At 67.1% G+C, this 57,472-nt stretch carries 53 protein-coding genes (1 of these 53 cut by a window edge); 17 read left to right on the top strand and 36 right to left on the bottom strand.

What is annotated here, in order from left to right:
* Positions 1–413, top strand: the 3' end of a protein-coding gene (locus NQ036_RS12200; RefSeq protein WP_257059304.1) for a calcium/sodium antiporter. It extends 655 nt beyond the left edge of the window; only the last 413 of its 1,068 coding nucleotides appear in the window; the start codon falls outside the window, past its left edge; the stop codon is at positions 411–413.
* A 44-nt stretch (positions 414–457) separates the two neighbouring features.
* Here NQ036_RS12200 and NQ036_RS12195 read toward each other — a convergent pair whose 3' ends face one another.
* Positions 458–1,270, bottom strand: a complete 813-nt coding sequence (locus NQ036_RS12195) for an HAD family hydrolase (RefSeq protein WP_257046590.1) — start codon at positions 1,268–1,270, stop codon at positions 458–460.
* A gap of 56 nt (positions 1,271–1,326) precedes the next feature.
* Here NQ036_RS12195 and rraA point away from each other — a divergent pair, with 56 nt between their 5' ends.
* Positions 1,327–1,794 (top strand): ribonuclease E activity regulator RraA, encoded by a 468-nt coding sequence (gene rraA, locus NQ036_RS12190; protein ID WP_257046591.1) that lies wholly within the window; start codon positions 1,327–1,329, stop codon positions 1,792–1,794.
* A gap of 18 nt (positions 1,795–1,812) precedes the next feature.
* On the opposite strand, the gene NQ036_RS12185 is transcribed toward rraA, so the two are convergent.
* On the bottom strand, positions 1,813–2,688 hold the full coding sequence (locus tag NQ036_RS12185) for a tyrosine-protein phosphatase (RefSeq protein WP_257059302.1): 876 nt from the start codon (positions 2,686–2,688) through the stop codon (positions 1,813–1,815).
* A gap of 86 nt (positions 2,689–2,774) precedes the next feature.
* Between NQ036_RS12185 and NQ036_RS12180 the strand changes: the two genes are divergently transcribed.
* Complete coding sequence (locus NQ036_RS12180; RefSeq protein WP_257059310.1) at positions 2,775–4,049, top strand: MFS transporter; 1,275 nt, start codon at positions 2,775–2,777, stop codon at positions 4,047–4,049.
* Here the strand turns inward: NQ036_RS12180 and NQ036_RS12175 are convergent.
* The gene (locus tag NQ036_RS12175; RefSeq protein WP_257059300.1) at positions 4,046–5,626 is read right to left on the bottom strand and encodes a carboxylesterase/lipase family protein; all 1,581 of its coding nucleotides are present in this window, start codon (positions 5,624–5,626) and stop codon (positions 4,046–4,048) included. The genes NQ036_RS12180 and NQ036_RS12175 overlap by 4 nt on opposite strands.
* Positions 5,627–5,671: 45 nt before the next feature.
* Complete coding sequence (locus NQ036_RS12170) at positions 5,672–6,205, bottom strand: adenine phosphoribosyltransferase (protein WP_257059298.1); 534 nt, start codon at positions 6,203–6,205, stop codon at positions 5,672–5,674.
* 86 nt (positions 6,206–6,291) lie between these two features.
* Here NQ036_RS12170 and opgC point away from each other — a divergent pair, with 86 nt between their 5' ends.
* The gene (gene opgC / locus NQ036_RS12165) at positions 6,292–7,440 is read left to right on the top strand and encodes an OpgC domain-containing protein (RefSeq protein WP_257059297.1); all 1,149 of its coding nucleotides are present in this window, start codon (positions 6,292–6,294) and stop codon (positions 7,438–7,440) included.
* A gap of 5 nt (positions 7,441–7,445) precedes the next feature.
* On the opposite strand, the gene NQ036_RS12160 is transcribed toward opgC, so the two are convergent.
* Positions 7,446–7,946, bottom strand: coding sequence for a GNAT family N-acetyltransferase (locus NQ036_RS12160; RefSeq protein ID WP_257046596.1), 501 nt, complete (start codon positions 7,944–7,946; stop codon positions 7,446–7,448).
* 208 nt (positions 7,947–8,154) lie between these two features.
* On the opposite strand from NQ036_RS12160, the gene NQ036_RS12155 reads away from it, so the two are divergent.
* Genes NQ036_RS12155 through NQ036_RS12145 form a run of 3 tightly spaced genes read left to right on the top strand, consistent with a single transcriptional unit; the run spans position 8,155 to position 11,565 of the window.
* Positions 8,155–8,664, top strand: coding sequence for a TRAP transporter small permease (locus NQ036_RS12155; RefSeq protein WP_257059295.1), 510 nt, complete (start codon positions 8,155–8,157; stop codon positions 8,662–8,664).
* A gap of 28 nt (positions 8,665–8,692) precedes the next feature.
* Entirely contained in the window at positions 8,693–10,246 is a 1,554-nt protein-coding gene (locus NQ036_RS12150; protein WP_257059294.1) for a TRAP transporter large permease, read from the top strand.
* A gap of 32 nt (positions 10,247–10,278) precedes the next feature.
* The gene (locus NQ036_RS12145; RefSeq protein ID WP_257059293.1) at positions 10,279–11,565 is read left to right on the top strand and encodes a C4-dicarboxylate ABC transporter substrate-binding protein; all 1,287 of its coding nucleotides are present in this window, start codon (positions 10,279–10,281) and stop codon (positions 11,563–11,565) included.
* A gap of 28 nt (positions 11,566–11,593) precedes the next feature.
* Here NQ036_RS12145 and NQ036_RS12140 read toward each other — a convergent pair whose 3' ends face one another.
* The 9 genes from NQ036_RS12140 to NQ036_RS12100 all read right to left on the bottom strand — a co-directional run bounded on the left by NQ036_RS12140 (position 11,594) and on the right by NQ036_RS12100 (position 25,531).
* Positions 11,594–12,904 carry an MATE family efflux transporter gene (locus tag NQ036_RS12140; RefSeq protein WP_257059292.1) on the bottom strand — a complete coding sequence of 437 codons (1,311 nt, stop codon included), beginning with the start codon at positions 12,902–12,904 and terminating at the stop codon, positions 11,594–11,596.
* Between the two features lie 24 nt (positions 12,905–12,928).
* On the bottom strand, positions 12,929–16,147 hold the full coding sequence (locus tag NQ036_RS12135; RefSeq protein ID WP_257059289.1) for a carboxyl transferase domain-containing protein: 3,219 nt from the start codon (positions 16,145–16,147) through the stop codon (positions 12,929–12,931).
* 5 nt (positions 16,148–16,152) lie between these two features.
* The gene (locus NQ036_RS12130) at positions 16,153–17,865 is read right to left on the bottom strand and encodes an AMP-binding protein (RefSeq protein ID WP_257059309.1); all 1,713 of its coding nucleotides are present in this window, start codon (positions 17,863–17,865) and stop codon (positions 16,153–16,155) included.
* Positions 17,866–17,893: 28 nt separating this feature from the next.
* Positions 17,894–19,585, bottom strand: coding sequence for a class I adenylate-forming enzyme family protein (locus tag NQ036_RS12125; protein WP_257059287.1), 1,692 nt, complete (start codon positions 19,583–19,585; stop codon positions 17,894–17,896).
* Positions 19,586–19,687: 102 nt separating this feature from the next.
* Positions 19,688–21,358 carry a class I adenylate-forming enzyme family protein gene (locus tag NQ036_RS12120; protein ID WP_257059284.1) on the bottom strand — a complete coding sequence of 557 codons (1,671 nt, stop codon included), beginning with the start codon at positions 21,356–21,358 and terminating at the stop codon, positions 19,688–19,690.
* Between the two features lie 89 nt (positions 21,359–21,447).
* The gene (locus tag NQ036_RS12115) at positions 21,448–22,647 is read right to left on the bottom strand and encodes an acetyl-CoA C-acyltransferase (protein WP_257059281.1); all 1,200 of its coding nucleotides are present in this window, start codon (positions 22,645–22,647) and stop codon (positions 21,448–21,450) included.
* A 40-nt stretch (positions 22,648–22,687) separates the two neighbouring features.
* Positions 22,688–23,440, bottom strand: coding sequence for an SDR family NAD(P)-dependent oxidoreductase (locus NQ036_RS12110; RefSeq protein ID WP_257046605.1), 753 nt, complete (start codon positions 23,438–23,440; stop codon positions 22,688–22,690).
* Positions 23,441–23,470: 30 nt separating this feature from the next.
* The gene (locus NQ036_RS12105) at positions 23,471–24,685 is read right to left on the bottom strand and encodes an acyl-CoA dehydrogenase family protein (RefSeq protein WP_257059277.1); all 1,215 of its coding nucleotides are present in this window, start codon (positions 24,683–24,685) and stop codon (positions 23,471–23,473) included.
* 45 nt (positions 24,686–24,730) lie between these two features.
* Complete coding sequence (locus NQ036_RS12100) at positions 24,731–25,531, bottom strand: SDR family oxidoreductase (RefSeq protein ID WP_257059274.1); 801 nt, start codon at positions 25,529–25,531, stop codon at positions 24,731–24,733.
* A 309-nt stretch (positions 25,532–25,840) separates the two neighbouring features.
* On the opposite strand from NQ036_RS12100, the gene NQ036_RS12095 reads away from it, so the two are divergent.
* From NQ036_RS12095 to NQ036_RS12060, 8 genes are read left to right on the top strand one after another with little or no spacing between them, the layout of a single operon-like run.
* Positions 25,841–27,055 carry an ABC transporter substrate-binding protein gene (locus NQ036_RS12095; RefSeq protein WP_257059273.1) on the top strand — a complete coding sequence of 405 codons (1,215 nt, stop codon included), beginning with the start codon at positions 25,841–25,843 and terminating at the stop codon, positions 27,053–27,055.
* Positions 27,056–27,091: 36 nt separating this feature from the next.
* Positions 27,092–28,306 (top strand): ABC transporter substrate-binding protein, encoded by a 1,215-nt coding sequence (locus tag NQ036_RS12090; RefSeq protein ID WP_257059272.1) that lies wholly within the window; start codon positions 27,092–27,094, stop codon positions 28,304–28,306.
* Positions 28,307–28,348: 42 nt separating this feature from the next.
* Positions 28,349–29,560, top strand: coding sequence for an ABC transporter substrate-binding protein (locus tag NQ036_RS12085; protein WP_257059270.1), 1,212 nt, complete (start codon positions 28,349–28,351; stop codon positions 29,558–29,560).
* Between the two features lie 7 nt (positions 29,561–29,567).
* Positions 29,568–30,434: a branched-chain amino acid ABC transporter permease gene (locus NQ036_RS12080; RefSeq protein WP_257059268.1), complete on the top strand. Its 867-nt coding sequence runs from the start codon at positions 29,568–29,570 to the stop codon at positions 30,432–30,434.
* The gene (locus tag NQ036_RS12075) at positions 30,431–31,483 is read left to right on the top strand and encodes a branched-chain amino acid ABC transporter permease (RefSeq protein ID WP_257059267.1); all 1,053 of its coding nucleotides are present in this window, start codon (positions 30,431–30,433) and stop codon (positions 31,481–31,483) included. Before NQ036_RS12080 ends, NQ036_RS12075 begins: the two co-directional genes overlap by 4 nt.
* The gene (locus NQ036_RS12070) at positions 31,483–32,289 is read left to right on the top strand and encodes an ABC transporter ATP-binding protein (protein WP_257059264.1); all 807 of its coding nucleotides are present in this window, start codon (positions 31,483–31,485) and stop codon (positions 32,287–32,289) included. Before NQ036_RS12075 ends, NQ036_RS12070 begins: the two co-directional genes overlap by 1 nt.
* A 1-nt stretch (position 32,290) precedes the next feature.
* Positions 32,291–32,995: an ABC transporter ATP-binding protein gene (locus tag NQ036_RS12065; protein ID WP_257059261.1), complete on the top strand. Its 705-nt coding sequence runs from the start codon at positions 32,291–32,293 to the stop codon at positions 32,993–32,995.
* A 4-nt stretch (positions 32,996–32,999) separates the two neighbouring features.
* Entirely contained in the window at positions 33,000–33,683 is a 684-nt protein-coding gene (locus NQ036_RS12060; protein ID WP_257059260.1) for a TetR/AcrR family transcriptional regulator, read from the top strand.
* 66 nt (positions 33,684–33,749) lie between these two features.
* Here NQ036_RS12060 and NQ036_RS12055 read toward each other — a convergent pair whose 3' ends face one another.
* The 21 genes from NQ036_RS12055 to NQ036_RS11955 form a co-directional block, all read right to left on the bottom strand.
* On the bottom strand, positions 33,750–34,370 hold the full coding sequence (locus NQ036_RS12055) for an L-threonylcarbamoyladenylate synthase (RefSeq protein ID WP_257059257.1): 621 nt from the start codon (positions 34,368–34,370) through the stop codon (positions 33,750–33,752).
* Between the two features lie 4 nt (positions 34,371–34,374).
* Complete coding sequence (locus NQ036_RS12050; RefSeq protein WP_257059254.1) at positions 34,375–35,568, bottom strand: AI-2E family transporter; 1,194 nt, start codon at positions 35,566–35,568, stop codon at positions 34,375–34,377.
* Entirely contained in the window at positions 35,565–37,037 is a 1,473-nt protein-coding gene (der, locus tag NQ036_RS12045; protein ID WP_257059307.1) for a ribosome biogenesis GTPase Der, read from the bottom strand. The genes NQ036_RS12050 and der overlap by 4 nt, the downstream gene beginning before the upstream one ends.
* A gap of 83 nt (positions 37,038–37,120) precedes the next feature.
* The gene (gene cmk, locus NQ036_RS12040) at positions 37,121–37,786 is read right to left on the bottom strand and encodes a (d)CMP kinase (protein ID WP_257059252.1); all 666 of its coding nucleotides are present in this window, start codon (positions 37,784–37,786) and stop codon (positions 37,121–37,123) included.
* Complete coding sequence (locus NQ036_RS12035; protein ID WP_257059250.1) at positions 37,783–38,928, bottom strand: prephenate dehydrogenase; 1,146 nt, start codon at positions 38,926–38,928, stop codon at positions 37,783–37,785. Before NQ036_RS12035 ends, cmk begins: the two co-directional genes overlap by 4 nt.
* Positions 38,925–39,752 (bottom strand): pseudouridine synthase, encoded by an 828-nt coding sequence (locus NQ036_RS12030; protein WP_257059247.1) that lies wholly within the window; start codon positions 39,750–39,752, stop codon positions 38,925–38,927. The genes NQ036_RS12035 and NQ036_RS12030 overlap by 4 nt, the downstream gene beginning before the upstream one ends.
* A gap of 4 nt (positions 39,753–39,756) precedes the next feature.
* Positions 39,757–40,341 carry an SMC-Scp complex subunit ScpB gene (locus NQ036_RS12025; RefSeq protein WP_257059246.1) on the bottom strand — a complete coding sequence of 195 codons (585 nt, stop codon included), beginning with the start codon at positions 40,339–40,341 and terminating at the stop codon, positions 39,757–39,759.
* Positions 40,334–41,116, bottom strand: a complete 783-nt coding sequence (locus NQ036_RS12020) for a ScpA family protein (RefSeq protein WP_257059244.1) — start codon at positions 41,114–41,116, stop codon at positions 40,334–40,336. The genes NQ036_RS12025 and NQ036_RS12020 overlap by 8 nt, the downstream gene beginning before the upstream one ends.
* A gap of 80 nt (positions 41,117–41,196) precedes the next feature.
* Positions 41,197–42,075 carry an AAA family ATPase gene (locus NQ036_RS12015; RefSeq protein WP_257059242.1) on the bottom strand — a complete coding sequence of 293 codons (879 nt, stop codon included), beginning with the start codon at positions 42,073–42,075 and terminating at the stop codon, positions 41,197–41,199.
* 90 nt (positions 42,076–42,165) lie between these two features.
* Entirely contained in the window at positions 42,166–43,134 is a 969-nt protein-coding gene (gene xerD / locus NQ036_RS12010) for a site-specific tyrosine recombinase XerD (protein ID WP_257059239.1), read from the bottom strand.
* Between the two features lie 11 nt (positions 43,135–43,145).
* Positions 43,146–43,808 (bottom strand): NUDIX hydrolase, encoded by a 663-nt coding sequence (locus tag NQ036_RS12005; RefSeq protein WP_257059235.1) that lies wholly within the window; start codon positions 43,806–43,808, stop codon positions 43,146–43,148.
* 6 nt (positions 43,809–43,814) lie between these two features.
* Positions 43,815–45,482, bottom strand: a complete 1,668-nt coding sequence (locus NQ036_RS12000; RefSeq protein WP_257059233.1) for a CTP synthase — start codon at positions 45,480–45,482, stop codon at positions 43,815–43,817.
* Positions 45,483–45,499: 17 nt separating this feature from the next.
* Entirely contained in the window at positions 45,500–46,630 is a 1,131-nt protein-coding gene (locus NQ036_RS11995) for a glycosyltransferase (RefSeq protein WP_257059231.1), read from the bottom strand.
* 110 nt (positions 46,631–46,740) lie between these two features.
* On the bottom strand, positions 46,741–47,658 hold the full coding sequence (locus NQ036_RS11990; RefSeq protein ID WP_257059229.1) for a copper transporter: 918 nt from the start codon (positions 47,656–47,658) through the stop codon (positions 46,741–46,743).
* 13 nt (positions 47,659–47,671) lie between these two features.
* On the bottom strand, positions 47,672–48,511 hold the full coding sequence (gene steA, locus NQ036_RS11985; protein WP_257059226.1) for a putative cytokinetic ring protein SteA: 840 nt from the start codon (positions 48,509–48,511) through the stop codon (positions 47,672–47,674).
* 22 nt (positions 48,512–48,533) lie between these two features.
* Positions 48,534–50,228: a DNA repair protein RecN gene (recN, locus tag NQ036_RS11980; protein WP_257059224.1), complete on the bottom strand. Its 1,695-nt coding sequence runs from the start codon at positions 50,226–50,228 to the stop codon at positions 48,534–48,536.
* On the bottom strand, positions 50,225–51,148 hold the full coding sequence (locus NQ036_RS11975; protein WP_257059221.1) for an NAD kinase: 924 nt from the start codon (positions 51,146–51,148) through the stop codon (positions 50,225–50,227). Before NQ036_RS11975 ends, recN begins: the two co-directional genes overlap by 4 nt.
* A complete protein-coding gene (locus tag NQ036_RS11970) occupies positions 51,148–51,951 on the bottom strand; it encodes a TlyA family RNA methyltransferase (RefSeq protein ID WP_257059219.1) in 804 nt (267 codons plus the stop codon). Before NQ036_RS11970 ends, NQ036_RS11975 begins: the two co-directional genes overlap by 1 nt.
* Positions 51,948–52,121, bottom strand: a complete 174-nt coding sequence (locus tag NQ036_RS11965; protein WP_257059215.1) for a hypothetical protein — start codon at positions 52,119–52,121, stop codon at positions 51,948–51,950. Before NQ036_RS11965 ends, NQ036_RS11970 begins: the two co-directional genes overlap by 4 nt.
* A complete protein-coding gene (locus NQ036_RS11960; protein ID WP_257059202.1) occupies positions 52,111–53,133 on the bottom strand; it encodes an HAD-IIA family hydrolase in 1,023 nt (340 codons plus the stop codon). Before NQ036_RS11960 ends, NQ036_RS11965 begins: the two co-directional genes overlap by 11 nt.
* Positions 53,134–53,177: 44 nt before the next feature.
* Positions 53,178–53,975, bottom strand: coding sequence for a hypothetical protein (locus NQ036_RS11955; protein WP_257059199.1), 798 nt, complete (start codon positions 53,973–53,975; stop codon positions 53,178–53,180).
* A gap of 228 nt (positions 53,976–54,203) precedes the next feature.
* On the opposite strand from NQ036_RS11955, the gene NQ036_RS11950 reads away from it, so the two are divergent.
* On the top strand, positions 54,204–55,250 hold the full coding sequence (locus tag NQ036_RS11950) for a hypothetical protein (RefSeq protein ID WP_257059196.1): 1,047 nt from the start codon (positions 54,204–54,206) through the stop codon (positions 55,248–55,250).
* A 235-nt stretch (positions 55,251–55,485) separates the two neighbouring features.
* Here NQ036_RS11950 and NQ036_RS11945 read toward each other — a convergent pair whose 3' ends face one another.
* Positions 55,486–56,313 carry a Sir2 family NAD-dependent protein deacetylase gene (locus NQ036_RS11945; RefSeq protein WP_257059191.1) on the bottom strand — a complete coding sequence of 276 codons (828 nt, stop codon included), beginning with the start codon at positions 56,311–56,313 and terminating at the stop codon, positions 55,486–55,488.
* Between NQ036_RS11945 and NQ036_RS11940 the strand changes: the two genes are divergently transcribed.
* On the top strand, positions 56,302–57,123 hold the full coding sequence (locus NQ036_RS11940; protein WP_257059188.1) for an aldo/keto reductase: 822 nt from the start codon (positions 56,302–56,304) through the stop codon (positions 57,121–57,123). The two genes, NQ036_RS11945 and NQ036_RS11940, sit on opposite strands and share 12 nt — an antisense overlap.
* Positions 57,124–57,472 lie beyond the last annotated feature (349 nt).

The raw sequence follows: 57,472 nt of genomic DNA, 5'->3' as shown, positions 1-57,472 counted from the left end.
TCGTCAAGGGCGCCGATTGGCTGGTGGGTGGAGCAGAGGAACTGGCGCGTGCGGCGGGGGTCTCCGACGCCTTCATCGGCCTGACGATCGTGGCGATCGGCACCAGTGCCCCGGAATTGGCCACAACCCTGCTCTCGACGATCCGCGGCGAGCGCGATATCGCCATCGGCAACCTGATCGGTTCCTCGACGTTCAACCTGACCCTGGTCCTGGGTGTCTCTTTGCTCGTGACCCCGGGGACCGTGCACATCGACCCCACTCTGGTGAGCCTCGACATCCCGATCATGGTTGCCGTCGCCGTACTGTGCATTCCGGTCTTCCTCACCGGCCGACGGATCTCACGGACGGAGGGGTTCCTCTTCATCGCCGCCTATGCGGTCTATCTGGGGTTCCTCATCGCCACCCGGGCCTGAGCCCCGGCTCCGCAGCGACGACGCGGAGTCGGGAGCCTGCAGGATCAGGCCAGCAGGTCCTCCACGATCGCGGCGAATCCGTCCTCGGCGTTCGACGGCGCCACGAGGTCTGCCGCTGCCCGCACGGCCTCGCCCGCGTTGGCGACCGCGTAGCCTGTGCCGGCCCAGGCCAGCATGTCGACATCGTTGAGACCGTCACCGAAGGCCACGACGTCGCTGCGGTTGATTCCCAGGTGGGCGCACAGCCGGTCGAGGCCGCTGGCCTTGGTCACTCCGGCAGCCATGAGCTCGACGAAGGGCGCGCCCGACAGGGTCATCTCGAAACCGCTCAGTCCCAGCCCCCTGGCAGCTGCGAACAGCTCGGCGGTGGAGACCGTGGCGTGGCGGAAGACCAGTTTGAGGCTGGCGGCACCCACCACCTCGGCCCGGGTGGAACCGTGCATCGTGTGCGGATCGCGTTTGTGATCGTCGAAACTCGACAGTGCGGCATAACCGGGCTCGGCTACGAATCCTTCGCCGGCGTCCCTGATCGCGCCGAAGACCACGCCGGGGACCCGGCTGGACAGGGCGGTGGCGAACGGGGTGAGGATTTCGGGGGCGGCCTCGACCGTGTACAGGACACGGCCGGTGGCCAGGTCGAGGCCGTAGGCCCCATTGCCGCACAGGGCCCAGGAATCGAAGCCGGTTTCCGCGCCGATCGCCCGTAGTCCATTGGGGTTGCGGGCGGTCACGGGCACCACGGGGACACCGGCCGCCCGTGCGGCGTCCAGGGCCGCCCTGGTCCGCGGACTGACATGTCCGCTGGGATCGAGCAGGGTTCCGTCGAGGTCTGTGGCAATGAGGCGTGGAGATGGCACCGGACCATCCTACCGCCGGCCGGACCGTGCCAGGGCGGGCCTGTAACCTGTCACACATGAGCATGACGACTGCCGACCTATACGATCTGCGCGGCGAAGAACTCGATTCCCTGTCCCTACAACTGGCATCCATCGGAGGACGTTCCAGTTTCGACGGTCCGGTGCGCACGGTGCGCTGCCACCGTGACAACGCGCTGGTCAAGCAGGTCCTCAACACCCCCGGCGATGGCGCCGTGCTGGTGGTCGACGGCGGGGGCGCATTGGAATCGGCCCTGGTCGGCGATCTCATCGCAGCCGCGGCAGCGGCCAACGGCTGGGCAGGGGTGATCGTCAACGGGGCAATCCGCGACCGCGCCCAGATCGGCGCGCTCGACTTGGGACTCAAGGCGCTCGGATCGAATCCCCGCAAGTCGGCCAAGGACGGCGCCGGCGAGGTCGACGTGCCCGTGACCATCGACGGGGTGCTGTTCACTCCGGGCAAGCACGTCTGGGCCGACTCCGACGGAGTACTGGTCGAACGCTGAGTGCCCGGGCCCGCCTGGCTAGGACACGAAGCGCTCCCCCAGCCGTTCCAGCGTGTCGTCTGCCAGTCCGAGCCCATCGACGAAGTAGCCGCGGATTCCGCCGAAGTCCTGGCGCACCTGGGCCAGTGAGGTCTCCAGGTACTCCGGTCTGACCTCGAGCATGGGCAGTAGCAGATCGCGCGGGATGCCCTGGGCCTCGGCGCGCTCCAGGTACCCCTCCTGCCTGGGCAGGTAGTCCACGTTCGTGGCCAGGTAGTCGGCGAGGACGTCATCGGGATCCGCGCCCAGCAGGAGCAGGAGCGAGGCCACCGCCCAGCCGGTCCGGTCCTTGCCCGCCGTGCAGTGGAACAGGGCCGCCCCGCCGGCTTCCGGTGCGGCGAGCGCGGTGAACAGCTCGCGGTAGGCGCGCCTGGCACTGGGCAGGATCACGAAGTCGCGGTACGACCGTTTGAGGTAGGCGCCCTCCGGTTGGGCGCGCAGAAAGCGGGCGACCTGCGCTGGGTCCTGGGAGGCCGATCCGGTGTGGGCTGCCGCGGAGTGTTCGCTGTCGGCCAGGACATCGCATACGCTCAGGCTGACCCCGGCCGGGTGCTTATCCGGGGCGTGGTCGCGCTCCGGGCCGGTCCGTAGATCGTAGACTCGTTCGATGCCCAGGGCGGTAAAGTCTGCGAAGGATTCCGGGCGCAGCCTGTTCAGCCCGGCCGAACGGTAGAGCAGACCCGATGCGATGCGTCCTCCGGCGACGGGGATGGAGCCCAGGTCGCGCAGATTGACGATGCCCTTGACCCTGCGCCGACGGTGGGCCAGGTCGGCGGGGTCCGCCGCATGCGGGCCCTCGTCGGAGGTCTGGGGCGTGGGAGTCCGGGTGGAACTGGGCTGTGGCGTCATCGTCATGTCTGTGAGCTTAGACCACGCCTGGCAGCTGCCGGACGTGGACTGGGTGTCCGCGCGGTTCGATGGCTTGATAACTTGGCGAAGTGATGAAACGCAATGACGCCGCTGTCCCTCCTGCCGCACGCCCGCCGCTGGGCCGGCAGGATCCCCTGTCCCCTCTGGTACCCGCCGGCCTGGTGGCCATCGCCGTGTTCGTTGCGGCGTTCAATCTCCGGCCCGCTGTGGCCTCCTTGGGAGCGGTGTTGGATCAGGCGGTGGGCGAGCTGGGCGGCACCCCCACCCTGGCCGGATCGCTCACCGCGCTGCCTGGCCTGTGCTTCGCGGTATTCGGAGTGCTGGCGGTTCCGATCGCACGGCGGACCGGTCTGACCGGCGCGTTGACCCTGGGCATGCTGATCGAGCTGGTGGGACTGGCACTGCGGCCCTGGGTGGGCGGCATCTGGTCGTTCGTGTTCCTGACCGGACTGTGCGTCATCGGCATCGCCGTTGGCAATGTGCTGCTGCCGGCCTTCATCAAGCGTCACGGCGGGGTCCGCACCGTGGCGCTCATGACCGTGTATTCGACGCTGTTGGGCGTGGGCTCGACGATCGCCCCGCTGACTGCGCTGCCGTTCGGGGCCCGCGCCGACGGTTGGCGCTGGGGACTGGCCGTATGGGCGATCGCCGGAGCCGTCCAATTGCTCGTGTGGGTCTTCGTCTGGCCCAGGGCCGGCTACGACCTGCCACCGGCGACTGCAACGGACAGGGCCGCCCACACCCGCATCTGGAAGTCGCCGACGGCCGTGGCCATCATGCTGTTCTTCGGTCTGCAGTCGATGAATGCCTATATCCAGATGGGCTGGCTGCCCACAATGCTCGGTGACGGTGGCGCTTCGGCATCCCAGGCCTCGCTCGCGCTGGCGATCACGGGCTTCATGCAGATCCTGGGCGGTCTGGTGATGCCGACGATCACCGCGCGGGCGAAGAACCTGTGGCCATTCACGGTCCTGTTCGCCCTGCTGATGACGGCCGGCTATGCGGGCATCCTGGTGGCGCCGGCTGCCGGTTGGCTGGCCTGGGCGGTGCTGTTGGGCCTGGGTGGCCTGTGCTTCCCCACCGCGCTGAGCCTGATCACAGCGCGCACCCGCGACCCCATGGTCACCGCGCGGCTGTCCGGCTTCGCGCAGCCGGTGGGCTATCTGCTGGCGGCCGCGGGACCGTTCCTGGTCGGCACCGTCCACGGTGCGATCGGCGGCTGGACGCCGATTCTGGTGGTCCTCATCATCCTGGGACTGGTCCTGGCCCTCTTGGGCTTCCGGGCGGCCAAGTCCGCCGTCGTCGACGACGAATTGGCCGCCCACTCGGCCGACGGCCGGGCCTAGTCCCCGGTGGCTCCCTGTACATAGGCCGCCAGGGCGGCGCGCCGGGCGGAGCGGGGATCGGACTCCACCCGCGGCTGCACATCGAGGATCAACGTGCGGCGTTCGCGCTCGTCGAAGCCGGGCCAGTCGCCACCTGGCTGCCCGGTCCGCGCGAAGGAGCCCCAGAGGTCCATCATCCGGGCGGAGAACCGCGCATCACGGCTGTCGCCGGCGGAGTCCCCCTCTGCCATGACCGTTGCCCGCGAGCGCCCGAAGACGTGGGGGATCTCGGCTCCGTGGGTCGCCCCGAAGGCACCGAACCGGGGGTCCTCCGAGACATAGTCGAAACGGTAGAGCCAGACCGGGTTGTGGCGCGCGTGCAGTTCCGCCGCGCACACCGTGGGGTACCAGAAGACCGCGTCACCGCCGAGTCGGGGCGCGTCGCGGGGGTAGTCGGGGTAGGCCGCGAGTACCTCGGGCCAGCCGGGTGCCGCGGCGAAGACGCGCTCGAGGGTCTCGGGCAGCACGGGGATCGTCTCCCCTCCCCCGGCCTGCGCTCCGATGGCGAACAGGGTGCCCTCGTTGTCGTTCGTGCCGATGAGCAGTGGCACCGCCGCCGCACTCCCATCGGCCAGTGCCGCCAGCGGTGCGCTCGGCAGTGACTCCCCGTCGACCACGGGTCCGCAGATCATCAGTCCCGGTGCCAGCTCGGGGGCCTGTTCGTTCAGGGCCTCGAAGGCCTGCAGGAGCTCGGCGGCCGAGGCCCGGGCCAGGCGCTGGGCGCGCTCGGCACTGCTCGTCTGATTCGTGGCGAGGTCGTCCAGCAGCACTTCTGCCCACCGGCCGGCCTGTTCGGCCGAGAGCATGGAGGCCGGGGCCGGGGATTGGGCTATCGCCCGGTGGAACAGCCCGTGGGCGTCGGGCATGGCCATCAGGGCGAGCACGGACATGGCTCCGGCCGATTCGCCGAACACCGTGACCGCTGCGGGATCTCCGCCGAAGGCCGCGATGTTCTCGCGTACCCAGTCCAGGGCACGGATCTGATCGTAGAGGCCGACATTTGACTCGAAGACGTGCTCGGGGCCGGACAGGGCACTGAAGTCGATGAAGCCGAAGGGCCCCACCCGGTAGTTGGGGCTGACCACGACACAGCCGGTGCGTTCGGCCAGCACCCTGGCATCGTAGTTGCGATTGACGCCGATGGCGAAGGCACCGCCGTAGATCCACACGAGCACGGGCAGGGGCCCGTGTGATTCCGTGTGCGGGGTGACGATCGTCAGGGTCAGACAGTCCTCGTCCATCTCCGGGTTCTCGCCCACTCCGCCGAAGGCCTCCGGCCTGGGAGTCTGGACGGGAGCGGGACCCCAGGAATCCGCAGTGAATACGGTCGTGCGCATTGCGGGCGGGACCGGCCTGCGGAACCGCAGCTCGCCCACCGGCGGGGCGGCGAAGGGGATCCCGTACCAGGCGTCCGTCGCCCCCTGTGCCAGCCCGCGCACGGGGCCCTCGGTCGTGTGTCGCAGGGGGCCGGCGGGGCTGTCCGGGGTCGGTGGGATGGGGTCGAAGTGCACGGCGGTGTCCGCCTTTGGATCGCTCATGCGTCCATAGTAGTGGGTCCCATCACACCTCTACACGGCGATCTCTCAGGCGCTGAACACCGTGTGCAGGGTGTCGTCGGCCAGGCGCGCCCGCCCGCCCAGGTCCGCGATCTCGAAGAGCACCGCGGTCCCCGCGTGCACGTATCCCAGCCGCTGCAGTAACTCACGGCTGGCGCGCAGAGTGCCGCCGGTGGCCAATACATCGTCGATGAGCAGAATGCGCGAACCGGCGGGCAGATCCGTCTGCATTTCGATGGTTGCGCTGCCGTATTCGAGCGTGTACTCCTGGTGCCCGGCCGGCCGGGGAAGTTTGCCGGCCTTGCGGATCGGGACCAGACCGCACCCGCACAGTCCGGCCGCCACGCCGGCCAGCAGGAACCCGCGGGCCTCCACGCCGGCAATCGCGTCGAAGGAATCGGCGAACGGGGCGATGAGTGCGGCTGCCGTGGCGTGCAGGGCGGGGCCGTCGGCCAACAGCGGCATCACGTCACGGAACACGATGCCGGGCTCGGGGTGATCGGGGATCGAGCGGATCAGGGACTGGGCGCAGGCGAGGGCGGGGGCTGTGGCTTCGTACACGCTTCAAGGATATCCCGCCCCACCACCACAGCCCGCAGACAGCCCGCTGCCAGTGTTACCCAACCGTTACCTTTACCATGGAGATGATGAACGACAAGGCGAACAGTGCAGCGGGCGGCACCCCACCGGACCCACAGCCCGCTTCACCCGTGCGCAGGCGGATCGTGGAGCTCGACCTGCTGCGCGGGTTCTTCGTCATCGTCATCATCCTCGACCACCTGCAGATGTGGCCCTCGCCTTTGTACCTACTCAGCGGCAAGGGCCTGTTATGGGGTTCGGCCGCCGAGGGCTTCTTCCTGGTCTCTGGCTTCCTCATCGGCTATATCCGCGCCTACAAGGGCCGGACCAAACCCCTGCGCGAACTCACCGTGGTGCTTCTGCGCCGGGCCCTGAAGCTCTACCTGTGGGGCATCGGCATCTCCTTGGCGATCATCGGCTTCACCCTGTTGGTCGGCGGGGATGGCCGCCTGCCCAAGCTGCCGACCGAGGACCAGCTGGCGACTCCGTTCGCCCTGTTGCGCCATTTGGTCACCATGGACGCGTTCAACGACTGGATCTACTTCTTGCGCCTGTACGCGGTCATGCTGGCCGTCACCCCGATCTTCCTGTGGTTCGTCCGCCGGCGCCTGGCCTGGCTGGCCGCCCTGCTCAGCGTGGCCGTCTACGCGCTGAGTTTCCTCCAGGAGATCCCCGATGCGGAACTGCAGTGGCAGCTGTACTTCTTCGGAGCCGCACTCATGGGCTATCGGTTCGAGGACGTGCGCGCCTGGCTGCGCGGGCGCGCCGGGTTGAAGACCGGTTTCGGCTGGACCCTTGTCGTCCTGCTCGTCACGACGACCAGCCTGAGCGGGCTGACGGTGCACGCTCCCGGGTTCTGGGATCGCATCGGCCTGTGGGATTTCTACCAGTGGTTCCAGCCCGCCACTGCCGATTTCTTCTCGAACAACCCGACGATGCCGGGCCGCGTGGCTCTGGCCTTCCTGTGGTTCGCGGGCTTTTTGGCCCTGTTCCACATCCTGCGCACTCCGTTGGAGAAGTACCTGGGCTGGCTCCTACTGCCCTTCGGCACCATGTCGTTGACTGCCTACTGTCTCCAGGCACTGGTTATGCCCCTGTTGGTGCTGGTCTTCGTGCCCCACGGGGTGGTCGTCAATACGATCCAGGGATTGCTGTCGATCGGTATCATCTGGTTCCTGCTGGGCAGGCGCAGCGTCCAGCGACTGCTACCGCAGTAGCCGATTCAGGCGCACAGGTCCTTGAGCAGGATCGCGATGCCCTCTCCCGTGCCGACCTCGCGGAACCCCAGGCGGGCGAACAGGCCGATGGCCGAGTTGGTCTGTGCGACACCGGCCGACACCCCGGTGGCACCGTTATAGCGCAGCAGCCCGAACAGCGCATGCAACAGCCGAGTACCCAGGCCGGAGCCCTGACTGTCCCGATCGACCGCTACCAGGAGTTCGGGAATCGTCTCGGAGACGAAGCCCGCACCGGCCTCGGCCGCAGGGAAAATACGCGCCCAGGCAGCGCCGAGCACCCCCGTACCATCGTCCGCGACGGCCAGCACCCCGATATCTCCCGGCCGCCCCCAGCCGGCCAGATAACCGGACAGCTGTGGATCGCGCAGGGCCTGCGCGGCGGTGAGTTCGGGACGGTCCAGCGACCAGTTCGCGCTGGCGGCGAGGAACGGTGCCAGCGACTCGCCGCCGGCCGGGCTCGGGTCTACGGGGAGGATCTTCACCATGTCTGCAACTGTAGTCGCTTATGAGCAGGCATCTAACATCCTGAAGAAACACAGAAACATACTTCTTGCACATAAAATGCATTTTCTATACTCTGATGCATTGTAGGTGACTCCGCTCTCCTGCACCTTTCGATCCAGTGGGATCATCGCCGATCCCGTTCCCACCCCCAGACCATCCCATCCCTCATGAAGGCAAAGGCGGCTTCATATGCAGCAGGCCCATTCCATCCTCAACCGGATCCTGTCCGCGTTGACGGCCATCGCGGTGGTCGCGATGATGCTCCACGTCATCGCCCACGCCCTGTCCCGGTTCCTCTTCTCCGCTCCCCTCTACGGCACCAATGAGATCGTGTCCTTCTGGTGGTTGCCGGCGATCGCGCTGCTGGGCATCCCCGCGGCCCACCTGCAACGCGAACACATCACGGTCACTCTGCTGACCGAGCGGCTCGGCCCCACCTCCGCCCGGGCCTGCCAGATCTTCGCCGCATGTGCCGGAGGGCTGCTCAGCGCCGGCCTGATGGTGTTCGGCCTCCGGGAGGCGATCGAGAAGATGACGATCGGCGCCACCGCCGGGGTCACCGAGATCACGACCTGGCCGGTGTACTTCCTGGTCCCCCTGGTGTTCCTCGTCATGACGCTGTGCTACGTCCTCGACGTCTTCGTCCCCGTCGACCGCACTGCGAGCGCCACCGTCGACCCCGCCGAATCGGCGCTCTGATCCCAACACGTACGAATCCGAGGTCCCTATGAACCCCGACGCAACGACCACGGCGAGCCCAGCCGACCGGTCAACCACTACAGGCACCGCCGGAACCGGCACCGGCCCGACCACCCTCCTGCCCAGGGCGCACCGCCGTGGCAGACCACGCGGCACCGGCTTCGCCGTCTGCCTGGTCCTGCTCACCGTCACCCTCATCGGCTTCTTCCTCTCCCCCACTGGCCCCGTGGCCGGACTGTGGTGCCTGGCCATGATGCTGGTGCTCATGTTCATGTCCGTCCCCGTCGCCCTGAGCCTGGCCATTCCATCGGTCATCGGCGTCTACGGCCTCTCCGGCATCCCGGCGACCGTCAACATCCTGGCCACCGCACCCTTCCACACCGTCTCGAAATGGTCTTACTCGGTCCTGCCCATGTTCATCTTCATGGGCATGCTGCTGGCCCAGTCGGGGATGGCGGCGAAGATCTACCGCGCCACAGACCGCTGGTTCTCCTGGCTGCCGGGCGGCATCGGCATCGGCACCACGGCAGCCGGAGCCGGCCTGGCGTCGGTCTCGGGATCGACCATCGGCATGACCTACACCCTGGGCCGCACCGGCATCCCCGAAATGCTCAAGGCCGGATACGACAAGCGCATGGCGGTGGGCACAGTCATCGTCGCGGGTCTGCCCGGGGCGCTCATCCCCCCGTCGATCCTGCTCGTGGTCTTCGCCGGTATCGCATCGGTTCCCGTCGGCCCCCAGCTCATGGCCGGCGCGGTACCCGGCATCCTCATCGCCGTGACCTTCGCGCTGTTCATCCTGCTCATCGGTTTCGTCAAGCCCTCCCTGGTCGGCAGACGGCCCGGCGCCGCCCGGGGCTCCACCGCCACGTGGAAGGAACGCTTCTCCTCGCTCGGGGAGATCTGGGGCTTCCCCGTCATCATGCTGGTCCTGTTCGGCGGTATGTTCTCCGGTGCCTTCACCCCGACCGAGGCCGGTGCCGCGGCCGCGTGCACCGCGATGATCCTGACCCTCATCCACACCCGTAAGGACAAACCGCTGGGCAAGGTGGCAGTAGCCGCCATGAACACGGTCTCGGCCACCGCCTCGATCTTCTTCATCATGATCGGCGCCGAGATGCTGACCAAGCTCCTGGCGATCACCGGACTGGCCCCTGCCATCACCTCGTACATCACGGGGCTGGGTCTCTCCCGCTTCGCCTTCCTGCTCATCCTGGTGCTGCTCTACCTGGTGATGGGCATGTTCTTCGACACCATGTCGATGATGCTGCTGACCGTTCCGATCCTGCTGCCCACCCTGTCCGCCATGGATGTCAATCCCCTGTGGTTCGGAGTGTTCGTCGTTCTACTGGGCGAACTCGGTATGATCACCCCGCCCGTGGGCATCCTGTCCTTCATCGTGCACAACATCACCAAGAACCCCGCGGTGAACCTGGGCCAGACCATCACGCTCAAGGACGTCTTCGTCTCCCTGACCTGGTTCCTGCCCGTTGCGGTCCTGTTCCTCGTCCTGATGATCGCGGTTCCCCAGATGACCGACTGGCTCCCCGCTCTGCTCGAACGCGCAGGAGGCGCCCAGTGATCAGCAAGTCCCCTTCCGAAAGGCAGAACCCCATGAAACCAGGCCGCAGCCGCCTCCGCACACTCGGCCTCCCCCTCATAGCCGGCGTCCTGAGCCTGGCCCTGAGCGCTTGTGCCGGATCCGTGGCAGGCGGCACCTCCGGAGGACTGGCCGGCGGTGGAGGCGGAGGCTATGCGTCTGGCGCCGACCAGGCGACCATCGACGCGGCACTGGCCGACCTGCCCGAGGTGGAACTGACCTTCCAGCCCTCGGCGGCGTCCGCGGCTTCCATCCAGGCTCCCTCGGGCAACGTCCTGGCCGCGGCCATAGAGGAGCGCTCGGGCGGGAAGATCAAGGTCGACACGGTGTGGGGACAGGCCATCGCCGGCTATTCCGAACTGTTCGACGCCCTGTCCGACGGGCGCGTGGACCTGGCACTGGCGCTGCCGGTCTACCAACCCGCGGAGTTCCCCGCCACCAATGCCGTGGGCGAGGCCCTCGGTGGGCTTCCGTCCTCGCCCTATACCGGGGAGATGATCACGAACGCCGTGGGCGTCGATGTCGCCTGGAACACTCCTCAGGTACTCCAGGAATACGAGGATCAGAGCGTCTACCCGATCGCCCCCTTCATCGCCTCGGGCGGCTACTACTCGGTTTGCACGAAGACCGGGGTCTCCGAATCCGACTATCCGGGCAGGCAGGTCCGCATCGCCTCGAAGGCGCAGAGTGGCTTGATGAGCCGAATCGGCGCCTCCCCCGTCTCCATGGAATACACCGAGGCCTTCGAGGCCATGCAGCGGGGCACCGTGGACTGTTCGCTGGCGCAGCTGGTCACCGCGGCCGAGGGCGGGCTGTTCGAGGTCGCCCCCAATATCGGCTATATGACCGACACGTCGATCTCCCGCAGCGCCAGCTCCCTGGTCGCCGGCAAGAAGTTCGCCGAGCTGCCCCTGGGCTACCGGCAGATCATCTTCGACGTCTACGCCGACCACTTCCATGGACAGCTGCAGACCGGCATCGGCGGCAATGCGGCAGCCGTCACAGCCGCGAAGAAGGCAGGCGGCAAGATCGAACGCTTCGATGATGCACTGCAGAAGGACGTGGCGGCCTTCAACTCGGAGAACCGCAAGAAGATCGCCGAGTCCGGTATCGCCGGCGACGATCTGGCCGAACGGGTCGAGGCGGCCGCCAGAAAGTGGACGGCCAAGGCCAAGGAACTCGGCTACTCCGACAAGGGCACGACAGCGGACTTCGACGAGTGGTACGACCCGAAGAGCGACTACCGCCCGATGGGCGAGGCGGTCTACCAGGACGTCATCCTCCCCCACCGACCCTCCTGATCACCGGCGCGCAGGGGCCCGCGGCAGTCTAGCCGCGGGCCTCTGCGCGTTCGATCCAGGCATCGCCGCGCATCCGCAGGCCCAGGCCGATCCCACGGAAGGCCAGGAAGCCCCAGCAGAAGCAGGCCCACAGGCCCCAGGTACCCCAGCCGGCGAGGTGCCCCAGCCAGCACAGCAGGGCGAATCCCAGGAATGCGCCCAGCTGTGCCAGGGCCAGATAGCGGGAATCCTCAGCGCCCATCAGCACCCCGTCGAGGGTGAACACATAGCCGCCCAGCGGCAGGCTTGCGGCCAGCACCAGGATCAGGATCGTCAATGCGGGCCGGACGTGCTCGTCCGAGGTGAACAGCGCCGGAAGCCAGGGCGACAGACAGGCCATGACGACGCCCGTGATGGTGCCGAAACCCACACCCCAGCCGATCAGGCGCCGGTGCACGGCGTGGACCTCGGCGCGCCGCCTGCGCCCCAGCTCCAGGCCGATGAGCGCCTGCCCGGCGATCGCCAGTGAGTCCAGCACCATGGCCAGGCTGTTGAACAGCGTCTGGGCGACCTGCACAGCCGCCAGCTGCACGGTCCCCTGAGCTGCGGCAAGGGCGACCAGCACCAGGATGGCGGCCCGCAGCGAGGCGTTGCGCAGCAGCAGCCAGCCCGACATCCGCGCGGCATGGAAGACCCCGTGGAAATCCGGCCGCAGCCTGGCACCGTAATGCCGGGCCGCCAGCACCGCGATCCACGCATAGGTCAGGCACATGAGCCCCTGTGCGCACACGGTGCCCAGCGCCGAGCCCGCCACACCGAGGTCGAGGCCGTAGATGAACAGGGCGTTGAGTGCGATGTTGACGGCGAAACCACCCGCCGCGATGGCCAACGGCACCTTCGTGTTCTGCAGCCCGCGCAGCAATCCGGTACCGGCGATCACGATGAGCATGAACGGCAGGCCCCACCAGGAGATCGTCAGATATTCCCGGGCCAGGGCCGCGACCTCGGCGGTCGGGTTGAACCAGCCCAGTGCCGTGTCGAGCAGGGGCAGGCCGGCCGCCACCAGAATGACCGAGGTGGCGGCAGCCAACCACATCCCGTCGATCCCAGCGCCGATCGCCCCCGGTCGATCGCCCGAGCCCAGGAAGCGCGCGACCCGCGGCGTGGTGGCGTAGGCGAGGAAGACCATGAGACCCAGCACCGTCTGCAGCAGGGCCCCTGCCAGGGCCAGCGCGGCGAGGGCCTCCGGTCCCAGATGGCCGACCATCGCGGTGTCCGCCAACAGGAAGACCGGTTCGGCCGCCAGGGCGCCCAGGGCGGGCAGCGCCAGGGCGATGATCTGTTTATCGCGTGAGTGCACGATGTCCCATCCTAGGCGGACCGCTCAGGACCGGATCCGGCTACCCCGCTCATCGTGCAACAGGCCCAGCCACGCCCGGGTGTCCGCAGGGTCGATGACGTCGTCGATGTCGAAGGTCTCGGCCGCCGACATGGCCCGGCCCTGCTCATAGAGGCGGTCGAGCAGCCGGGTGAACAGCGCATCGCGTTCCTCGCCTTCCGGCACCGCGGCCAGCTCCTTGGAGAACCCCAGGCGCACCGCGCCCTCGAGCCCCATCGGGCCCAGTTCGCCGGAGGGCCAGGCTACGGTGAAACGGGTCTCGTGCAGCGAGCCGAAGCTCATCGCCATCGCCCCGAGCCCGTAGGCCTTGCGGATCACCACGGAGCCGGTGGGCACTGTCAGCGCGGCGCCGGCGCAGAACAGGTCGCCGAAGGCGCGCACGCCGGGCTCCCGCTCGGCTTCGGGCCCGACCATGAAGCCGGGGGTGTCGATGAAGGCCACCAGCGGCAGGCCATAGGACTCGGCGAGGCGCAGGTGCTGGGTCAGATTCCGCGCGGTGTCCACGTCGATGGCCCCGCCCAGGTGCCGATTGTCATTGGCGACGAACCCGATGGGAGCGCCGTCGATCCGCGCGAAACCGCAAATCGCCCCGCCGCGGGCACCTGAGCGCAGCTCGGTGAAACCGGTGTCGTCGAAGACATGGCGCAGCAGGGAGCGCATATCGAAGGCACGTAGCCGGTCGGCCGGCACCGCTGCCCGTAGGATTGCGGCCCTATCGGGCGCAGCCGGCTCGGTTCCACCGGTGGCGTCCTCCTGCCCACCCGCAGCGGCTCCCTCACCCGCTCCGCCTGCGGCGAACATGGCCAGGTAGTCACGGGTGGCGGCCACGGCCTCGGCGTCGCCGGGGACGACCAGGTCGACGGCTCCCGAATCACGGTGCACCCGGACGGGGCCGACGTCCTCGGGCCGGTAGTCGCCCAGGCCGCCACCGGAGATCATCGCCGGGCCGCCCATTCCCAGGTTGAGGTCCTCCGTTGCGATGATCACATCGCACACTCCCGCCAGCGCCGCGTTGCCGGCGAAACAGCGGCCCGAGGCGATCGCGATCAGCGGCACCCGCCCGCGCAGGCCCGCGAGCGCGGCGAACGTCCCGACGTTGAGCTGGGGACCCGGAGGGATGTCGGTGTCGCCGGGCCGCCCGCCGCCGCCCTCGCAGAAGAAGACGATGGGCAGGCCGGTGTCCCCTGCCACGTGGAGGAGTCTGTCGGTTTTGGCGTGGTTGCGCGCTCCCTGGGTGCCGGCCAGCACCGTGTAGTCGTAGCTCATGACGACCGCACGGACGTCCCCGCGGTCCGTGCGCACTGTGCCGATCCCGCCGACCAGCCCGTCCCCGCGGGTCCGGTCGATCAGATCGGCGTGCGAGCGCCTGGCCCGCTGGGCGGCGATCGCAAGGCCGCCGTATTCGACGAACGTGCCGGGGACCACCAGTTCGGCCAGATTCTCCCTGGCCGTGCGCCGACCCCGGCGATGGATCTTCTCCACGTCGGCCGGGTGTGCCTCATCACTTGTTCCCGCGTGCCTGGCCACGGCCTCTGCCACTGCCGGGTGGTCGACCAGCTCGGTGCTCGCATCCCCCGTCCGGTCGGTATTGCCCGCAACGATCGCGAACACGGGCTGGCCCTCGGTCACGGTGTCGCCGATTGCCACCAGGGCGCGCGCCGCGGTGTGGGGTGGGGCGGGAATCGCATGGTGCATCTTCATCGCCTCGATGAGACCCAACTCGCCGGGCCTGGCCTCGAGCGAGACGACGGTACCCGAGAGTGGGGCGGGTACCGGGGTCTCGTCCACGGCCAGCTCGACGGCGGGCGCCTCTGTGGCCTTGGCCGGCGCTGCGTCGGGCCCTGTTCCGGTCTCCGGGATCGAGGCGACGAGTTCGGCGCTGCGCGCATCGAAGGTGCCGGTATCCGCGTGGCCGGGCAGGCCCGCGGCGATGACCGCGCGCTGCAGGCCGATGTTCGTCTCCACCCCCGTGATGCGGGTCTCCAGCAGTGCCCGGTCCAGTCGGGCCACGGCCGTCTCCAAGTCGTCGGCCGTGACGATGAGCTTGGCCAGTAGGGTGTCATAGCTCGCGCCGATCCGGGTGCCCGAACGCACCCAGGTGTCGACTCGCACATGCCGGTCCAGGGGGAAGTCGGCTGATGCCAGAGTGCCCGTCGCGGGGTGGACCGTGCCGTCGGCGCTCATCCGCTCGGCGGTGATCCGCGCCTGCACCGATGTCCGTCCCGTCGGCTGCCCGTCCGGTAGAGCGGACATCTCCAGTCCCTGGGCCAGACGCAGCTGGGCGGCCACCAGGTCGATGCCCAGGACCTCCTCCGTCACCGTGTGCTCGACCTGGATACGCGGGTTGACTTCGAGGAAGAACCAGTCGTCGTCGGTCACCAGGAATTCGACGGTGGCCAGCTGGGTGTAGTCGATCGCCTCCAGCAGGGTGCCTGCGGCCGCGTGGATCGCCGTCCGGATATCCGTGGGCACCGCGGCCGGGGCGATCTCGAGGAATTTCTGGCGGCGGCGCTGCAGGGAGCAGTCCCGATCGCCCAGGATCCTGATCCCCTCGGCTGTGCCCAGCGCCTGGACCTCGATGTGGCGGGTGCCGGTGAGCCAGCGTTCGGCCAGTAGCCGCTCGTCGCCGAAGCCCGCCGCGGCCTCGGCGGCGGCTCTGGCGAACAGGGCGTCGACATCATCGGCGGGGCCGATCGGCACGATCCCCCGGCCCCCGCCGCCGGCGACGGCCTTGAGTGCGATCGGGCCCCCGGCCTCACGTTGGAAGGCCCTGGCCTGTTCGGGCCCCGCCAGCACGCCGGTGGCCGGTATCGTGTTGATCCCCAGTCCTGCGGCCAGTGTCTTCGCCCTGTCCTTATCGCCGACGGCTTCGATCGCCTCCGGGCGGGGACCGACGAATACGGCGCCGGCGCCGGCGACCGCCCTGGCGAACTCGGCGGATTCGGACAGGAATCCGTAACCGGGGTGGACGTAATCGGCGCCCACGCGGCCGATCACGGCCGCCAGTCCGGCGATGTCCAGGTAGGCCCCTGCTCCCAGGCCCGGCAGTTCGACCGCCCGGTCGGCCAGGCTCACGTGCAGGCTGTCCGCGTCATCGGCGGGGTGGACGGCGACGGTTGTCATGCCCAGATCACGGGCGGTGCGCATAATGCGCACGGCGATCTCCCCGCGGTTGGCGACCAACAGGACGGGGGCTCGGTTCACGTGCGTCACTTCTCCAGGCTCTCCAACAGTTCGACTTTGCGGATCTTGCCCGTGGCCGTCATCGGCATCGCCTCGACGAAGACGAACTCCGGGACCTTGTAACGGGCCATCTGCTCCAGCGCCCATGTGTGCAGCTCCTCGGCGGTGGCGGCGGAGCCCGCCGTCAGGATGGTGAAGGCCACGGGCACCTGGCCCTTGCGCTCGTCCGCGCGCGGGGCGACGGCGACGGTCTCGATCGCAGGATGGGCCTTGAGCAGCGTTTCGACTTCGGCGGGGAAAACACTCATCCCGTTGACCTTGATCATCTCCTTGGTCCGCGCCAAATAGGTCAGCGCCCCGTGCTCGTCGAAGCGTCCGGTGTCGCCGGTGAGCAGCCAGCCGTCGACCAGGGAGTCGCGGGTGGCCTCGGGCCGGCGGTAGTAGCCGGTCATCACCGAGGGGGAGCTCACGATGATCTGGCCGGATTCGCCCACCGGAACCGGGTTCAGATCGGCGTCGACGACGACGATCCGCGTGCCGGGTACGGGGAATCCGCAGTACACGGGTTCCTTGGCCAGGTCCATGTCCCCGTCCTGCAGGCCCAGGGTCGAGGTGTCGGCCGTGTGCGTCTCGGTCATTCCGTAGGAGGCCTCCCGCAGTGTCGTCCCGGAGACCTCCCGCCAGGCCGTGCGCAGGTCCCGGTCGAGCTTGCGCACGAAACTGATCGCCGTGCAGTCGCGCAGGCTCTCCAGCGTCTGGGCCGTACAGCCGGGCTCCTCCAGCAGTTCCCAGTAGCTGTCGCCCAGGCCGCTCAGGGTGGAAACCCGCTGCGCGGCGATGAGTTCGAGGGCCACACCCGGATGCCAGCGGCTCATCAACACCAGGGTCGAGCCGTCGACCAGCGGGGACAGGATTGCGAAGTCCTCCCCCGCGATCCAGAAGATCGGCTGGAAGCCCAGGATCACCTCGGGTTCGGCGTCGGTGCCGGGCACATGTCCACGGCCGGCGTGCGATTTGAGGCCCGAGTAGACCATATGGGCCTGCGTGTGTTCACAGCCCTTGGGCAGACCCGTCGTCCCGCCGGTGTAGTTGAGCACCGCCAGGGCGGTCGGATCCACCTCGGCCGGGGCGGCCGGAGAATGGGAGACGATGTCCGCCCAGTCACTGGGCAGGTCCCCACTGGCGGCGGCAAACGGCGCGGCGGGCACAGCGGGTCCCGTCAGTGTGTCGGCCAACTGGGTGTAGGCCACCGTGAGATCGGCGTCGACGCCGGCTTCGGGGTCTGCCAGGACGCGTTCGATAAGAGGCTGGAATTCCGCCTGCGCGATCACGACCCGCGGGGTTGCGTCGCGCAGTTCGTGTGCCAGTTCGCGCGCCTGGAACATCGGGTTGATCGGCAGGTGCACCGCGCCCAGGCGCAGAATCGCCAGGAGCGCGATGATGAACTGCGGACAGTTGCTCATGAACACGCCCACCCGGTCGCCGGCGGCCACGCCCTGGCCGCGCAACCAGCCCGCGGCAGCTGCGACCAGCTCCTCGAGTTCGGCATAGTCGATGTCGCGGCCGTAGAAGTGGATCGCGGTGGTGTGCGGCCGCTCTTCGGCCCACCTGATGAGGAATTCGTTCAGCGGCCGCTCGTAGTCGGCGCGTGGTATCTCCCCCGGGACCGAGGCCGGGCGCAGTGTCCGCAGCGCTTCCAGTTCCGCGGCCGCTTTCGACCATTCCCCATTGCCCACCATATGTTCCACTCTCCTTCGAGTATTCGTCTCAGTCTTCTGCGCCGGCGGCGGTTCGCGCCGCTTCGGCCGTCTCACGGGCTGTGGCGCGTAGTTCGCGCCGCAGTACCTTGCCCGATGCGGTCTTGGGCATCTCGTCGATGATCACGACCCGGTGCGGTGCTTTGAATGCCGCCAGGTGTTTGCGCGCGTGGGCGATGACATCGGCCTCGCTCAGTTCACTGCCCGGCTGCCTAGTCACATAGGCCACGACGTTCTCACCGCGGTACTCGTCGGGCACGCCCACCACGGCGGCCTCGAGCACCTGGGGCATCAGGTAGAGGGCGTCCTCCACCTCGCGCGGCCACACCTTGAAGCCCGAGGCGTTGATCATGTCCTTCTTCCGGTCGACGATGAACAGCCAGCCCTCGGCGTCGAGGTAGCCCACATCGCCGGTGTGCAGCAATCCGCCGGGGATGTCGCGCGCCGTGGCCTCCGGATTGCCCAGGTACTCGTGGGTGACCATGGGCCCCGACACACAGACCTCTCCCACTTCCCCGGCCGCCAGCTCGTGTCCCTCGTCGTCGAGGATCGAAACCGTCACCGAGGCCAGGGGCAGCCCGCAGGACAGGTTCCCCGACTCCTCGTCGACCGGGGCGCGGAAGCCATTGGGCACCAGGGCGCACTGCGCGCTGGTCTCTGTGAGCCCGTAGCCCTGGCCGATGTAGTAGCCGGTGCGCTCCTCGAACTTCGCAACGATCGCCTCGGGCAGGGGCGCGCCGCCGGACATGATCTGATCGAAGGACTCGAAGTCCGCGGCCTCGAATCCCGGCACGGCCAGCAGCGCCATGAATGCGGTGGCCGGGCCGGCCATGTAGTTCGGGCGGTCACGGCGGAAGATCTCCAGCGAGGTCACCGGATCGAACCGGTAGTTCATCGACAGTGCGGAGCGGCAGGCGATATTGGCCAGGAACTGGCAGACGAAGCCCGTGATGTGGAAGACCGGCGCCAGGGTGAACATCACATTGCCGGGCCCGTAGTCCATCATGTCCCGGCTCATGATCGCGTTGACCGTCAGGTTCCCGTGGGTCAGGACGGCGCCCTTGGACTTGCCGGAAGTCCCCGAAGTGTAGCCGTAGATCGCCGGGGTCTCCCGAGTCACCGGAGCCTGCCGAACACTGCGGCCGGAGTACTCCTTGACGATGTCGGACAGATCGGGGCGCCCGGTCGGGATCTGCGCGGGGAAGGCGCCGAAGATGCGTTCGGCCTCCACCTGCACCAGGTCGCGATCGTTGCAGGTGATGACGATGTCGAGGTCCGCAGCATAGTCCTTGACCCGGTCGTTGTACGCCGCAGCCGAAACCACCAGGGCCTTGACCGAAGCATCCGCGAAGACATGGGCCAGTTCGTCGCGGTACATCGGATTCAGCGGCACCACCACCCCGCCGAGCCGCCAGGCCGCGAGAGCGGCGAAATAATAGTGGGGCACGTTCTGCAGATAGATGCCGAGCACATCGCCGGGCCCGAAGCCGCGTTCGGCCAGATAAGCCGCAAGGGCGTTGGCTTGGTCGTCGATCTGGGCCCAGGTGGCCTCCCACCCGTAGTACTTCACCGCGGGAGCCTCCGGTGCCGTGGCCACTGCGGCGGCCAGGAGTTCGGGCACCGTGGTCGGCTCCAGGGGCTGGATGTACTTCGGTTCACTCGAGAGCGTCGTCACCCAGGGGCGATCGGTCGAAAGTGACATCGGTGTCCTCCACTTCATCGTGTTCCGGCGCCGACGGGCTGTGCCGCCGGTCACTTCTTCATAATATCCCGAACGTTCGTTCATTCAACGCGGGACCACTGCTCACCTGGACGTTTCGTCCTCCCGCACGCTCGCCTGGTCGCGCAATTCACGGCGCAGGATCTTGCCCGATGCCGTCTTGGGCAGCGCCTCGGCGATGACGACCCGATGCGGGGCCTTGAACGCGGCCAGATGTTTGCGCGCATGGGCGATGACATCGGCCTCGGTGAGGCTGCGGCCCGGCTTCAGCGTGAGATAGGCGACGACGCTCTCACCCCTGTACTCATCGGGCACGCCCACCACTGCGGCCTCGAGCACCTCGGGCAGCAGATACAGCGCGTCCTCCACCTCGCGCGGCCACACCTTGAAGCCCGAGGCGTTGATCATGTCCTTCATCCGGTCGACGATGAACAGCCAGCCCTCGGCGTCGAGATACCCCACGTCCCCGGTGTGCAGCAATCCGCCGGGGATGTCGCGCGCCGTTGCCTCCGGGTTGTTCAGGTATGAGCCGGTGACCATGGGCCCTGACACGCAGACCTCGCCCACCTCGCCCTGGGGGACTTCGCGGCCGTCCTCATCCAGAATCCGCAGGTCGACGCTGGCGATCGGCAGCCCGCAGGACAGGTTCCCCGACTCTTCGTCGACCGGGGCACGGAAGCCCTTGGGTACCACCGCGCACTGCGCGCTGGTCTCTGTGAGCCCGTAGCCCTGGCCGATGTAGCGGCCAGTGCGCTCCTCGAACTTCGCGAGGATGGCCGCGGGCAGCGGGGCCCCGCCCGACATGATCTGGTCGAAGGACGAGAAGTCGTCCCCGTGGAAGTCGGGGTGGGCCAGCAGCGCCATATAGGCGGTGGCGGGACCGGCCATGTAGTTCGGACGCGTCCGCCGGAAGATCTCCAGGGTCGTCGAGGCCTCGAAACGGTAGTTCATCGCCAGGGTGCCCCCGACGGCGATATTGGCCAGGAACTGGGTGACCAGACCGGTGATGTGGAACACCGGGGCCAGGGTGAAGAAGGTGAACGGTGGTCGATAGCCCTGGAATTCGCGGTTGATCACCGCATTGACACTCAGGTTCCCGTGGGTGAGCACCGCGCCCTTGGACTTGCCGGAGGTTCCCGAGGTGTAACCGTAGAGCGCCGGGGTGTCCACGGTGACCGGTGCCTGGTCGACGCGGGCTCCGCGGTGGCGTTCGATCACATCGAGCAGTTCGTCCCTGTCGGTTTCGATATGGGACGGGAACGATCCGAAGACGCGTTCCGATTCGAGCTCCACCAGGCCCCGATCATTGCAGGTGATGACGATGTCGAGGTCCGCAGCATAATCCTTGACCCGGTCGTTGTACGCCGCAGCCGAAACCACCAGGGCCTTGACCGAAGCATCCGCGAAGACATGGGCCAGTTCGTCGCGGTACATCGGATTCAGCGGCACCACCACCCCGCCGAGCCGCCAGGCCGCCAGAGCGGCGAAATAATAGTGCGGCACGTTCTGCAGATAGATGCCGAGCACGTCGCCGGGCCCGAAGCCGCGTTCGGCCAGGTACGCCGCGGTAGCCTGAGCGTGTTCGTCGAGTTCGCGCCAACTGCAGGTCCACCCGAAGTACTCCACCGCGGTCGACTCCCCCGCCTCAGCCAGTGCGCGTTGAAGTAACGCGGGGATCGTCGTGGGCTCCAGCTCGCGCAAATAGCGCGGTTCGCGGGCCAGGGTGTTCAACCAGGGTCGGTTTTCGGGTGCCATCGATACTTCTTCCGTTCACTTTCTCCATAGACGAGCGTGCCCGGGGCGCTTGGCCCCGGGCACGCTCCAACCGATGAGTTCGGGCTCGGTCAGGCCACTTCGAACAGGCCGGCCGCGCCCTGTCCGCCGCCGATGCACATCGTGACGACGACGTACTTGGCACCGCGGCGCTTGCCCTCGATGAGGGCGTGCCCGACCATCCGGGCGCCCGACATGCCGTAGGGGTGGCCGATCGAGATGGCGCCGCCGTTGACGTTGTACTTCTCCGGGTCGATGCCCAGGCGGTCACGGCAGTACAGGGTCTGCACCGCGAATGCCTCGTTGAGCTCCCACAGATCGATGTCGTCGACGGTCAGCCCGTGACGCTTGAGCAGCTTCGGCACGGCGAAGACCGGGCCGATGCCCATCTCGTCCGGCTCACAGCCGGCCACCGCGATGCCGCGGTAGATGCCCAGCGGTTCGAGGCCCCGGCGCGAGGCCTCGGCGTCGCTCATCAGCACCGCAGCCGAGGCGCCGTCGGACAGCTGCGAGGCGTTGCCCGCGGTGATCGACGGGTTCGCCGAGGCCACTCCGGGGGCCAGCACCGGCTGCAGTGAGGACAGGCCCTCGAGCGTGGTCGACGGGCGGTTGCCCTCGTCCTTGCCCAGCGTGACCGTCTCCTCGGAGACCTCCTTGGTCGCCTTGTCCATGACGAGCTTCGTCGCGGTCAGCGGCACGATCTCCGCGTCGAAGCGGCCGGCTTCCTGCGCGGCTGCGGTGCGCCGCTGGCTCTCCAGCGAATACGCGTCCTGCGCCTCGCGGGTGACGCCATAGCGTTCGGCGACGACCTCGGCCGTGTTGAGCATCGGCAGGTAGAGTCCCGGATGGTTCTCCGTGAGCCACGGGTCCTTCGCGCGGAAGGTGTTCTGGTGTTCGTTCTGCACCAGGGAGATGGATTCGGCGCCACCGCCGACGGCGACGTCCATCCCGTCGGCGATGATCTGCTTGGCGGCGATCGAGATCGCCATCAGACCCGAGGCGCACTGCCGGTCGACGGTCTGGCCGGCGACCGTCACGGGCAGCCCGGCGCGCAGCGCCGCCTGCCGGCCGAAGTTCATGGACTGCGCGCCCTGTTGGACGGCGGCGCCGAAGACGACGTCCTCGATCTCGCCGCCTTCCAGCCCCGCCCGCTTGACCGCATTGGCGATCGCGTGGCCGGCGAGTTCCTGGGACTGGGTGTTGTTGAAGGCCCCACGGTACGCTTTGCCAATCGGCGTGCGTGCGGTGGAGACGATCACTGCATCGGTCATTGTTCCTCTTTCGATTGCGTCGGCTGCCCGGCGGGGCCGATCAGTTCTTCGGGCCGCCGGCGACGTAGATGACCTGCCCGGAGACGAAGCCCGCGCCCTCGCTGGCCAGGAACGAGGCGGTGTGCGCGATGTCCTCGGGCTTGCCGGTACGGCGCACGTCGATCTGCGCGGCGGCGGCCTTGGTGAACTCCTCGAAGGACACCCCGACGGATTCCGCGGTGGCCTTGGTCATATCGGTCTCGATGAACCCGGGGGCGATTGCATTGGCGGTCACGCCGTAGCGGCCGAGTTCGATCGCATAGGTCTTCGTCAGGCCCTGGATGCCCGCCTTGGCCGCCGAGTAGTTGGCCTGGCCGCGGTTGCCCAGCGCCGAGGTCGAGGACATCGAGATGATCCGGCCGAAGTTCTCCTGGACCATGTACTTCTGCGCGGCCTTCGTCATGATGAAGTTGCCCTCGAGGTGAACGGCCAGAACCTTCTGGAAGTCCGCCAGCGGCATCTTGAACAGCATATGGTCGCGGATGATACCGGCGTTGTTGATCAGCACGGTCGGCGCACCGAGTTCCTCGGCGATCTTCTCCACCGCCGCATTGGCGGCGGCCTCGTCGGTGATGTCGGCGCCGATGCCGATCGCCTGGCCGCCTGCGGCGTTGATCTCCTCGACGACGCCGCGGGTGTCCTCCTCACGGATGTCGACGACGGCGACGGCCAGTCCGTCCTTGGCCAGGCGCTTCGAGATGGCCGCGCCGATTCCACGGGCCCCGCCGGTGACGATTGCGGTACGCTGGGTCATTCTTGTCTCCTTCACGACCTGTCGGTCGAATCACTTACGGTATTTCTTGAGTTCGTGCCGGGCGATGGTCATCTTGTGCACCTCGTCCGGTCCGTCCGCCAGGCGCAGAGTGCGCACATGCGCATACATCTCCGCCAGGGGGAAGTCGTTCGTAACGCCGCCGCCGCCGTGCACCTGGATGGCCCGGTCGATGACCTTGAGTGCCATTTCCGGTGCCGCGACCTTGATCTCCGAGATCAGCGTACGGGCCACCTTGTTGCCCACGGTATCCATCAGGTACGCCGCCTGCAGGGTCAGCAGCCGGGCCTGGTCGATGGCGATGCGCGATTCCGCGATCCAATCCTGAATGTTCGCCTTCTCCGAGAGCTTGGACCCGAAGGCCACCCGCTCCTCTGCGCGCTTGCACATGAGCTCGAGCGCGCGCTCGGCGGCGCCGATCGCGCGCATGCAGTGGTGGATGCGGCCCGGCCCCAGCCGGGCCTGGCTGATCGCGAAGCCCTCGCCCTCGCCCTTGAGGACGTCCTTGGCAGGCACCCGCACCTGATCGAAGATGATCTCCGCGTGACCCTCCCGGTCCTCGTAGCCGAACACCGGGAGATTGCGCACCACGGTGACCCCCGGGGCGTCGATCGGCACGACCATCATGGACTGCTGGCGATGCTTCTCCGCATTGGGATCGGTCTTGCCCATCACGATGAGCACCTGGCAATTGGGGTGCAGAGCGTTCGAGGTGAACCACTTGCGGCCCTCGAGGATGTACTCGTCGCCGTCCTTCTTCATGACCATCTCGATGTTCGTGGCATCGGCGCTGGCCACAGCCGGTTCAGTCATCGCGAAACCGGAGGCCATCGTGCCGTCGAGGAGCGGACGCAGGTACTTCTCCTTGTGCTCATCCGTCCCGAAGAGCGTGAGCACCTCCATATTGCCGGTGTCGGGAGCATTGCAATTGAAAACCTCCGGCCCCAGGCCCAGCGAGCGGCCCATGAGTTCCGCCAGGGGCGCATACTCCAGGTTGGTCAGCCCCGGACCCCATTCCGCGTGGGGGTGGAACAGGTTCCACAGCCCGGCCTCCTTGGCCTTGGCCTTGAGGTCCTCGAGGATCTGCGGCTGCGTGTGGGGGCTGGCGGCCTCGGCCATCTGCTGCCGATAGACGGGCTCGGCAGGGTAGACGAATTCGTCCATGAAGGCCTTCACCCGCTCGTAGTACTCCTGGCCTCGGGCGGTCTGTTCGAAGAGGTTGGTCACTGTCACTCCCTTGTGTCGTGTATTCCTGATGAAATATGGGTGGGCTCAGCGTGCGCCGGCCAGCAGTTTGCTCTGATAGCGCCGCATTCCGCGCAGCCAGCGGTCGTAGTCGGAGCCCTTCATCCGGTACATCTCGAGGACCTCCGGGTGCGGCAGGGCCAGGAACGTTCCGGATTCGACGGCCGCCAGGACACAGGTGGCGACTTCGTCCGGCTCGAGCACCCGGCCGGCCGAGGTCACCGCGGACTGGGCTGCCGCATCCAACGAGTCCGCAGTGTTGTCCGCGCCGTGGAGCATTGCGGTGTTCACGCCCATCGGGCACAGACAGGTCACGCCGACTCCCCGGTCGCCGTAGGTGATCGAGAGCCACTCGGCGAAACCGACGGCCGCGTGCTTGGTCACCGAGTATCCGGCCTGGCCGATCTGGGTCAGCAATCCGGCAGCCGATGCGGTGGCCACGAAGTGCCCGCCCCCACCGTCCGCCCAGCCGGGCACCAGGGCCTTGGCCGCGCGGATGTGGGCCCGCAGGTTGACGTCGATGATCAGGTCCCAGTCGGATTCGTCATCTCCTAGGCCCTGGGGTCCGATGATCCCGGCATTGGCGAAGTAGAGATCGACCTCGCCGAACTCGGCGCGGGTGGCTTCGATCAGCTCTGCGATGCCCTGGGTGCTGGTGCAGTCACCGGCCCAGGCCCGCTGGCCGAGTTCGGCGGCGATCCCCTGCACGCGGGGATCCAGGTCCGCCAGCATGACCCGGGCACCGCGCTGTGTCAGGGCGCGGGCGATTGCAGATCCGATCCCACCGGCGGCACCGGTGACGACGGCGGTCTTCGAGTGCACATCCATGTGCGTCCTCCCGGTTCGTTGGTCTTCGACTCCTCGTTGAGCCGGTCTGTCCCTGCCATTCTGACCCCAAGCGCATGTGAATTTCAAGCCTGAGCAAACGTTTGTTCATTGGCCCTTCAAGTCGTACCCGCCGTCCGTGTTCCAGGCTGGTGAACGGGCACAAAAATGTGATTGACAAGACATTGCGACTGTGCTGAGATTGCTGAGAGCCCAATGTGAAACCCGTTTCATATTGGATGTGGACAACAGGGTCCACGCTGCGGACACCGAACCGGCACCCTCGCCGGATCGCTTTTCAAAGGAGAAAAGATGCCCCGCTCAAGCACTCATCCGATCCGTGTCTTATTGGCCGGCGCCACCACCTGTGGCCTGGTCGCGGGTCTAAGCGCCTGCGGCGGCTCCCCAGACGCGGGATCCGGCGACAACGTGGTAGTCGGCCTGACAGCCTCCCTGTCCGGAGGCGCCGCAGCCTTCGGCGAGAACATCAAAACAGGCCTGGAAATGGCCGTGGACAAAGTCAACGAGTCCGGGGTGGAAATCGACGGTAAGAAGGTCACCGTCACTCTTAAGGCGTTGGACGACAAGTACGTCCCCTCGACCGCAGCGACCAACGCCCAGCGCCTGGCCGATCAGGACAAGGCCGCGGTGATCTTCACCCCCAACGCCGGTGCCATCAAGGCCATGCAGCAGGTCAACGACGGCCGTTCGAAGTTCCTCATTTCCGCCTATACCTCAGATCCGGCAATCGTCCAAAGCGGCAACAGGCTAACCGTGATGACGCCTCCGAACTTCGCGTCCTATGCACAGGCGTTCGCCAAGAAGCTGCGCGCCGACGGGGCGAAGAAGCTGGCACTGTTGGGCACCCAGAGTGAATACGGCCAGCAGTGGACCAAGGACGCGAAGGCCGCGTGGACCGAAGCCGGCGGTACTGTCGGCAAGGACAACAGCATCGATTACGCAACGGTTTCCGACTTCGCCGGCCCGGTATCAAAGGCACTGGCTGAAAAGTCCGATGCGATCTTCCTGGGCGGGCCCAGCCAGCCCACCGCGCTGATTGCCGAAGAAGCCCGCAAACAGGGCTTCAAGGGCAGCTTCTTCCTGATGGACCAGGCCAAGCTCGACGAAATGGGCACCGTGGCGAAAATGGAGAACTTCCGAGATTCCGTCGGTGTCCGACCGGTGTCGGACTATCAGGAGGCCGGGACCGAAGAATTCCTCAAGACCTATACGGCAAAGGCCGGCAAGGACAAGGTCGCCACGAGTGAGTCGGCGCTGAACTATTCGGCACTGCCAATCTTCGTCAAGGCGATGGAGATCTCAGGAACCTCGACTGATCCCGATAAGATTCGCGAGGCGATGCCGGAGGCCCTGAAGCAGACCGATGAGTCCTATGACGTACAGACTCCGTGGACGAGCATCTCCGATGCCGGCCACCTGCTCTCGGACAAGCTCGACGCCGCCTACTACGACAAGTCCGGCAAATACCAGCCGTTCGATGTTCCGCAGGTCGACGACTCCAAGTAACCTTCCAACCCCCTTCTCAGATGCAATGGAGCAATTATGCAGAAGAAACCACGCGCCCTGCTGCGCACAACACTGTCCCTGACCACCATGGCGGCGCTGGGCCTCGGCCTGGCCGCCTGTGGCGGTTCCGGTTCCGGTTCAGGCGGTGACACCGTCGTCCTGGGTTACACCGGGCCACTGTCCGGCGGTGGCGCCTCCTACGGGGAGAACGTCAAGATCGGCCTGGAGATGGCCGTGGACAAGCTCAACGAGACCGGCGTGAAGGTCGACGGCAAGGACGTCAAGATCGAGCTGAAGTCACTCGACGACAAGTACGTCCCCTCCACCGCCGCGACCAACTCGCAGCGCCTGGCCGATCAGGACAAGGCAGCCGTGGTCTTCTCCCCCAATGCCGGCGCAATCAAGGCCATGCAGCAGGTCAACAACGGCCGCTCCAAATTCCTCATCGGCGGGTACACCTCCGATCCGGCGATCGTGCAGGCGGATAATCCGCTGACCATCATGATCCCGCCGAACTACAAGTCCTACGCCGAGCCCTTCACCAAGAAGCTGATGGAGGGCGGAGCGAAGAAGCTGGCGCTGCTGGGCACCCAGAGCGAATACGGCCAGCAGTGGACCAAGGACGTCAAGGCCGCGTGGACCAAAGCCGGCGGCACTGTCGGCAAGGACAACAGCGTCGACTATGCGACCGTCTCCGACTTCGCCGCGCCAGTGTCCAAGGCCTTGGCGGAGAAGCCCGACACGATCTTCGTGGGCGGTCCTTCCCAGCCCACCGCGCTGATCATGGAGGAAGCCCGCAAACAGGGGTACAAGGGCAGCTTCTTCGTGATGGACCAGGCCAAACTGAACGAAATGGCCACGATCACGGATGCGAAGAACCTGGCCGACTCGGTGGGCGTGCGCCCCGTCGAGGAATACGACGAGCCCGGCACCAAGGACTTCCTGGCCGCCTTCAAGACCAAAACCGACGGCAAGAAGGTCGCCACCAGCGAATCGGCCCTGCACTACTCGGCTGTGCCGGTCTTCGTCAAAGCGATGGAACTGGCGGGGACCTCGAGCGATCCGGACAAGATCCGCGAGAAGATGCCGGAGGCCGTCACCCAGGTCGACAAGTCGTTCTACGTCCAGACTCCCGCGGACAAGGTCACCGATGCCGGTCACATGGTTGCGGAGAAGCTCGACGCCTCGTACCTGGACAAGTCGGGGAAGTACCAGACCTTCGACATCCCGCAGGCCGACGATTCCAAATAACCCGTCCACCCATTCCTCCTTCTCAGATGCAATGGAGCAGTCATGCAGAAGAAACCACGCGCCCTGCTGCGCACAACACTGTCCCTGACCACCATGGCGGCGCTGGGCCTCGGCCTGGCCGCCTGTGGCGGTAGCGGTTCCGGTTCGAGCGGCGACACCGTCGTGATCGGCTACACGGGACCCCTGTCCGGCGGCGGCGCCGCCTATGGCGAGAACGTCAAGATCGGCCTGGAAATGGGCGTCGACAAGGTCAACGACATGGGCCTGAAAATCGACGGCAAGGACGTCAAGCTCGAGCTGAAGTCACTCGACGACAAGTACGTCCCCTCCACCGCCGCGACCAACGCCCAGCGCCTGGCCGACCAGGACAAGGCGGCGATCGTCTTCTCCCCCAACGCCGGCGCCATCAAGGCCATGCAGCAGGTCAACAACGGCCGCTCCAAATTCCTCATCGGCGCCTACACCTCCGATCCGGAAATCTTCACGACCGGCAACCCGCTGACCGTCTTCGGCACCCCGAACTTCAACTCCTACGCCGAGCCCTTCACCAAGAAGGCGATGTCGATGGGGGCCAAGAAGCTCTCCCTGCTGGGCACCCAGAGCGAGTACGGCCAGCAGTGGACCACCGTGGTCAAGAAGGCCTGGGCCGATGCCGGGGGCAGCGTGGGCGCCGACAACAGCCTGGACTATGCGACCGTCTCCGACTTCGCGGGCCCCGTGTCCAAGGCACTGGCGGAGAAGCCCGACACGATCTTCGTCGGCGGTCCTTCCCAGCCCACCGCGCTGATCATGGAGGAGGCCCGCAAACAGGGCTTCAAGGGCAGCTTCTTCGTGATGGACCAGGCCAAGCTCGATGAGATGGCCACGGTGACCAAGGAGGACAACCTGCACAATTCGATGGGCGTGGCCCCGGTGAAGACCATGACCGAATCCGGCACGAAGAAGTTCCTCGAGGACTTCACGGCCAAGGCCGGCAAGGAAAAGGTCGCCACCACCGAATCGGCCTTCACCTTCCAGTTCGTCGGGCTGTTCGCCAAGGCGATGGAAGACGCGGGAACCAGCACGGATCCGGAGAAGCTGCGCGAATCGCTCAAGAACGCGATCACCGAAACCGATGAGTCCTTCCACGTCGCGACCTTCCCAACCGATATGACCGCGGAGGGACGGCTGAGCAGCAAGGAGATCGAGTCGGCCTACTTGGACGACAAGGGCGACTACAAGCTGTTCACCGTACCGGTCCTGCCGGATAAGTGAGGCACCCATGACACTCTTCATCCAACAGCTGTTCAACGGCCTGGCGCTCGGCGGTGTCTACTGCCTGGCCGCGATCGGCCTGACCCTGGTCTTCGGCGTGCTGCGCATTCCGAACCTGGCCCACGGCTCGATCTACATGCTCGGCGCCTATGTCACCTACTTCTTCCTGGCGACCGTGGGCGTGCCGTATTTCGCAGCCATCGGCATCGCCGCCATCATCATGTTCTTCCTGGGCGTGCTGATGGAACGACTGGTGTTCAATCCGCTGCGCAACGCCCCGCACACCCACTACATGATCGCCGCAGTCGGTGCGATGTTCTTCTTCCAGGCCGTCGCCCAGGCCATCTGGGGAGCTGACTTCCGACGAATGGACTCGCCCCTGACCGGGAACGTCTCCATCGCCGGCGCACAGATCTCCGTGCAGCGCCTGGTCATCATCCTGGTGGCCGTCGTCGTCCTGGTCATCCTGACCTGGTTCATCAAGCGCACCCTGCAGGGCCAGACGATCGAGGCGATCGAACAGGACCGCACCGGCTCGTCGCTGGTGGGCATCAACCCGTCGATGGTCTCGATGCTGACCCTGGGCCTGTCGGCCCTGCTGGCGACGATCGCCGCGGGCCTGGTTGCACCGATCAACCTACTCTCGCCCACCATGGGCTCGGCCCTGGATCTCAAGGTCTTCGCCATCATCATCCTCGGAGGCCTGGGCTCCCTGCCCGGGGCCATCGTCGGCAGCTTCGTTCTCGCCGTCGCCGAGACCATGACCTCCACGTACATCTCAGCCGGTGTCGGCGAGGCGATCGCCTTCATCGTCCTGGTGGCGGTCCTGGCGATCAAACCCACCGGCCTGTTCGCAAAGGCGGTACAACGATGAACGCGCTGAAACTGGCATTGCACAACCCGCGGGTCTGGGGCACCTGGGCGATCCTCATCGCGCTGGCCCTGGTACCCGTCGTCTTCGGCAATGAGAACTACGTGATGCGGTTGTTCACCGGCGCCCTGTGCACCGCGATCGCCGTCTACGGCATGAACATCCTGCTGGGATTCACCGGCCTGCTGTCCCTGGCCCAGGGCGGGTTCTTCGGAGTCGGCGCCTACACCGTCGGCCTGCTGACCACCGACTACGATTGGCCCTTCTGGACTGCGTTGATCACCGGGGTGCTCTTCGCCGCGGTCCTCGGCTACCTGTGTGGGCTCATCGCCCTGCGGACCAAGGACGAATACTTCGCCATTTTCACGATGGCCATCGGCTTCATCATCTATCTCATCGTCAGCCGCTGGGAGTCGGTGACGCACGCGCACACCGGCGTCAACAACGTCAAGTTGCCGGAGGGGGGCGGGGTCATCGACTTCACCGATCCCATCCCGCTGTTCTACCTGGTGTTCGCGATCCTGGCGCTCATCGTCTACGTGACATGGGCGATCCGCCGGTCCTCGGTCGGCCGTACCCTCATCTCCATCCGCACCTCCGAGGACCTGGCAGATGCGATCGGCGTGAACGTCGGTGTGAATAAGCAGCTGGCATTTGCCGCCTCCACGGCGCTGGCCGGTCTGGGCGGCGGGCTCTATGCCAGCGTCATCGGGTTCATCGGCCCGGATTCGGCCATGGTCGACAAGACCTTCGAAATGCTCATGTTCATCCTCGTCGGCGGACTGGGAACGGTGGCCGGCCCGCTGCTGGGCACCCTGATCGTAACCTTCATCTTCGAACTGTTCCAGGACTTCCAGGCCTATCGGTTCATCCTGGTCGGGCCCATCATCATCGCCCTGGTGATCTTCGCCCCCCGTGGCATTGTGGGCTACCTGGGCGGCTGGCTGGACAAGCGCAAGGCGCGTAAACGCCAGGCCGAGGCCGCAGCCCGCCGGGCCGCAGCCGCGACCGACGACTCGACTCGAAGCACAGCGACTCAGGAGGTGCAGTGATGCTGCTCGAAGTACGCAGTCTGGGCAAGCGCTTCGGCGGCCTGGATGCAGTCAAGAACGTGGATCTGGACGTCGAGGAGGGCCAGATCACGGCCGTCATCGGCCCCAACGGCGCTGGCAAGTCCACCTTCTTCAATCTGATCCACGGGTTCTACCGTCCCACCTCTGGGACCGTGACCTTCAAGGGCGAGGACATCACACACACCTCCCCGCACCGCACAGTGGCCGGTGGTATCGCCAGGACCTTCCAGACAACGCATCTGTTCGACGATACGACGATTCTGGAAAACGTCCTGGCCGGACGGATCGTGCGCTCGAAGTCGAATGTCTTCGACGCCGTTCTGAACACGCCGCGCCACCGCAGGGAGGCCGCGCTCAACGAGGACAAGGCACTCGAGGCGCTGGATTTCTGCGGCATCCTCGACTACAAGGACGATGTTGCAGGCCAGGTCCCCCAGGAAGTGCAGAAGCGCACAGCGGTGGCGATGGCCCTGGCCACCGACCCCGAGCTCATCCTACTCGACGAGCCCGCCGGCGGTATCCCGGAGGAGGAGACCGCCGAATTCGGCGAGCTGATCCGCTCCCTGGTCCCCCGCGGCGTCTCCGTGCTCTTGGTCGAGCACAAGATGTCCATGATCATGAGCCTGGCCGACAAGATCCTCGTGATGGAGAACGGCCAGCAGCTGGCAATCGGCGAACCCGCCCAGATCCGCTCGAACCCGGATGTGATCCGCGCCTATCTGGGTTCCTCTGCGGACGTCGACGAGGCGACCGCCCCAAGCGCGCAGAACGAACAGGAGGGCTGAGATGCTCAGCGTCGACAATGTCAGTGCCGGCTATGACGCCGTCAATGTGCTCCACGATGTGTCCATCACCGCCAATCCGGGCGAGCTGACCGTGATCCTGGGGGCCAACGGTGCGGGCAAGAGCACTCTGTTCCGCACGATCTCGGGGCTGTTGCGGGCCCGCTCGGGATCGATCACCTACGAGGGCACCCAGCTGCACCGGCTCAAGGCCAACAAGGTCGTACGCTGCGGCATCGCCCAGTGCCCTGAGGGCCGCCACCTCTTCCCGAAGATGTCGGTGGAGAAGAACCTGCGCCTGGGCTCGTATCCGCACCGGGACAAGCAGAAGACCGAGCGCATCCTCGGCGAGGTCTTCGAACTGTTCCCGATTCTCAAGGAGAAGGCCGGTCAGCCGGCGGGCTCTTTGTCGGGCGGGCAGCAGCAGATGGTGGCGATCGGCCGCGCGCTAGTCAGCGATCCATCACTGCTGATCCTCGACGAGCCCTCGATGGGCCTGGCGCCCATCGTCGTCGACCAGGTCCTGGCGGCGGTCGCCCAGATCAACGACAACGGGATCGGCGTTCTGCTCAGCGAGCAGAACGCCCGTGCCGCCCTGTCGATCGCACACCGCGGCTACGTCCTCTCCGAGGGCCGGGTGGTGCTCTCCGGCGATGCGGCGGATCTGCTGGTCAATCCCGAAGTCCAAGCAGCCTATCTGGGCCTGTGAGGCGATGGGAGCGGCCGGGGGCCGGCCGCGGGTGCACACCGCGGAGCCGGCCCGGACCAGACGCACACCGGAGGAGCTGAGCGATCGCGGGCAGCGAACCCGTCGGACGCTCATCGACTCGGCCAGAGAGGTCTTCTACCAGCATGGGTACTTGGAGTCCAAACTCTCCGACATCACCGAGCACGCGGGCGTGGCCGCAGGAACGTTCTACATCTACTTCGACAACAGAGAGGAACTGCTCGCCCAGATCATCGCCGAGTCGTACGCCGACTCTCTGGACCCTCGCGGGGCCAGGGACGTCCACGAGGGCCGACCACTGGCCCGGATCCGACACGGCAACCAGGTGTACGTCGAGTCCTACCGGACCCATGCCGACGTCCACCGGATCATCGAAGAGGCCTCGCTGGTGGACGAGTCGATCCGTGCGATGCGAGCGGCCAGGGCCCTGGCGCTCTTCGCCCGCAATGCGCAGACGATCCGCGAACTGGTCCGGTTGGGCCTGGTCTCGCCGGTGATCGAACCGGACAGCACTGCCAGGTCACTGTCCCTCATGGTCTCGCGCACGTGCAACTACGTCTATGTGCAGGGCCACGAATTCGAGGCGTACCAGGGGTCGATCGGTGCTCGTCACCTGGCCGAGGAGCTCAGCGACATCTGGTTGCGGGCTCTGGGCCTGGATCCTGCCTGAGGCTCGAAACGTCGGTGCCCCCACCCGATTGGGTGGGGGCACCGACGCGTGTGGCGCGTGCTCGGCTCACAGGAACGGCGAAACGTCGCCGGCGCCGGCGCGGGTGACCTCCGGGGCACCCGAGGTGAAGTCGACGACGGTGCTCGGATCGGTGCCTGCGACCCCCGCGTCGACGATGATGTCCACCTCGTTGCCGATCCGCTCCTCGATCTGCCAGGCCTCGGCCGGGGGCTCCTCGTCGCCGGGCAGCAACAGCGTCGACGACAGAATCGGCTCCCCCATCTCCGCCACCAAGTCCAGAGCCACCGGATTCAGGGGGATCCGTGCGCCCACCGTGTGCTTTTTGGGCTGCAACATGGCCCTGGGGACTTCCTTCGTGCCCTTGAGGATGAAGGTGTAGGGTCCGGGGGTGACCGCCTTGATCGTGCGGAACGCGGCATTGTCGACGATGACGAACTGGCCCAGCTGGGCGAAATCGTGGCACATCACGGTGAAGTTGTGCTTCTTGCCCAGCTGCCGGACGCGGATGATGCGCTCGATGCCCTCCTTATTGCCCAGTCCGGTGCCAAGGGCGTAACTGGAGTCGGTCGGATAGGCGATGAGCGCTCCGGCGCGCAGGGCCTCGGCGACGCGGGCGATCTGCCGTGGCTGCGGGTTGACCGGATGGATCTCGATGATCTCCGCCATGGTCTCACTCCTTCTCGTTGACGAACGTCGTATCGACTACCGTACGCGACCTGTGCCCGCCTGCAATCCCCGGCACGCGCTTCGGCCCCTCCCCCGGTTCCGGAGCAGGCAGTCCGGTGGACGGACTCGAGGCGATGAACGTGTTGACCCATCTGGAGGCGGGATCCGCATCGACCAACAGGGCCTTGACCAACAGGGTCGCCGGCAGCGCCAGCAGGGCGCCCAGCCAGCCGAGCACCCAATACCAGAACAGCAGGGACAGGAATGAGATGAAAGGCGAGACCCCTACGGATTCGCCGGTGAACTTGGGCTGGATGATCGACTGGATCACGAAGTTGAGCACACAGTAGGACACCACGACCCACAGCGCATCCCACCAGTCCCCACTGACCACGGCCATCAGAGCCGGCGGTACGAGGCCGATGACGAAGCCGATATTGGGGATGTAATTCGTCAAGAACGCCAGTACGCCCCACACGAATGCCAGGGGCACCCCGATGGTGATGAGCGCGATGACGTCGAGCACTGCGACGATCAGGCCGAATACCGTGGAGACGATCCAATAGCGCCGCACACCGTTGCCGAAGTCGGTCAGTGATCGGGTGAACCCCGGACGCATCCGACCGGCCAGGCGCATCCGCAGCGGCAGGGTCATCGAGTCCATCCCGAGGAAGAACACCGCCATCACCGCGGTGGTCAGCGCAGTGGCGATCAAGGAGACGTTCGAGAGGAGGGACAACACGGTGTTCAACAGATTGGACACGCTGAAACCACTGAGCTGTTGGGCCAGCACATCCGGTGTCAGGCCCAACTCGTTCAGGCCCTGCAGCGCATCTGTGTACAGCGCCCCGATCTTCGCCGAGTACTTGGGGATGACCAGGACGAGTTCGGCCAGGGACCAGGCGGTCAGGCCGAAGAAGCCGATGATGAGCACCAGGACCAGCACTATCGTCACCGCCGCGGCCAGGAACGCCGGCACTCGGAGGCGGACCAACCAGCGCTGCAGCGGGTAAACCACGATGACCAGGTTCAGTGCCAGGAACAGTGGGGCCAGAATCGAATTGAGACCCTGGATGAACTGCATGCTGAAGGCGAAGGCGGCCAGGGCCAAGACGACGGCCAGGAAACGCGGCAGCCCGCGGCCACCGGTGGTACCGGTGACGGCGGGCTGCTCAGCCGAACCGGCGGTGCGGTTCATTTGCGCTTCCTCTTCTCCCTGATCCGCATCGACAGTTCGATGGGCGTGCCGGTGAAGTCGAAAGTCTCGCGCAGGCGGCGCGTGATGAACCGGCGGTAGCCGGGATCCAGGAAGCCCGTGGTGAACAGCACGAACTTGGGCGGTCGGTTGGACACCTGGGTGCCGAACAGGATGCGCGGCTGCTTACCGCCGCGCAGCGGGTGCGGGTTCGCCGCGACCAGTTCGCCGAGGAAGGCGTTGAACCGGCCGGTCGGAATCCGGGAGTCCCAGCCGGCCAGGGCCCTGTCCATCGCCGGAACCAAACGGTCGGCGTGACGGCCGGTAGCCGCAGACAGGTTGACCCTGGGAGCCCAGGCCACATGTGCCAGGTCCTTTTCGATCTCGCGGCCCAGATTCCATCTGCGCTCTTCGTCCGTCAGGTCCCACTTGTTGAAGGCCAGGACCAGGGCCCGGCCGGACTCCGTGACGGTCTTGATGATCCGCACGTCCTGTTCGCTCAGCGTCTCATTGGCCTCCAGCAGTACTACCGCGACTTCGGCGCGCTCGATCGCGGTCTGCGTGCGCAGGGCCGCATAGAAGTCCGCGCCAGAGGCCTGCCTGGCGCGTTTGCGGATGCCCGCCGTATCGACGAAGCGCCACTGGCGCCCGCCGAGTTCGACCAGTTCGTCGACAGGATCGCGGGTCGTGCCGGCGAAGTCCTCGACGATCACGCGCTGGGCGCCCGCCAGGCGGTTGAGCAGGGAGGACTTGCCGACATTCGGCCGTCCGACCAGCGCCACCCGTCGGGGCCCGCCCTCCTCGACCATCTGTTCGACGCGCGAGTACTCGGGCAGGACCGTGAGCACCTCGTCGAGCAGGTCGGCCACGCCGCGCCCGTGCATCGCCGAGACCGGGTGCGGCTCTCCCAGGCCCAGGGCCCAGAGTTCCGCCGCCGCCAGCTCGCCACGTTCGTCGTCGACCTTGTTCGCGGCCAGGATGATCGGCTTCTTGGCCCGCCGCAGCATCTTGACGATGTGTTCCTCGGTCGCTGTCACCCCGGTGCGCGAATCGACGACGAGCACGACCGCATCGGCCAGCTCGACGGCGATCTCGGACTGTTCGGCGATCCGCGAGGCCATACCGCGCACATCGATGTCCCAGCCGCCGGTGTCGACCAGGGTGATCTTGCGGCCGTTCCACTCTGCGTGATAGCTCACCCTGTCCCTGGTCACCCCTGGAACGTCCTCGACGACCGCCTCGCGCCGACCCAGGATGCGGTTGATCAAGGTGGATTTGCCGACGTTCGGCCGGCCCACGATCGCCAGCACGGGAGGGGCGCCGGTCTCGCCGGCGGGGATCTCCCCGCTGGTCAGTTCCTGCAGCAGCAGGCGGTCCTCGTCGTCCAAGTCGTAGTCGGCCAGGCTCGCGCGCAGGGAGTCCGCGCGCTGCTGGGCTTCCTCATCACCGATCTCGGCGAGTCGCTCGGCCAGCCGATCGTCCTCGTTGGCCGGTTTGAAATCCGCAGCCGCGGGGGCGTCGACGCGCCGCCGGGCGACCGGTTCGTTGTTCTCGCTCACTTGGCCTCGGCCTTCCGTACCAGGTCCAGGACCGCCTCGACCACAGTCGGGAAGTCGATGTCGGAGGTGTCCAGTGTCGTCACGCCGTCTGCGGCGGAGAGGAAACTGGTCGTCTTGGAGTCCTTCGCATCGCGATCGGCGATCTGCGAGCGGGTGGCGGCGGTGCTCTGCGCATCGGCGCCGCCGTGGAGCTCCGTAGCCCGCCGTGCGATGCGCACGTCCTCGCGGGCGGTCATCAGGATGCGCACAGGGGCGTCCGGAGCGACGACGGTTGTGATGTCGCGGCCCTCCGCGACGATCCCAGGGGTGGTCCGGGCGATGATCCGGCGCTGCATCTCGATCAGGTCGGCGCGGGCCTCCGGTACCGCCGAGACCAGTTGGACGTTCTGCGAGACCTCCTCCGAGCGGATCTCCTCGGTCACGTCCACACCGTCGACGACGACGCTGCGGTCGGCGGGGTCGGTGGAGATCTCCAGATCCACACCGCGCACCTGTTCGACGACGTCCTGCGGATCCTCGACGCCGCGGTTGAGGCACAGCCAGGCCATCGCCCTGTACATCGCGCCGGTGTCCAGATAGCCGTAGCCCAGGCGTTGTGCGACTTCCCGCGACACGCTCGACTTGCCGACTCCGGACGGGCCATCGATTCCAATGACGGTCATTGTTCCCCACTGTTCGTATCATCGCCGAGGTCTCCGGCGCTGTTGTCTGTCGTTGTCTCTTCAGCCGCCTGGGCGCCCGCGGTCTCCGGGACCCACCAGCCACGGGCCGATAGCCCGTGCACGAGTTCGAGCGCACGGGCCGGCAGCACCGCCACGTCCACCGATCCCAGCTTAACGCCCGTCGCATGGTCCATGCGGATGTCTTCGACGTTGATGCCAAGTTCGCCGATGTCGTTGAACAGCCGGCCGAGTGTTCCCAGCGCGTCGTCGAGGAACACGGTGACCTCGGCATAGTGCACCGGACCGGATCCGTGTTTGCCCGGGATCCGGGCGCGGCCCTCATTGCCTGCGGCCAGGGCACCCGCGAGGACCCGCAGGGACCCCGGTCCCAGGTCCAGTGCCCCGATCACCGCGTCCAGGTCGCGGCGCAACCCGGAGAGCACCCGGCGGACCTCCTCCGCGTTGCCGGCCAGGATCTGCGTCCACAGGCCGGGATCGGATTCTGCGATCCGCGTGGTGTCGCGCAGGCCCTGCCCCGCGAGGGCCACACCGTCCTCCGGCATCTCCTTGAGCTGTGCGGCCAGCAGGCTGGCCACGACCTGCGGAGCATGGGATACCCGCGCTACCGAGGAATCGTGGAAGTCCGGGTCCAAGTGGACCACTGCTCCCCCGACGTCTTGGGCCAGGGCGACGACCTGGGCCAAGCGCTCGGGCGGGGTGTCCTCGTCCGAGCACACCACCCAGGGCCGGGCGCGGAACAGGTCCTCGCGTGCTGCGATCGCACCCGACTTCTCCCGCCCGGCCATCGGGTGGGAGCCGATGTAGCGGTCGAGCTCGTGGTCGTGGGCACCGGCCGCGACCTGGGCGAGGATCCCGCCCTTGACGCTCGCGACATCGGTCACCGTCGCCGCGGGCCAGTCGTGGAGTGCCCGCAGGACGATTCCGGCCACCACGTCCGGGGGCGCTGCGACCACCACAACATCCGGGTCGGCCGGGGTGTCCACGGTGCCCGCGCCGATGTCGGCGGCCAGCCGAGCGGCCACGGGCGAGGCATCGGCCAGGGTGACCGTGTGGCCGGTTGCCCGCAGGGCCAGGCCCAGGGAGGCGCCGAGGAGCCCGGTGCCGATGATATGGACCCTCACAGGCCTACGGCTTCGAACAGCGCGGCCAGTTCGTCCGGCCGGAGATCGCGCAGCTTGCCCTGCCGCTGCTCGGCGAGGTCGATCGGTCCGAACTTGATGCGCACCAGGCGCAGCACCGGGTAGCCAACTTCCTCGAGCATGCGGCGCACGATCCGGTTGCGGCCCTCGTGCAGCGTGATCTCCACCAGGCTGTAGCCCGGCAGCGAATCGACGACCTTGAACTCGTCGGCATGCGCCAGCCCGTCCTCGAGCTCGATGCCCTGTTTGAGGCGCTTTCCGACGTCACGGGCCACCTGTCCCCTGACCTCGGCCAGGTAGGTTTTGCGGATACCGTAGCGCGGGTGGGTCAGCCGGTTGGCCAGTTCCCCGTCGTTGGTCAGCAGCAGCAGGCCCTCGGTGTCGTAGTCCAGCCGACCCACATGGAACAGCCGTTCCTCACGGCCCCGGAGGAAGTCGTTGAGGTCGCGCCGGCCCTCCGGGTCGTGCATCGTCGTCATCACCTTGGCCGGTTTATTCAGTGCCAGGTAGACCTTCCCCTGCGCCGTGACGATCGGCATCCCATCGACGGTCACCGACTGCTGCTGCGGATCGATCCGCACACCCAGTTCACGTACCTGTTGGCCGTCGACTGTCACCCTGCCATCGGTGATCAGCTGTTCACAGGACCGACGTGAGCCCAGGCCCGCGGCTGCAAGCACCTTCTGCAGGCGCTCACCATTGGCCGCATGGACATCGCGGTTCTGCGTCGGGGTCTTCTGCGCACGCTGCTTGCGGGTCGGCCGTTTCGACTTGTGGCCGGGAGATCGGGGGTCGCTGTAGCTCATGGTTCTATTCTCTCAAAGTGTCGCCGGGTTCCGCGTCCGCGGCCTCCGGTAGGAATGGTGCGATATCGGGTAATTCGTCCAGGCTGCCGATCCCCAGCATTTCAAGGAAGGTCGCCGAGGTGACGTAGCGTCGCGCGCCGGTGACCGGTTCCACATCGGCCTCCACGACGAGTCCGCGCAACAACAGGGTGCGCATCACCCCGTCGACGTTGACCCCGCGGATCGCGGCGATCCGCGGCCGCGACACCGGCTGGCGATAGGCGACGACCGCGAGGGTCTCCAGTGCTGCCTGGCTGAGTCTGGCGGTTTGCCCGGCGGTCAGGAACTCTGCGACGTTCTCCGCCTGGTCGGCCCGGGAGTAGATGCGCCAGCCCCCTGCCACGCACCGCAGTTCGAAGCCCCGACGACGGGCGCCGGGCACCTGACCATCATAGTCTGCTGCGAGCCGGCGCAGAGCACCGGCCACTTCTCCGGCGGTGGCTCCCAGCCCCTCTGCCATGCGGTCCTCGGCCAGGGGCTCCCTGGCCACCATGAGCACCGCCTCCAGCGCGGTGTCCAGGGCAGGGTCCACATCGCTCGGTTCACTCACCGGTTTCCTCCTCTTCCTCTGACCACCCGTTGCGGATGTCCGATTCCAGCAGCGCTGCCGTGGGCAGGACCCGCAGGTCCCCCAGCGGCTCCGGCTGCGCCAGTTCGACCAATCCCGCTTTGAACAGTTCGAGCAGGATCAGGAAGCGGACGACCACCACCAGGTTCGACCGTCCCGCGGTGAGACCCGCGAAGCTCGTAGGTCCCTCAGCCAGTTTCACCAGCATCCACCGGCGCTGTTCGGCCAGGCTGATCCGCGGGCGGTGGACGTGGTCGACCTCGACGACCGGGTCCGGTTCCCGTGCGCGTTGCAGCACCGCGGTGCACATGGCGGCCAGGTCGGCCGGAGTGAGATCGAGGACCAGCGGTGGCAACAGCCCATGGAAGCGCTCTTCGAGCTCCACGTCCCGTGCAACGCTGCGGCCCTGTTCGCTCAACCTGTGACCGAACATCCCGGAGACCGTCTTATAGGCCCGGTACTGCAGCAGGCGGGCGAACAACAGATCGCGTGCTTCGAGCAGTTCCAGATCCACCTCGGCCTCCCCCGGCCGCACCGGCAGCAGGCGGCTGGTTTTCAGGTCGAGCAGGGTGGATGCGACGACGAGGAAATTCGACAGCTCGTCCAGACCAGCTGCGCCGTTGGATCTCAGCGCTGCGACATAGGCGAGGAATTCGTCGGTCACGCGGGCCAGGGATATCTCGGTGAGGTCCAGCCGGTGTTTGGCGATGAGGCCCAGCAGCACGTCGAAGGGTCCGGAGAAATTCTCCAACACCACGGAGAAGCCGGAGGCTCCCTCCTGTGCTGGGACCTCCGGCCTCTCTCCACCGTGCCCCGGCGGGGCGTCGAAGTGGGTGCTCAGGGGGCGCCCCCACGGGAGATGAGTTCCCGGGCCAACCGGCGATAGGCCTCGGCGCCCGCGTGTTTGGGCGCGAATGCGGTGATGGGCTCTGCCGCGACCGAGGCATCGGGGAACTTCACGGTGCGGGCGATCACGGTTTCGAACACCTTGTCCCCGAAGGCCTCGACCACGCGGGCGATGACCTCGCGCGAGTGCAGCGTGCGACCGTCGTACATCGTGGCCAGGATTCCGTCGATTTGCAGGACCGGGTTGAGACGGTCCTGGACCTTCTCGATCGTCTCCACCAACAGTGCGACACCGCGCAGCGCGAAGAACTCCGTCTCCAGGGGGATGATGACGCCGTGCGCCGCGGTCAGCGCATTGACGGTCAACAGGCCCAACGAGGGCTGGCAGTCGATGAGCACCACATCGTATTCCCCCGCCAGTTTCGACAGCGAACGGGCCAGGACCTGTTCGCGGGCGACTTCGCCGACCAGCTGGACCTCTGCGGCGGACAGATCGATATTGGCGGGCAGCACGTCGATGTTCGCATATGCGGTGTGATGGACGACGTCGTGCGGGTCCATCCGCGGTTGCATCAGCATGTTGTACACGCTGAGCTCCAGGGCGTTGGGGTTGATGCCGAAGCCCACAGACAGGGCGCCCTGCGGGTCGAAGTCCACCAACAGGACCCGGCGGCCGTAGTCCGCCAATGCCGCACCCAGGTTGATCGACGAGGTCGTCTTACCGACCCCGCCCTTCTGATTGACCATCGCGATGATCCGCGCCGGACCGTGCTGGCCCAATGGTGTGGGAATGGGGAATTCGGTGATCGGACGACCGGTGGGGCCCAGTTCGGACACCGGCGCGTCGGGTGTTCCATGCTGACTCGTCACTACTCGCCTTCCCTACGACTGTACCTCTACCTTAGCAGCGGCGGGGACCGTGTCGCGCCAGCATATGACAACACAGGTGTGGTACGGGATTCAGCGCGCCCTGGGATGGGTCGAAGCGTATACCTCGCGCAGGTTCGCTGCCGTCACCCGAGTATAGATCTGCGTAGTGGTCACCGAGGCGTGCCCCAATAGTTCCTGCACGATCCGAATATCGGCGCCGCCTTCGAGCAGGTGAGTGGCGAAGGAGTGGCGCAGCGAGTGGGCCGTGACCTCCTGACCCAATCCGGCCAGGTCCGCCGCTCGTTTGACGATGGCCCAGGCCGACTGCCGCGACAGCCGGGTGCCACGCGCATTGCGGAACACCGCGGCGGCATCCGCACCGCCGGCCCCGCCCGCAGGGACCAAGCGGGGCCGCCCACCAACTAGATAGCGTCCCAGCGCCGCTACCGCGTGCGACCCGATGGGAACCAGGCGCTCTTTGTTCCCCTTGCCGTAGAGTCTGACGATTCTGGCATCGAGGTCGAGGTCGTCGAGGTCCACGCCGACGGCCTCCGAGATCCGCGCACCGGTGGCGTAGAGGAATTCCAGCAGGGCAGCCGCGCGCAGCGCCGCGGGCTCTTCGCCGGCGGCCGTCGCCAATAGCGCCTCGACCTGGTCCAGCCGCAGGGCCTTAGGCAGGCGGGAGGTGTCCGCCGGCGGCGTGATCTCGGCACTCGGGTCGCTCGGACAGATGCCCTCGGCGGCCAGGAAGAAGTGGAAGCGGCGCAGGGCGACGATGATGCGGCCGCGGCTGCGCACCGCCAGTCCGGCTGTCGCCAGTTCGGCGCTGAAGGCCCGGATGTGCTCCGCGGTGATCGCCGTGGGTTCGGCGATGCCCTGGGCCGCGAGACTCGCCAGGTAGCGCGCCAGATCGCGCGCGTAGGCGTCCACCGTATTGCGCGTCAGTCCGCGCTCCAAACCGATATGGCTCAGATAGGCCGTCGCGGGCTCCCGCAGACGCGGCGGCAGATCATCCGGCAGGAGTGCCGCGGCATGGCGTGCAGGCGTCCGAGGGCTCATGGCCGCGGACCTCAACCCCGGGGAAGACGGGCGTGGCCGGCTGCCCGGATATGCTCCAGACTGGGCCACGGCGCATCCCCCGGCCGCAAGCCGGCCCAGCCGGCGGCCCTGGCACGTTCGGCGTGCAGGACGGCCAGCTGGCAGGTGGCGTTGAGAATGCCGCCGGCGCTCACGGCCGCGGCGGCCTCGGATAGATCGACCCAGCGTTTCTCAATGCCGAGTTCCTCGTCCTCGCGTGCGTGCTGCTGTGCCCGGGGCACCGCGGACAGGCCGCGGGCCAGGAAGATCCGCAGGACTTCCGAGGAGCTCCCGGGGGTGGTGTACTGGTCTGCCAACACCGACCATTCGGCGGCGCGCAGGTCCGCTTCCTCGTAGAGCTCGCGGGCGGCCGCCGGTTGGCCCGACTCGCCTGCCTGATCGAGCAGGCCGGCGGGGATCTCCCATTCCCTGGCCAGCACCGGGTGGCGGTACTGCCGGATCAGCAGGATCCGGTCCTGGGAATCCACCGCGGCGATCGCCACGGCCGAGGTGTGCGCGGTGAACTCCCTGCGCATCGGCCGCGGGGCCTCGGGCAGGGTGAAGGTCTCCGAGCGGATATCCCAGATGACGCCTGGATAGGCGATCCGGGATTCCACCACGGGAGCGGCTTCGAGCTCATCGTGCAACTCGGTCATTGCGACTCAGGCCCCTTTCTGCTCCAGCCCGGCCTTGACCAGACCCGCGAACAGCGGGTGCGGGCGGGTCGGCCGGCTGCGCAGTTCGGGGTGCGCCTGAGTGGAGACGTAATAGGGGTGCGATTCCTTGGGCAGCTCGACGAACTCCACCAGTTCATCCGAAGGCGAGGTGCCGGAAATCCGCAGGCCCGCGGCCTCGAGGCGGTCGCGGTAGGCGTTGTTAACCTCGTACCGGTGCCGGTGGCGTTCGTGCACGCTGGTGGATCCGTAGACCTCGGCGACGATGGAGTCCTCCGCCAGCTTGGCCTCGTAGAGGCCCAGCCGCATGGTCCCGCCCAAGTCCCCTTCACCGGAGACGTAGGACTGCTGTTCCTCCATCGTGGCGATGACCGGTTCGGCCGTCTCCGGATCGAACTCCGTCGAGGAAGCGCCCTCGATGCCCAGTACGTCACGGGCGTATTCGATCACCATGCACTGCAGGCCCAGGCACAGGCCCAGAGTCGGCACCTGGTGTTCGCGGGCGAACTGCAGGGCGCCCAGCTTGCCCTCGATGCCACGGATGCCGAAGCCGCCTGGCACGCAGATCGCGTCCACGTCGCTCAACGCCTCCGCCGCGCCTTCTGGGGTCCGGCACGTATCGGAGGCGATCCACTTGATGGAGACCTTCGCATCATTGGCGAAACCGCCGTGGCGCAGCGCCTCGGTCACCGACAGGTAGGCGTCGGGCAGGTCGATGTACTTGCCGACCAGGCCCACCGTCAGGTGGTGCTTGGGGAAGTGCACACGTTCGAGCACCCGGTCCCACTGCTCCCAGTCGACATCGCGGAAGGGCAGGTTGAGCTTGCGGATCGCATAGACGTCCAGGCCGCCATTGTGCAGGACCTTCGGGATGTCGTAGATGCTGGGCGCGTCGACACAGGAGACCACCGCGTCCAGATCGACGTCGCAGGAGCCGGCGATCTTCGCCCGGATGCTGTCGGGCAGTTCCCGATCGGAGCGCAGCACGATCGCATCGGGGGTGATGCCGATCGAGCGCAGGGCCGCCACCGAGTGCTGGGTCGGCTTGGTCTTCAGCTCTCCCGAGGGCGCGATGTAGGGCACCAGGCTGACGTGGATGAAGAACACGTTCTCCCGGCCCAGGTCCATGCGGACCTGGCGGGCGGCCTCCAGGAAGGGCTGCGATTCGATATCGCCGACGGTGCCGCCGATCTCCGTGATGATCACATCGGGGGTGTTCCCGTCCTCCCGGTTGGCCTGGGCCCGCATCCGCGACTTGATCTCATCGGTGATGTGCGGGATGACCTGCACGGTGTCGCCCAGGTAGGCGCCGCGCCGCTCCTTGGCGATGACCGTGGAGTAGACCTGACCGGTGGTGACGTTCGCGCCACCGTCCAGATTGATGTCGAGGAAACGTTCATAGTGCCCGATGTCCAGATCGGTCTCCGCGCCGTCGTCGGTGACGAAGACCTCACCGTGCTGGAACGGGTTCATGGTGCCGGGGTCCACGTTGAGGTAGGGATCCAGTTTCTGCATGACGACCTTGATGCCCCGCTGGCGCAACAGGTGGCCCAGAGATGATGCCGTCAGGCCCTTACCCAGGGAGGAGACGACCCCGCCGGTAACGAAGATGTGACGCACAGGCGTCTGGCCGTTGTTTGAGATTCGATTTACCACGGGATTCAATCCTATCGTCAGCGGACCCCGGCCTCAAGGGCCAGGGTGTAGTCGGCTTCAACACGAGCGGGGATCTGCGCCACATCCGTGGTCGCCAGCACCCGGTCCGCTGCGGCGAAGGCCATCTGCGTGCGGATCGTGGGACGGTCCGCGTAGAACTCGATTCCGTGCAGCAGCGCACTGGTGTCGGTGGCCGGGACGCGCACCGCGGTCTGGCCGTAAGCCGCCGCCTCTTCGTCGGCGCCGACGAAGACGACGGGGCGGCGCAGCTGCATGACGCCCGCGGCGTCCACCGTTGACATCTGCGCGGCCGCCACCACGACCTCGGCCGCGGCCAGCACGTCGACCACCTGCGAGGGCGAGGCAACATACACGTGCTCGGCCCTGCCGGCGATCTCGGTCTCCAGAGTGGTGCGGGCCGGGCCCGTGCCGGTGAAGACGAACGCCCAGCGACGATCGGCACGGGCGGCGGGCAGACGCAGCGCGGCCTCCGCGATCGTCGTCAGCACATCCCCGTCGACCAGGGCCACGGGGCTGGCGACCAACACCACATCGGAGGCGATCCCCAGCTGCTTGCGCACAGTCCGCGAAGAATGGGCCGGCGCCAGGTTGCGAATCACGTCGGGGCGGGCCAACGGTGCCCTGGCCGCCTCCGGCACGGCTGCGGCAAACTCCTCGACCACAGCGGCGTTGGAACCCAGCACACGGGTCGCGGTGCGTCCGATGAACTTGCGCTGTGAAGCCGAGAACCGGTCGGATCCGCGTTCATTGCCCACGGTGTCCACGATGACCGGGCGCAGGGACTTCGGCAGGCCGGTCAGCCCCAGGCCCGCCAGTGCCGCGGCGTGCAGGCCATGTGCGTGTACCAGGTCGATGTGCCGGTAGAGCTTGTGCAGGGCGAAGGCCGCCTTCGGATCGGCCGGGTGGGCCTGGCCGTAAATCGGCAGTTCGATCAGCCGCAGGGTGCCCGATTCGATCAGCCCGAGGGCGTCGAGCACTTCGGGGCGGGCCGCAACGGCCACGTGCAGTCCCTGTGCCGCCTGTGCCGAAATCGCAATGAGGGCGGATTCCGCGAAGACCGAATCGGACTCCGTGAGGATGTGCAGGATCCGGGTGGACCTGGCAAGCTCGATTTCGGTTTCGGACACGGGAGTTCCCTTCGACGCAGTTGCTTTGTCGCCCATTCTAGTCCGCGGCCGGCCGGGCCCGGCCGGTCGGTCCGACCCCGAGTCCGCGGCAGGGCACCTCGCTGTTGCGGTCAGCGGCTGAAGCCCGGTGCCAGGCGGGAAGCCTGCGCGCCGAATCCATATGCTCCGGCGCGGCCGCCGCCGAGCAGATCGGCCAGTGCCAGAGTCGCGATCACCGGACCTGTGGCCTGTTCGAGCGAATCGACTGTGGTCAACTGCTGTGCCCGGCTGCGCAGGGTGGCCAACTGGCCGTCCTGATCGCCACGTTCGGGCGCGGCGGCTGCGCTGGGCAGCAGTCCGGCGACGTCGACGCTGAGATCGGCACCGTCGCCCATGTCGAGCGCTGCCGAGTCCCCATCGGGTCCCGTCGCGTCCTGCTGTGGCAGCACCACCAGCGCACCATTGGCCTTCACCGTGTCGCCGGCGCGGATGATGCCGGAGTCCCCCAGGGCCTTCTGCAGCCCCGCGGCCTTCTCCGCATCGAGTGACTTGGCGCTGCCCGAACCGAAGCCCACGGCCTTGGCCATCGCCAGGGGCACCGCCTGCGCCGCGTCGTCCGGCAGGGTCGAATCGATGGTGTGCAGCTGCTCGGTCAAGTCCGTCGCCGCCTGTTCGTCGAGTGTCTTGTCCGTCAGGGTCATCGCCTGAACCACCTTGGCCCCTGCCTCGCCCAGCCGGTTCTCCAGCGCATCGACGAGCTTGGAATCGACACCCTGGGTACGCACCAGCGCGATGGTCTTGCCCTTGAGCGAGCCCTTGAGCAGGCGTGGGGCCGCGGCGATGATGAAGTCTGAATCGTCTTTCAGGTGCGCGTCCTTGACCTCTCCCTCCTGCCGCAGTTTGTCGCGATCGGTGCGCAGGGAGTCGACCTGGCTCTGCAGGGAGTCCCCGATGGGCGCCTTGAGGGGGCCGGCGCCCAGCACGATGCCCACAGCCAGGGCCATGAATACGGAGACGAGTGAGACGAGGTGGTAGCGGAAATCAACCAAGACTGTTTCTCCCTTAGAGACGCACGAGGGGCAGCGCGCTCAGCGCCGCGGTGGAGGTGCCGGTGAAAAGCGAACGGATCCATCCGAACAAGCCGTCGAACTGCGCGCCGATAAGGCCCAGGACGGTCTGTCCGGCGGTCGTCACGGCCAGTGCCGCCAACAGGGCGAGGAGGCCCGCGACGAGCAGGAATACAAGGGGCCAGACGCCGATGCGCCGGTGGTAGATCAGGCCCAGCCCCTTGGCGTCGATGAGTTTCGCGCTCACCCGCATGCGCGTCAACAGGGTCGAGGCGATATCGCGGCGCTCCTGTTTGAGCAGTTCGGTGGCGGTGTCGTTCGAGCCCACCGCGACGATCAGCTGGGCGCCCAGGCCGTCGGCGATGACGAAGGCGGCGTCCTCGTCGTTGCCGCGCAGTTCGAAGGTCGTGTACGACAGGTCCAGGTGGTCGAGCCGGGCCGCTCCGTTTCCGGGGTGCTCTGGCGTTGAGTGAATGACCAGTTGGGCGCCGGTGACGATCGCGGACTCCCCGGGAGCGTCCAGATTGCCGACGATCAGGTCGGGTTTGTAACCCAGCTCGACCAGGGCATCGGCGCCACCGCCGACGCCTACCAGGACCGGTTTGTACTCGCGGATGTAGTTGCCCAGCATCGCCAGGTCTTCCTTGTAGTGACTGCCCTGGGAGACGATCAGGAAGTGGCGGTCCGTACCCTCGACCGAAAGCTCCGGCGGCAGGGGGATGTCACGGTCGAGGATGGCCGCGATGTCATCAGTCGTCTCGGTCACTGCCTGGGAGAATTCGGCGACGGCGTCGTCGAATTCCGCGCTCCGGCGGTTTGTCTCTTGCTCCGTCATGATTGCTCTATTCTGTCACGCATTAGAAGGCCGCCTTACCCTCTTCGGCCTGCGATATGAGCTCTACCACATGTGCCTGGGCCGCCTGTGACTCGCTCATCCCGCCCAGCATCCTGGCCAGTTCCGCCTCACGTTCGGCCCCGTCGAGCCGGGTGATCCCGGAAACCGCGCCGTCCTCGCCGTCCTCCTTGCGCACGGTGATGTGGTTGTCGGCCCAGGCCGCGACCTGCGCCAGATGGGTGACGACTATCACCTGGCGGCCCACGGACAGCCGGGCCAGTCGGCGGCCGATCTCGATCGCGGCCGCGCCGCCGACACCCGCATCGACCTCGTCGAAGACGAAGGTCGGGAAGTGCACTCTGCGCGCGGTGACGACCTCGATCGCCAACATCACCCGCGAGAGCTCGCCACCGGAGGCCAGCCGGCCGATCTCACCGGGGGCCTGGGCCTCGTGGGCGGTGAACCACAGGTTGATCTGGTCGGCTCCGTGTGCCGCCGGTTCGCAGGGTTCGACCGCGAAACCGACCTTCGCCTTCGGCATGGACAGTGCCCGCAATTCCTCCGACACAGAGACGGAGAACTCCCCTGCGGCCTTCACCCGGGCCTCGTGCAGAGAATCCGCGGCATTTCGCAGGGCCTCCTCCGCCGCGCTCAGGCGTTCCTGCATGAGCCCGAGGCGCTCATCGCCCCCGCGCAGGTCCAACAGTTCGCGGCCAGCCCGCTCCTCGAACTCCAGAACCGCCTCGACGTCGGGGCCGTAGGCTGCCAGGGATCCCAGTTGTGCCCGGCGTTCCTCCGTTTCCTGCAGGGACGCGCCCTCCAAGTCGTCGAAGCCCTGGAGGTAGGCGCTGAGTTCCGCGCCCAGGTCGGCGGCCCGAATCGACAGATCGGTGGCCTGGGCCGCCGGTTCGCCCAGGGCCTCGTCATCGGCGGCAGCCCGTTCCAGGTCGGCGGCGACACGTCCGAGTAGGTCGGAGACGTTCTCCGTTTCGGCGAAGTCGTCGCCCACCAGAGACGCGTGGGCCGTTCCGACCGACTGTTTGAGGGATTCCGCCGCTGCGAGCTTGGCCGCCAGAGCTTTGAGCTCGGCGTCCTCGCCAGGGGCCGGGCGCACCGCGTCGATGGCCTCGAGGGCGGACTCCAGGAAGTTGATGCGCCCGGCGCGTTCGACCGAGGTCTCTCGCAGGCGTTCGTCCTCGGCCCGCAGATCCCGCCACCGGGCATAGGCGGCACGGTAATCCGCGAGCAGCCCGGCAAGTTCCCGCCCGCCGAAGCCGTCGAGCAGTTCGCGCTGCCGGGCCGTGGACTTCAGCCGCAGCTGTTCGGTCTGGCCATGCATGCTGACCAGTTCCTGGCCCACTTCGGCCAGTACCCCCATCGGCACCGTGCGTCCTCCCGCGGTGGCCCTGCCCCGGCCCCCCGGCACGATCTGGCGGCTGACGATCAACTCGTCGTCGGCCTCGCCGCCGGCGTCGGCGACCCGCTCCCGCACCGAGTCCATCCCGGTGATGTCGAAGACACCCTCGACGACGGCGCGCTTCGCCCCTGCCCGCACAGCATGCGAGTCGGCCCGCCCGCCGATCAGCAGGCCCAGCGCGGTGACGAACATCGTCTTGCCGGCACCGGTCTCCCCCGTGACCACCGTCAGGCCCGGGCCCACCTCGACCTCGGTGTGGGTGATGACGCCCAGGTTGTCGATCCCCAGTGACTGGATCATGCCGCGTCCTGGGGCCCACGCCAGCCGGCGACGGGCAGTTGGAACTTGGCGACCAATCGATCGGTGAACGGTCCCAGGTTCAACCGGGCGAAGTGCACGGGGGCCGCGGAGCGGACCGCCTCGAGCCTGCTGCCCGGCGGCACATCGAAGGTGTGTGTACCATCGCACCACAGGCTGGCCCGAACCGCCGGGCGCCGATCGAGGTATTCAACGCCCAGCCGCGACGACGGCGATACGACCAGCGGTTTGGCGAACAACGCGTGGGCGCTGATCGGCACCATGAGCAGCGCCTCGACCTCCGGCCATACGATCGGCCCGCCGGCGGAGAATGCGTAGGCCGTCGAACCCGTCGGCGTGGCCAGGATGACGCCATCACAGCCGAAGGACGACACGGGGCGGGCGTCGACGCCGACGACCACCTCGATCATGGCGGTCTCCCGGTTCTTCTCCAAAGTGACCTCGTTGAGTGCCCAGTCCTGGTGGATCACCTCGTCGCCGTGACTGACCGTGATGTCCACGGCCATCCGCGCCTCTACGGTGTATTCGCGGTTCGCAGCCCGGTGCACCGCCGTTTTGAGATCCTTGCGCTCCGACTCGGCCAGGAAGCCGATGTGTCCCAGGTTGATGCCCATGATCGGAACCTGCGAGGCATGAAAGTGGCGGGCGGCGCGCAACATGGTGCCATCCCCGCCGAGCACCATGACGAGTTCCGAATCGCCGTGTGTGCCCGACATGTAATCGTCGGGGACCACATGGATGTGGGTGTCGATTGGGCCGGTGTAGCTGATCAGGGCCGCGTGCTCGCCGGCCAACATGACCGGTGTGATGCCTTCGCGTTGAAGCATCGTCGCTACGGTCAGAGCCGCTCTGCGGGCCGCCTCCCGATGCGGGTGCAGGGCCAATACGATGCTGCGATCCACTATCCCTCCTTCACGATGGCGCTGGCTATGCGCGCGGGTTCCTCACCCTGCGATCCTAGTGAATGAGGTGCCACTAGGAGAAAATACTCCCTATTCCCCGCAGGCCCCGGCAGCGGCGAGTGTGCCCATCCGGCCACCGCACCACCGGCTGTGCACACGGCTTCGGCCACCTGTGCCACGGCCTGGGCGCGCCGCCGCGGGTCGGTCACCACGCCGTGTTTGTCCAGGGCGCCCCGCCCGGCCTCGAACTGCGGTTTGACCATGAGCACCATCCGGCCTTCGGCGGCCAGGACGCCCAGCAGTGGGGCGATCAGCAGAGTCAGGGAGATGAAGGAGACATCGGCGCAGATCAGGTCCACCGGCTGATCCGCGCCCAACCAGTCCGGTGTCATTTCGCGCAGGTTGTGACCGGAGAGTTCGTGCACGCGCGCATCGGCGCGCAGTATGGGGTGCAGCTGATCGTGCCCGACGTCGACCGCGTGGACCAGGCGGGCCCCGTGGTGCAGGAGCACCTGGGTGAAGCCACCTGTCGAAGCGCCGGCGTCCAGGCAGATCCGTCCGGCGATCCGGGGGCGCAGGTCGAAGGCGTCGATCGCGCCCAACAGTTTGTGCGCGCTGCGGGCCACCCAGGGGTCCTCGGCCAGCAGTTCGATCCGGCTCGTTCCGTCGACGCGGTGCGCCGGTTTGACTATCCGGCTGCCGTCGACGAGCACATTGCCGGCGGCGATTTCCCGCGCTGCGCGATTGCGCGAGGTGCTCAGTCCGCGCTCGACCAGGGCCGAGTCGAGTCTGAGACCGCTCACAGCTCTCTCAGCTCCGCTTCCAGACGATCCATCAGCCCATGGGCGCCGCGCACCAGTGCCCTGGGGTCCTGGGGCACGGCCAGCTCGGCGAGTTCGGTCCGCCAGGGCCCCAAGCCGGCGGAGTCCCGGTCGGTGGGTTCCGTCTGGGTCCGCATGTGGTCATTCGTCATGAAGCTCCTCCCCTGTGAAGCGCCGGGGCAGGTTACCCGGATCCAGTGGCAGCCCACCGCGTGCTCGACTCAGGGCCAGGGCCGCCTGCACAGCACCCTCGGCCGGTCCCAGCGCTTCGATCCGACCGGCAACCAGCCGGGCGCTGGAACTGCCGCAGGCCGCCGCGTCGCCGGACACCTCGACTGCGGGCAGGGGGCGCAGCAGGTCCCGCAGGTCCGCCACGATTCTATCGGGCTGCTGTTCCGCCGGCGCCTGCAGCGCGGCGTGCACGTCGTCGATGCCAGTGAGCACCAGAACGCTCAGACAGCCGGCTGCCCGACCTGCTGCGATATCCGTCGAACATCTGTCCCCGACCATGACCGGGCGCACTGCGCGGTATTCGGAGATGACCTGCTGCGGTAGGACGGGCGCGGGTTTTCCCGCGATCCGCGCCGGCACCCCGGTGAACCGTTCGACGATATCGACGAAGGTCCCGTTGCCCGGATAAACGCCATGTTCACCCGGTACCGAGGGGTCGGGGTTCGTCGCCCAGAAGCCCGCCCCAGCGCGTACGCACGAAATCGCCGCGCGCAGGTCCCCGGCGCGCAGTTGCGCGCTATACCCCATGGCGATCGCCGCCGGCGGTTGCTCCAAGAGCCGCGCCTCCGACGGCAGGTCCTCCGGCTGTACGGCCCGCAGCCCGGCCCGGTCCACGGCCTCGGCCAGAGCCGGGGCACCGAATACGGCAACCGGGTCCCCCACCGGAAGGCGCTGGGCCAGGGCCTGCGCCACGGCCTGGGCCGAGGTGCGCACCTGGGCCGGGTGCACGGGCACGCCGTACTCCGCGATCTGCTCGGCCACCGTCTCCGGAGACCTCGAGGCGTTATTCGTCAGGAACGCATAGGGCAGACCGCGACGGGCGAAGTCGCGCAATGCCGGTACGGCTCCCACGACGGCGCGACTGCCGTGGTAGACGACCCCGTCGAGGTCGAGCATGACCAGGTCGGGTTCGAGGGCAGAGCGGGTGATCACCTGTGTTTCAACTCCGTACGTTCGGGGCCGGGGCCCTAAGGGAATCAGTCCTCGGCCAGTCCGGCCTCGCGCAGGATCTCGTCGACCTCGTCCTCGACTTCCTGGGCGAAGGAGGGTGAAGGCGAGGCGGATTCGGAGGCGGCGGGCTGGGAGCCGGACTGCTCCACTTCGACAATGGCTTCCGGCTGCGCGGGCTCGTCCGTGGTCGACTCCGCATCGACCGTCTCCTCGACCTGAGCCTGGCCCTGATCTTGCTGCGCGGGTTCGGACTGCACGGCCTCGGCATCCGTGTCCTGCCGGCCCGCGGACTCGTCTTCGGCCGGTGCGAGCTCCGCTGCTTCCTCTTCATCTGGCTCTTCTTCGACGGTGAAGATCTCGACACCCTCGTTCGGGTCGATCTCCTCATCGCCGAAGACGACCTCATTGGACTTAGCAGTACGGCGGGCCAGCTCCTCGTACTTATCGGCCAGTTCGCGTTCACCGGTCATGCGCAGCAGATCACTGTAGGCCGACAGCAGGCGCACGATGGCAGCCGGCTTGTGACCGGTGAACCCCTGGGCCTCGATCAGGTCCCTGGCACCCTGCATGTTCCCGGCATCGGTGTGCGCGCCGGCGGCAACGATCACACATTCCACCCATTCCTCATCACCGAGTGTGGAACGGTCGATCTCCTCGAACAGTTCAAGGGCCTTCGCCGGATTCTTCCGTCCGCGTTCGCAGTCGAGGATCAGGGCCAGATTGTCATTGGATCCGGTGATCCGACGGTGCGTGCGCAGTTCTCGTAGCGCGGTGTCGTAATCATCGAGTTCATAGGCGACCAGGCCCAGAGCTTCGCGGACCACGCCGATCCGCCCCGCACGGTTGACCGCCGCCTGCGCGAATTCCCGCGCGGCCTCGGGGTCACTGTCGATGAGCCGACCGGCGGCGACCAGTTGCCGTGCAACGACCTCGGCATTCTCCTTGGCCAGCGGGCGCAGCTGTGAGCGGACCTCGCCGGAGAGCTCACGACCGGTGATGTCCTCGGGCAGGGCCGGCTCAATGCGCTTGGGCTTGTGCGGACGGTCCTCGAAGTGCTTCTTGTCCCCACGCTTCCAGTCATCACGGTTGCGCGGCCCGTCCGAACGGGGACCGCGGTCCTTGAAATCCCGGCCCCGCCGGTCATCGCGTCGGTCCTGGTTGCCGCGGTCGAATCGACCGTCGTGCTTGCGCCGGTCGTCGAACCGACGACCCTCGCCGCCGTTACCGCGCCGGTCATCCCGGAATCCGCGACGGTCATCGCCGCGGTCGTGCTGATTGTTGCGGCGGTCATCGAACCGCCGGTCGTCCCCGCGACCGCGGTAATCGCGGTCATTGCCGCGCCGGTCGTCGAAACGGCGATCATTGCCTCGGCGATCGTCATGGCGCCGATCATCGTGCCTGCGATCGCCGTCGAAGCGACGCGGTCCACGGTCAGAGCCGTTACGGCGGTCGCCGCGGAAGTCGTCGCGGCGTTCGAAGCCCTCACGCTTGTTCCGACGGTCGTCGAAGCGGCGATCGCCGTCGAAACGGGACCGATCGTCACGCCGCCGGTCGCCACCACGGCGGTCGTCGAAGCGCTCATTACGCCGGTCCGCGCCATTGCGCCGGTCGTCGCGCTGGAATCGAGTATCGCGACGGTCACCGTCGCGACGATTATCGCGCCGATCGTCTCGGCGGTCGCCGGAGAACCCGCGGCCCCCACCACGACGGTCGTCACGCCTGTCACCGGAGAACTTCCGATCACGGTCGAAACGGCGTTCTTCACCGCCGCTGTTCCTCTGATCGGTGCGCCGATCATCCGAGCGGTAGCCGCCGCGCTTGTCATCACGGTAACCGCCGTTGTCACGCGCCGTCCCGAATCCGCGATCATCACGCCTTTGGGAGCCCCGGCGATCGAAATCGCGGCGTCCTTCAGCACGACCTTCCGAACCGCCGCGCCTATTGTCCGAGTAGCGACGCCCGTCACCGGACGGACGGCCGTCCCGGCGATCCCGCCTGTCCTCACCCCGCCGGTCGAACGAGCGATCTCCCCGGTTATCGGAACGGTTGTACTTCTTCGGGCCGTCACCGCGGCGCTGACCCCGGCCCCTGTTCTGTGATTGTCCGTCTCCGTATGACCGGCGATCGTCTGACTTCGGCACGCTACTCCCTATTGGACTGCTGACTTCCCGTTGTCCCTGCGGCCCTTGGGGAGCTAATGCTCGCGGACCCGAACCCGGGTTCTACCTATTCTAGTTGCTCCGAGCCCGCCTGCCCTCACCCGAACCCGGCCTATTCCCCCGATGTGGCCAATTCCACCGCGGAGCTCGACAGGACGGTCCACACTCGGGACCACTACTGCGAAGCGGACAGCAGGCCGGCCAGCTCGGTCTGGACATTGCCACGAACCACGGTCGAGACAAGGAAGTCGTAGGGCGTCGCCTGAGCATTGACGATGACGGTTCGGGCTCCGGCTCGGACGGCAGTCGGGACAAGCTCGGCGATCGGCGCCACTGTAAGTGATGTGCCCAGTGCCAAGAGCACGCTGCATCCGGCGGCCAGCTCGAAGGCCCGATCCACCACCGCGGCGTCGAGGGCCTCGCCGAATAGAATGGTGCGGGCTCTGACAATACCTCCGCACTCCGGGCAGCGGGGATCAGCGGAACCCGCGCGAACGCGAATGACCATGTCCATCATCTCGCCGGTTGCAGCACAGGATTCGCAGCGCCAGCGCCGGAGGCTGCCGTGAACTTCGATGATCCGATCAGCCGGGACGCCGGCCAGTTGGTGAAGGCCATCGGTATTCTGTGTGATGACCACGGCGCGGGGATCACGGACGAGTTCAGAGGCGATCGCGCGATGAACGGCGGTCGGTGCCGCCTTCCACACAGGCGAGGCCGCAATACGCTGCCAGGCGGCCCGCCGCACGGCCTCGTCCGATAAATAAAGCGACAGGGTCGAAGTCCGCTCAGCATCGGGATCACACGTCCACACCCCGGCGGGACCACGGAAATCGGGAATGCCCGCGGCCGTGCTGATACCAGCACCGGTGAAGAAGACGACACTCGGTGAACTTGTTCCTGGGCCGGGTCCTGCAGTGGACCCGGACGAATCTACGGCCACCTGTCTAGGATAGACGTAGAACCGGATCCTAGCGAAAGGACGAAGCGCATGCGGGCTCATGACGGCCTAGAACTACCGGAGATCGGACTCGGAACATACAACCTGCGAGGCAGCCAAGGCGCCCGCGCAGTGATCTCGGCGTTGGAGAACGGGTACCGCCTTCTCGACTCGGCGTTCAACTACGAGAACGAGGGCGCGATCGGACGCGCCATCCGTGCCAGCCAGGTACCACGCGACCAGATCATCGTGACCTCGAAACTCCCCGGGCGCCACCATGCGCGGGACCAGGTGGAGTATACCGTCGAGGAATCGGTCATGCGCACGGGCTTGGACCACATCGACCTTTACCTGATTCACTGGCCCAACCCGCTCGAAGACCTCTACGTCCAGGCTTGGCAAGGGCTCATCAGCGCGCAGGAACGCGGGCTCGTCAAGCACATCGGAGTCTCCAACTTCCTGCCAGAACACATCGAGCGGCTACAACGTGAAACGGGCGTGCTGCCCGCAGTCAATCAGATCGAGCTGCATCCGTACTTTCCCCAGGTCGACGAGCTGCAGTGGAACGCCGACCACGGAATCATCACAGAGGCGTGGTCACCGGTCGGGCGGGGCAATGACGTCACCTCCGCGGCGCCCGTACTCGCCGCCGCCGGCGCCCACGGAGTCACGCCCACACAGGTACTCCTGGCCTGGCATCTGGCGATAGGGTCACTGCCCCTCCCGAAGTCGGCCAACTCCTCGCGCCAAGCGGAGAATCTCGCAGCCGCACAAGTCGAGCTCACTCCGGCAGAGGTAGAAGCGATCACCGCACTGGGCCGGCCCGACGGCCGGCTGAGGGATCAGGACCCCCGCCGCTATCAGGAGTTCTGAACCTCCGCCTCTGCTGGTGGTGGCTCCACACGTGCACCGGTGGCAGCAAAACCCACGAGTTTTGCTGCCACGCACGCATGTGTGGAGCCACTCCCCCTGGGCACTCCCAACCAGCCACTCCCACAGAAGTGACCCCGACACCAAACCGGGCAAACACACAGCCGGGCGGACGGGTCCACACACCCGCCCGTGAATGCACTGATGGCCCCCTGGCGAGCACACCCACACGGGGTGGCTACAAGCCAGAAGACCATCAGATATTAAATTAATTGCGGCGGTGACCTACTCTCCCACACACTCCCGCATGCAGTACCATCAGCGCAATCGGGCTTAGCTTCCGGGTTCGGAA

Source organism: Brevibacterium sp. 91QC2O2, from assembly GCF_024580695.1.
In the GTDB taxonomy this organism is placed as follows: domain Bacteria; phylum Actinomycetota; class Actinomycetes; order Actinomycetales; family Brevibacteriaceae; genus Brevibacterium; species Brevibacterium moorei.
This window is presented reverse-complemented; position numbering and strand designations above follow the sequence as displayed.

What these genes read in the sequence shown, in the direction of transcription:
- rraA (WP_257046591.1), top strand. Translation starts at nt 1,327, where the DNA reads ATGAGCATGACGACTGCCGACCTATACGATCTGCGCGGCGAAGAACTC.
- NQ036_RS12185 (WP_257059302.1), bottom strand. Translation starts at nt 2,688, where the DNA reads ATGACGATGACGCCACAGCCCAGTTCCACCCGGACTCCCACGCCCCAG.
- NQ036_RS12180 (WP_257059310.1), top strand. Translation starts at nt 2,775, where the DNA reads ATGAAACGCAATGACGCCGCTGTCCCTCCTGCCGCACGCCCGCCGCTG.
- NQ036_RS12175 (WP_257059300.1), bottom strand. Translation starts at nt 5,626, where the DNA reads ATGAGCGATCCAAAGGCGGACACCGCCGTGCACTTCGACCCCATCCCA.
- opgC (WP_257059297.1), top strand. Translation starts at nt 6,292, where the DNA reads ATGAACGACAAGGCGAACAGTGCAGCGGGCGGCACCCCACCGGACCCA.
- NQ036_RS12160 (WP_257046596.1), bottom strand. Translation starts at nt 7,946, where the DNA reads ATGGTGAAGATCCTCCCCGTAGACCCGAGCCCGGCCGGCGGCGAGTCG.
- NQ036_RS12155 (WP_257059295.1), top strand. Translation starts at nt 8,155, where the DNA reads ATGCAGCAGGCCCATTCCATCCTCAACCGGATCCTGTCCGCGTTGACG.
- NQ036_RS12150 (WP_257059294.1), top strand. Translation starts at nt 8,693, where the DNA reads ATGAACCCCGACGCAACGACCACGGCGAGCCCAGCCGACCGGTCAACC.
- NQ036_RS12145 (WP_257059293.1), top strand. Translation starts at nt 10,279, where the DNA reads ATGAAACCAGGCCGCAGCCGCCTCCGCACACTCGGCCTCCCCCTCATA.
- NQ036_RS12130 (WP_257059309.1), bottom strand. Translation starts at nt 17,865, where the DNA reads ATGGTGGGCAATGGGGAATGGTCGAAAGCGGCCGCGGAACTGGAAGCG.
- NQ036_RS12125 (WP_257059287.1), bottom strand. Translation starts at nt 19,585, where the DNA reads ATGTCACTTTCGACCGATCGCCCCTGGGTGACGACGCTCTCGAGTGAA.
- NQ036_RS12120 (WP_257059284.1), bottom strand. Translation starts at nt 21,358, where the DNA reads ATGGCACCCGAAAACCGACCCTGGTTGAACACCCTGGCCCGCGAACCG.
- NQ036_RS12115 (WP_257059281.1), bottom strand. Translation starts at nt 22,647, where the DNA reads ATGACCGATGCAGTGATCGTCTCCACCGCACGCACGCCGATTGGCAAA.
- NQ036_RS12110 (WP_257046605.1), bottom strand. Translation starts at nt 23,440, where the DNA reads ATGACCCAGCGTACCGCAATCGTCACCGGCGGGGCCCGTGGAATCGGC.
- NQ036_RS12100 (WP_257059274.1), bottom strand. Translation starts at nt 25,531, where the DNA reads ATGGATGTGCACTCGAAGACCGCCGTCGTCACCGGTGCCGCCGGTGGG.
- NQ036_RS12095 (WP_257059273.1), top strand. Translation starts at nt 25,841, where the DNA reads ATGCCCCGCTCAAGCACTCATCCGATCCGTGTCTTATTGGCCGGCGCC.
- NQ036_RS12090 (WP_257059272.1), top strand. Translation starts at nt 27,092, where the DNA reads ATGCAGAAGAAACCACGCGCCCTGCTGCGCACAACACTGTCCCTGACC.
- NQ036_RS12085 (WP_257059270.1), top strand. Translation starts at nt 28,349, where the DNA reads ATGCAGAAGAAACCACGCGCCCTGCTGCGCACAACACTGTCCCTGACC.
- NQ036_RS12080 (WP_257059268.1), top strand. Translation starts at nt 29,568, where the DNA reads ATGACACTCTTCATCCAACAGCTGTTCAACGGCCTGGCGCTCGGCGGT.
- NQ036_RS12075 (WP_257059267.1), top strand. Translation starts at nt 30,431, where the DNA reads ATGAACGCGCTGAAACTGGCATTGCACAACCCGCGGGTCTGGGGCACC.
- NQ036_RS12070 (WP_257059264.1), top strand. Translation starts at nt 31,483, where the DNA reads ATGCTGCTCGAAGTACGCAGTCTGGGCAAGCGCTTCGGCGGCCTGGAT.
- NQ036_RS12065 (WP_257059261.1), top strand. Translation starts at nt 32,291, where the DNA reads ATGCTCAGCGTCGACAATGTCAGTGCCGGCTATGACGCCGTCAATGTG.
- NQ036_RS12060 (WP_257059260.1), top strand. Translation starts at nt 33,000, where the DNA reads ATGGGAGCGGCCGGGGGCCGGCCGCGGGTGCACACCGCGGAGCCGGCC.
- NQ036_RS12055 (WP_257059257.1), bottom strand. Translation starts at nt 34,370, where the DNA reads ATGGCGGAGATCATCGAGATCCATCCGGTCAACCCGCAGCCACGGCAG.
- NQ036_RS12050 (WP_257059254.1), bottom strand. Translation starts at nt 35,568, where the DNA reads ATGAACCGCACCGCCGGTTCGGCTGAGCAGCCCGCCGTCACCGGTACC.
- cmk (WP_257059252.1), bottom strand. Translation starts at nt 37,786, where the DNA reads ATGACCGTCATTGGAATCGATGGCCCGTCCGGAGTCGGCAAGTCGAGC.
- NQ036_RS12030 (WP_257059247.1), bottom strand. Translation starts at nt 39,752, where the DNA reads ATGAGCTACAGCGACCCCCGATCTCCCGGCCACAAGTCGAAACGGCCG.
- xerD (WP_257059239.1), bottom strand. Translation starts at nt 43,134, where the DNA reads ATGAGCCCTCGGACGCCTGCACGCCATGCCGCGGCACTCCTGCCGGAT.
- NQ036_RS12005 (WP_257059235.1), bottom strand. Translation starts at nt 43,808, where the DNA reads ATGACCGAGTTGCACGATGAGCTCGAAGCCGCTCCCGTGGTGGAATCC.
- steA (WP_257059226.1), bottom strand. Translation starts at nt 48,511, where the DNA reads ATGACGGAGCAAGAGACAAACCGCCGGAGCGCGGAATTCGACGACGCC.
- recN (WP_257059224.1), bottom strand. Translation starts at nt 50,228, where the DNA reads ATGATCCAGTCACTGGGGATCGACAACCTGGGCGTCATCACCCACACC.
- NQ036_RS11965 (WP_257059215.1), bottom strand. Translation starts at nt 52,121, where the DNA reads ATGACGAATGACCACATGCGGACCCAGACGGAACCCACCGACCGGGAC.
- NQ036_RS11940 (WP_257059188.1), top strand. Translation starts at nt 56,302, where the DNA reads ATGCGGGCTCATGACGGCCTAGAACTACCGGAGATCGGACTCGGAACA.
- NQ036_RS11945 (WP_257059191.1), bottom strand. Translation starts at nt 56,313, where the DNA reads ATGAGCCCGCATGCGCTTCGTCCTTTCGCTAGGATCCGGTTCTACGTC.